The sequence below is a fragment of the Asticcacaulis sp. DW145 genome (genome assembly GCF_037101385.1).
Taxonomy (GTDB): Bacteria; Pseudomonadota; Alphaproteobacteria; order Caulobacterales; family Caulobacteraceae; genus Asticcacaulis; species Asticcacaulis currens.
This window is the reverse complement of sequence record NZ_AP029024.1, coordinates 932880-988294: the sequence shown is the minus strand read 5'-3', so window position 1 is coordinate 988294 and position 55415 is coordinate 932880. Positions and strand designations below refer to the sequence as shown.

General features: G+C 61.6%; 57 protein-coding genes and 1 pseudogene (2 of these 58 cut by a window edge). 23 read left to right on the top strand and 35 right to left on the bottom strand.

Features of this window, described 5'->3' with window-relative positions; translation table 11 throughout:
* The 3 genes from AACH73_RS04595 to AACH73_RS04585 all read left to right on the top strand — a co-directional run.
* Positions 1-239, top strand: the end of a protein-coding gene (locus tag AACH73_RS04595) for a trimeric intracellular cation channel family protein (protein WP_272740380.1). It extends 454 nt beyond the left edge of the window; the window shows 239 of its 693 coding nt (coding positions 455-693); its start codon lies beyond the left edge, outside the window; the stop codon is at positions 237-239.
* Positions 240-887: 648 nt separating this feature from the next.
* Positions 888-1397, top strand: a complete 510-nt coding sequence (locus AACH73_RS04590; protein ID WP_013478601.1) for a CarD family transcriptional regulator — start codon at positions 888-890, stop codon at positions 1395-1397.
* 70 nt (positions 1398-1467) lie between these two features.
* A complete protein-coding gene (locus tag AACH73_RS04585; RefSeq protein ID WP_272740381.1) occupies positions 1468-1836 on the top strand; it encodes a hypothetical protein in 369 nt (122 codons plus the stop codon).
* A 6-nt stretch (positions 1837-1842) separates the two neighbouring features.
* Here the strand turns inward: AACH73_RS04585 and AACH73_RS04580 are convergent, their stop codons facing one another.
* Entirely contained in the window at positions 1843-3936 is a 2094-nt protein-coding gene (locus AACH73_RS04580) for a catalase (RefSeq protein WP_338735556.1), read from the bottom strand.
* Positions 3937-4255: 319 nt separating this feature from the next.
* Between AACH73_RS04580 and AACH73_RS04575 the strand changes: the two genes are divergently transcribed.
* Positions 4256-4660 carry a hypothetical protein gene (locus AACH73_RS04575; protein WP_272740382.1) on the top strand — a complete coding sequence of 135 codons (405 nt, stop codon included), beginning with the start codon at positions 4256-4258 and terminating at the stop codon, positions 4658-4660.
* Between the two features lie 112 nt (positions 4661-4772).
* Positions 4773-5069 carry a 50S ribosomal protein L28 gene (gene rpmB, locus AACH73_RS04570; protein ID WP_013478599.1) on the top strand — a complete coding sequence of 99 codons (297 nt, stop codon included), beginning with the start codon at positions 4773-4775 and terminating at the stop codon, positions 5067-5069.
* Between the two features lie 74 nt (positions 5070-5143).
* Here the strand turns inward: rpmB and AACH73_RS04565 are convergent, their stop codons facing one another.
* From AACH73_RS04565 to cobS, 3 genes are all read right to left on the bottom strand, one after another.
* The gene (locus AACH73_RS04565; RefSeq protein ID WP_272740383.1) at positions 5144-6091 is read right to left on the bottom strand and encodes an esterase-like activity of phytase family protein; all 948 of its coding nucleotides are present in this window, start codon (positions 6089-6091) and stop codon (positions 5144-5146) included.
* 46 nt (positions 6092-6137) lie between these two features.
* Positions 6138-8000 (bottom strand): cobaltochelatase subunit CobT, encoded by a 1863-nt coding sequence (gene cobT, locus AACH73_RS04560; protein ID WP_272740384.1) that lies wholly within the window; start codon positions 7998-8000, stop codon positions 6138-6140.
* A 132-nt stretch (positions 8001-8132) separates the two neighbouring features.
* On the bottom strand, positions 8133-9140 hold the full coding sequence (gene cobS, locus AACH73_RS04555) for a cobaltochelatase subunit CobS (RefSeq protein WP_338735555.1): 1008 nt from the start codon (positions 9138-9140) through the stop codon (positions 8133-8135).
* Positions 9141-9302: 162 nt separating this feature from the next.
* Between cobS and AACH73_RS04550 the strand changes: the two genes are divergently transcribed.
* Entirely contained in the window at positions 9303-9602 is a 300-nt protein-coding gene (locus tag AACH73_RS04550; protein ID WP_272740386.1) for a hypothetical protein, read from the top strand.
* On the opposite strand, the gene AACH73_RS04545 is transcribed toward AACH73_RS04550, so the two are convergent.
* Both AACH73_RS04545 and AACH73_RS04540 read right to left on the bottom strand, forming a co-directional pair.
* Positions 9599-10048, bottom strand: a complete 450-nt coding sequence (locus AACH73_RS04545) for a GFA family protein (protein ID WP_338735554.1) — start codon at positions 10046-10048, stop codon at positions 9599-9601. The two genes, AACH73_RS04550 and AACH73_RS04545, sit on opposite strands and share 4 nt — an antisense overlap.
* A gap of 157 nt (positions 10049-10205) precedes the next feature.
* Complete coding sequence (locus AACH73_RS04540; RefSeq protein WP_126420606.1) at positions 10206-10874, bottom strand: J domain-containing protein; 669 nt, start codon at positions 10872-10874, stop codon at positions 10206-10208.
* An 87-nt stretch (positions 10875-10961) separates the two neighbouring features.
* Here AACH73_RS04540 and AACH73_RS04535 point away from each other — a divergent pair, with 87 nt between their 5' ends.
* Entirely contained in the window at positions 10962-11234 is a 273-nt protein-coding gene (locus AACH73_RS04535; protein WP_126420608.1) for a BolA family protein, read from the top strand.
* Here AACH73_RS04535 and AACH73_RS04530 read toward each other — a convergent pair.
* From AACH73_RS04530 to AACH73_RS04515, 4 genes are all read right to left on the bottom strand, one after another.
* Positions 11231-12868 (bottom strand): hypothetical protein, encoded by a 1638-nt coding sequence (locus AACH73_RS04530; protein WP_338735553.1) that lies wholly within the window; start codon positions 12866-12868, stop codon positions 11231-11233. The two genes, AACH73_RS04535 and AACH73_RS04530, sit on opposite strands and share 4 nt — an antisense overlap.
* Before the next feature lie 72 nt (positions 12869-12940).
* Positions 12941-13549: a dienelactone hydrolase family protein gene (locus tag AACH73_RS04525; protein WP_272740389.1), complete on the bottom strand. Its 609-nt coding sequence runs from the start codon at positions 13547-13549 to the stop codon at positions 12941-12943.
* 175 nt (positions 13550-13724) lie between these two features.
* Entirely contained in the window at positions 13725-15947 is a 2223-nt protein-coding gene (locus AACH73_RS04520; protein ID WP_272740390.1) for an FAD-dependent oxidoreductase, read from the bottom strand.
* Between the two features lie 23 nt (positions 15948-15970).
* Entirely contained in the window at positions 15971-17188 is a 1218-nt protein-coding gene (locus tag AACH73_RS04515; RefSeq protein ID WP_272740391.1) for an acetyl-CoA C-acetyltransferase, read from the bottom strand.
* 298 nt (positions 17189-17486) lie between these two features.
* Between AACH73_RS04515 and AACH73_RS04510 the strand changes: the two genes are divergently transcribed.
* From AACH73_RS04510 to AACH73_RS04500, 3 genes are read left to right on the top strand one after another with little or no spacing between them, the layout of a single operon-like run.
* Complete coding sequence (locus tag AACH73_RS04510; protein ID WP_338735552.1) at positions 17487-18353, top strand: SMP-30/gluconolactonase/LRE family protein; 867 nt, start codon at positions 17487-17489, stop codon at positions 18351-18353.
* 57 nt (positions 18354-18410) lie between these two features.
* Positions 18411-19319 carry a 2-dehydro-3-deoxygalactonokinase gene (locus tag AACH73_RS04505; RefSeq protein WP_338735551.1) on the top strand — a complete coding sequence of 303 codons (909 nt, stop codon included), beginning with the start codon at positions 18411-18413 and terminating at the stop codon, positions 19317-19319.
* Positions 19316-19954 (top strand): 2-dehydro-3-deoxy-6-phosphogalactonate aldolase, encoded by a 639-nt coding sequence (locus AACH73_RS04500; RefSeq protein WP_338735550.1) that lies wholly within the window; start codon positions 19316-19318, stop codon positions 19952-19954. The genes AACH73_RS04505 and AACH73_RS04500 overlap by 4 nt, the downstream gene beginning before the upstream one ends.
* A 38-nt stretch (positions 19955-19992) precedes the next feature.
* Here AACH73_RS04500 and AACH73_RS04495 read toward each other — a convergent pair whose 3' ends face one another.
* Positions 19993-20382, bottom strand: a complete 390-nt coding sequence (locus tag AACH73_RS04495) for a helix-turn-helix domain-containing protein (RefSeq protein WP_338735549.1) — start codon at positions 20380-20382, stop codon at positions 19993-19995.
* A 185-nt stretch (positions 20383-20567) separates the two neighbouring features.
* Here AACH73_RS04495 and AACH73_RS04490 point away from each other — a divergent pair, with 185 nt between their 5' ends.
* Entirely contained in the window at positions 20568-21416 is an 849-nt protein-coding gene (locus AACH73_RS04490) for an SDR family oxidoreductase (protein WP_338735548.1), read from the top strand.
* Positions 21417-21472: 56 nt separating this feature from the next.
* The gene (locus tag AACH73_RS04485; protein WP_338735547.1) at positions 21473-21985 is read left to right on the top strand and encodes an N-acetyltransferase; all 513 of its coding nucleotides are present in this window, start codon (positions 21473-21475) and stop codon (positions 21983-21985) included.
* On the opposite strand, the gene AACH73_RS04480 is transcribed toward AACH73_RS04485, so the two are convergent.
* The 17 genes from AACH73_RS04480 to AACH73_RS04400 form a co-directional block, all read right to left on the bottom strand.
* On the bottom strand, positions 21969-22427 hold the full coding sequence (locus AACH73_RS04480; protein ID WP_338735546.1) for an NUDIX domain-containing protein: 459 nt from the start codon (positions 22425-22427) through the stop codon (positions 21969-21971). The genes AACH73_RS04485 and AACH73_RS04480 overlap by 17 nt on opposite strands.
* Positions 22427-23443 carry a hypothetical protein gene (locus AACH73_RS04475; protein WP_272740399.1) on the bottom strand — a complete coding sequence of 339 codons (1017 nt, stop codon included), beginning with the start codon at positions 23441-23443 and terminating at the stop codon, positions 22427-22429. Before AACH73_RS04475 ends, AACH73_RS04480 begins: the two co-directional genes overlap by 1 nt.
* Before the next feature lie 86 nt (positions 23444-23529).
* Positions 23530-23853 (bottom strand): 2Fe-2S iron-sulfur cluster-binding protein, encoded by a 324-nt coding sequence (locus AACH73_RS04470; protein WP_272740400.1) that lies wholly within the window; start codon positions 23851-23853, stop codon positions 23530-23532.
* 117 nt (positions 23854-23970) lie between these two features.
* Positions 23971-24324 (bottom strand): Hpt domain-containing protein, encoded by a 354-nt coding sequence (locus tag AACH73_RS04465; protein WP_272740401.1) that lies wholly within the window; start codon positions 24322-24324, stop codon positions 23971-23973.
* A gap of 62 nt (positions 24325-24386) precedes the next feature.
* Positions 24387-24638 (bottom strand): hypothetical protein, encoded by a 252-nt coding sequence (locus AACH73_RS04460; protein ID WP_272740402.1) that lies wholly within the window; start codon positions 24636-24638, stop codon positions 24387-24389.
* A gap of 459 nt (positions 24639-25097) precedes the next feature.
* Positions 25098-25919, bottom strand: a complete 822-nt coding sequence (locus tag AACH73_RS04455) for a MipA/OmpV family protein (RefSeq protein WP_272740403.1) — start codon at positions 25917-25919, stop codon at positions 25098-25100.
* Entirely contained in the window at positions 25916-26302 is a 387-nt protein-coding gene (locus AACH73_RS04450; protein WP_272740404.1) for a hypothetical protein, read from the bottom strand. The genes AACH73_RS04455 and AACH73_RS04450 overlap by 4 nt, the downstream gene beginning before the upstream one ends.
* Entirely contained in the window at positions 26299-27399 is a 1101-nt protein-coding gene (locus tag AACH73_RS04445; RefSeq protein WP_272740405.1) for a GNAT family N-acetyltransferase, read from the bottom strand. The genes AACH73_RS04450 and AACH73_RS04445 overlap by 4 nt, the downstream gene beginning before the upstream one ends.
* The gene (locus AACH73_RS04440) at positions 27392-28222 is read right to left on the bottom strand and encodes an alpha/beta fold hydrolase (protein WP_272740406.1); all 831 of its coding nucleotides are present in this window, start codon (positions 28220-28222) and stop codon (positions 27392-27394) included. The genes AACH73_RS04445 and AACH73_RS04440 overlap by 8 nt, the downstream gene beginning before the upstream one ends.
* The gene (locus AACH73_RS04435) at positions 28219-28557 is read right to left on the bottom strand and encodes a permease (RefSeq protein WP_338735545.1); all 339 of its coding nucleotides are present in this window, start codon (positions 28555-28557) and stop codon (positions 28219-28221) included. Before AACH73_RS04435 ends, AACH73_RS04440 begins: the two co-directional genes overlap by 4 nt.
* Complete coding sequence (locus AACH73_RS04430; RefSeq protein WP_272740408.1) at positions 28554-29465, bottom strand: arginase family protein; 912 nt, start codon at positions 29463-29465, stop codon at positions 28554-28556. Before AACH73_RS04430 ends, AACH73_RS04435 begins: the two co-directional genes overlap by 4 nt.
* Position 29466: 1 nt before the next feature.
* A complete protein-coding gene (locus tag AACH73_RS04425) occupies positions 29467-30855 on the bottom strand; it encodes an aminotransferase class III-fold pyridoxal phosphate-dependent enzyme (protein WP_272740409.1) in 1389 nt (462 codons plus the stop codon).
* Positions 30856-30916: 61 nt separating this feature from the next.
* Positions 30917-31567, bottom strand: coding sequence for an MtnX-like HAD-IB family phosphatase (locus tag AACH73_RS04420; protein WP_272740410.1), 651 nt, complete (start codon positions 31565-31567; stop codon positions 30917-30919).
* 179 nt (positions 31568-31746) lie between these two features.
* The gene (locus tag AACH73_RS04415) at positions 31747-33174 is read right to left on the bottom strand and encodes an ATP-binding protein (protein ID WP_338735544.1); all 1428 of its coding nucleotides are present in this window, start codon (positions 33172-33174) and stop codon (positions 31747-31749) included.
* Positions 33174-33830, bottom strand: a complete 657-nt coding sequence (locus AACH73_RS04410) for a response regulator transcription factor (protein ID WP_338735543.1) — start codon at positions 33828-33830, stop codon at positions 33174-33176. Before AACH73_RS04410 ends, AACH73_RS04415 begins: the two co-directional genes overlap by 1 nt.
* Before the next feature lie 11 nt (positions 33831-33841).
* On the bottom strand, positions 33842-35038 hold the full coding sequence (locus AACH73_RS04405; protein ID WP_338735542.1) for a beta-ketoacyl-[acyl-carrier-protein] synthase family protein: 1197 nt from the start codon (positions 35036-35038) through the stop codon (positions 33842-33844).
* A gap of 1 nt (position 35039) precedes the next feature.
* Positions 35040-35294, bottom strand: a complete 255-nt coding sequence (locus tag AACH73_RS04400; RefSeq protein WP_272740414.1) for an acyl carrier protein — start codon at positions 35292-35294, stop codon at positions 35040-35042.
* A 304-nt stretch (positions 35295-35598) separates the two neighbouring features.
* Between AACH73_RS04400 and AACH73_RS04395 the strand changes: the two genes are divergently transcribed.
* Both AACH73_RS04395 and AACH73_RS04390 read left to right on the top strand, forming a co-directional pair.
* Positions 35599-36012 carry a DUF2147 domain-containing protein gene (locus tag AACH73_RS04395; RefSeq protein WP_338735541.1) on the top strand — a complete coding sequence of 138 codons (414 nt, stop codon included), beginning with the start codon at positions 35599-35601 and terminating at the stop codon, positions 36010-36012.
* A gap of 283 nt (positions 36013-36295) precedes the next feature.
* Positions 36296-36385 (top strand): annotated as a pseudogene (locus tag AACH73_RS04390) (IS5/IS1182 family transposase); the annotation flags it as partial.
* 10 nt (positions 36386-36395) lie between these two features.
* Here the strand turns inward: AACH73_RS04390 and AACH73_RS04385 are convergent.
* Together AACH73_RS04385 and AACH73_RS04380 are read right to left on the bottom strand one after the other, a co-directional pair.
* The gene (locus tag AACH73_RS04385) at positions 36396-37085 is read right to left on the bottom strand and encodes a TonB family protein (protein WP_338735540.1); all 690 of its coding nucleotides are present in this window, start codon (positions 37083-37085) and stop codon (positions 36396-36398) included.
* Positions 37086-37123: 38 nt separating this feature from the next.
* Positions 37124-39214, bottom strand: coding sequence for a TonB-dependent receptor (locus tag AACH73_RS04380; protein ID WP_338735539.1), 2091 nt, complete (start codon positions 39212-39214; stop codon positions 37124-37126).
* Positions 39215-39407: 193 nt separating this feature from the next.
* Between AACH73_RS04380 and AACH73_RS04375 the strand changes: the two genes are divergently transcribed.
* Together AACH73_RS04375 and AACH73_RS04370 are read left to right on the top strand one after the other, a co-directional pair.
* Positions 39408-40202, top strand: coding sequence for a DUF4198 domain-containing protein (locus AACH73_RS04375; protein ID WP_272740418.1), 795 nt, complete (start codon positions 39408-39410; stop codon positions 40200-40202).
* Positions 40203-40225: 23 nt separating this feature from the next.
* Positions 40226-40714 carry a hypothetical protein gene (locus tag AACH73_RS04370; RefSeq protein ID WP_338735538.1) on the top strand — a complete coding sequence of 163 codons (489 nt, stop codon included), beginning with the start codon at positions 40226-40228 and terminating at the stop codon, positions 40712-40714.
* Positions 40715-40959: 245 nt separating this feature from the next.
* On the opposite strand, the gene AACH73_RS04365 is transcribed toward AACH73_RS04370, so the two are convergent.
* Entirely contained in the window at positions 40960-41340 is a 381-nt protein-coding gene (locus AACH73_RS04365; RefSeq protein ID WP_338735537.1) for a MerC domain-containing protein, read from the bottom strand.
* Between the two features lie 75 nt (positions 41341-41415).
* Here AACH73_RS04365 and zigA point away from each other — a divergent pair, with 75 nt between their 5' ends.
* Genes zigA through AACH73_RS04345 form a run of 4 tightly spaced genes read left to right on the top strand, consistent with a single transcriptional unit; the run spans position 41416 to position 44960 of the window.
* A complete protein-coding gene (zigA, locus tag AACH73_RS04360) occupies positions 41416-42621 on the top strand; it encodes a zinc metallochaperone GTPase ZigA (protein ID WP_338735536.1) in 1206 nt (401 codons plus the stop codon).
* A 1-nt stretch (position 42622) separates the two neighbouring features.
* Positions 42623-43267, top strand: coding sequence for an ATP-binding cassette domain-containing protein (locus tag AACH73_RS04355; RefSeq protein WP_338735535.1), 645 nt, complete (start codon positions 42623-42625; stop codon positions 43265-43267).
* Positions 43264-44469 (top strand): FtsX-like permease family protein, encoded by a 1206-nt coding sequence (locus AACH73_RS04350; RefSeq protein ID WP_338735534.1) that lies wholly within the window; start codon positions 43264-43266, stop codon positions 44467-44469. Before AACH73_RS04355 ends, AACH73_RS04350 begins: the two co-directional genes overlap by 4 nt.
* Positions 44466-44960: a DUF3299 domain-containing protein gene (locus AACH73_RS04345; RefSeq protein ID WP_338735533.1), complete on the top strand. Its 495-nt coding sequence runs from the start codon at positions 44466-44468 to the stop codon at positions 44958-44960. Before AACH73_RS04350 ends, AACH73_RS04345 begins: the two co-directional genes overlap by 4 nt.
* A gap of 14 nt (positions 44961-44974) precedes the next feature.
* Here the strand turns inward: AACH73_RS04345 and AACH73_RS04340 are convergent, their stop codons facing one another.
* Positions 44975-46174, bottom strand: a complete 1200-nt coding sequence (locus tag AACH73_RS04340; protein WP_272740425.1) for a hypothetical protein — start codon at positions 46172-46174, stop codon at positions 44975-44977.
* A 266-nt stretch (positions 46175-46440) separates the two neighbouring features.
* On the opposite strand from AACH73_RS04340, the gene AACH73_RS04335 reads away from it, so the two are divergent.
* Both AACH73_RS04335 and AACH73_RS04330 read left to right on the top strand, forming a co-directional pair.
* Positions 46441-48729, top strand: coding sequence for a TonB-dependent receptor (locus AACH73_RS04335; protein WP_338735532.1), 2289 nt, complete (start codon positions 46441-46443; stop codon positions 48727-48729).
* Positions 48730-48804: 75 nt separating this feature from the next.
* Positions 48805-49677, top strand: coding sequence for a tyrosine-protein phosphatase (locus tag AACH73_RS04330; RefSeq protein ID WP_272740427.1), 873 nt, complete (start codon positions 48805-48807; stop codon positions 49675-49677).
* A gap of 69 nt (positions 49678-49746) precedes the next feature.
* Here the strand turns inward: AACH73_RS04330 and AACH73_RS04325 are convergent, their stop codons facing one another.
* The 3 genes from AACH73_RS04325 to AACH73_RS04315 are packed head-to-tail and all read right to left on the bottom strand — an operon-like array spanning position 49747 to position 54153.
* On the bottom strand, positions 49747-50628 hold the full coding sequence (locus AACH73_RS04325) for a hypothetical protein (protein WP_272740428.1): 882 nt from the start codon (positions 50626-50628) through the stop codon (positions 49747-49749).
* 8 nt (positions 50629-50636) lie between these two features.
* Positions 50637-51536, bottom strand: coding sequence for a phosphodiester glycosidase family protein (locus AACH73_RS04320; RefSeq protein ID WP_272740429.1), 900 nt, complete (start codon positions 51534-51536; stop codon positions 50637-50639).
* A gap of 52 nt (positions 51537-51588) precedes the next feature.
* Positions 51589-54153 carry a TonB-dependent receptor gene (locus AACH73_RS04315; protein WP_272740430.1) on the bottom strand — a complete coding sequence of 855 codons (2565 nt, stop codon included), beginning with the start codon at positions 54151-54153 and terminating at the stop codon, positions 51589-51591.
* A 281-nt stretch (positions 54154-54434) separates the two neighbouring features.
* Here AACH73_RS04315 and AACH73_RS04310 point away from each other — a divergent pair, with 281 nt between their 5' ends.
* Positions 54435-55415, top strand: partial view of an ROK family transcriptional regulator gene (locus AACH73_RS04310; RefSeq protein ID WP_272740431.1) — the 5' portion only. It continues 156 nt past the right edge of the window; 981 of the gene's 1137 nt are visible here — the first part of the coding sequence; its start codon is at positions 54435-54437; its stop codon lies off the right edge, out of view.

Below are 55415 nucleotides of genomic sequence, written 5' to 3'. Positions count from 1 at the left end.
TCCGCGATGTGCTGGCCGGAGAGCCCAACCTGTTGCTGCGCCGGGAAATCTATATCACCGCCGCGCTTTTGGGGGCGTCGGTCTTCGTTACCCTCAGCCTCTTCGGCCTGTCCTTCTGGCCCGCAGGCCTCTGCGGATTCGCCGCCGCTCTGGCGCTGCGCGGGGCGGCGATTCACTGGTCGCTGGCCCTGCCCGCTTTCGGCCCGCGCAATCACGACCACAGCAACAAATCTTCATAATTGTTGCCATCTGCGACCCGGCGTCTCAGATCGCTCGCTTAAGCCCCTATACTTTCATCCACAAGCTTTATGTACCTGCCCCTCAGCGCGCCCTCATTCACAGGTCCGAAAACATATGAGAAAATGGGCGCACCGGCTGACTATCACTAATTTAATCCCCATCTCGATTGAAAGCGACAAAGCTGTTTGTAATTCAGAGACGCACCAACGGCCCATTACCTCTGATTTACTTTAATAGTACAGATATGAAACTTAAATGCATTTGCGTCGGCGTGACGAATATAAACGCCGACACAATCCGACGCCTTAGCGACAGCCGGACTTTATTTTTATGTAATTTTGTGATAGAAACGGTTCCACTGATGCAAAGGGACGCGAAGCGTTTCGTCGGCATCTCCTAATCTTCACCTAAAATGCCGCCTGCGCGCCCCGCACATCCGGCATCTTCGACAAAGGTCGGATGACAGGCTTGTCTTAGTCCATTCATACACAGCAGCGATGCCCCGAATTAGATTGAGGGACGTCGTTGTTTTTTTGCGTCCGCGCCTCCCGGCCTCCTCCCTGATCGCCGGTCAGCCGTATGCGTCGCCTGAAGGGACTATCTCAGCGCCTTGCCTTCGCCCTCACTTACAAAGAAAGAGGACCGCAATGACGACTGTTGCAGCAGAACTCGAATTCAAGACGGGCGACAAGGTGGTGTATCCGGCGCATGGCGTCGGCACCGTGGCCGCCGTTGAGAGCCAGGAAGTGGCCGGCTATCAGCTCGAAGTCTATGTCGTCACCTTCGACCACGAGAAGATGACCCTGCGCGTCCCGACTAAGAAGGCTAAGACGGCCGGTCTGCGCCACCTCGCCCCCGCCGCCGTCATGTCGCAGGCGCTGGTCACGCTGAAAGGCCGTGCCCGCGTGAAGCGCACCATGTGGTCGCGTCGCGCGCAGGAATACGAAGCCAAGATCAATTCGGGCGATCTCGTTTCTATCGCCGAGGTGGTCCGCGACCTGCACCGCGCCGAAAACCAGCCGGAGCAGTCCTACTCCGAGCGTCAGCTTTACGAATCGGCTCTGGACCGCATGGCCCGCGAAGTCGCCGCCATCGAAAAGATCGACCGCGACGCCGCCGTGGCCCTGCTGAACAAATCTCTGATCAAGGCGGCCTAAGCTCAGCCTGACTTCGGTACTGCAAAAGGCGCTTTGGGAAACCAAAGCGCCTTTTATCTTGGAAACTATAGTGACACCCTTCCCGACAAGCGACAAACTAACCTTTTTGCTTCAAGGTGATGCTTGGATTACCCAGATAATCCTGAATGCGCATACCCTTACGTTTAGAATGGCAAATGGTTGCCGCATTGAGTCGGCTCAAACACTTATCTACGTGGCCGCAGATGGCAGCCACACAGTCCACAACAAACCATGGCGCGACGAACAACCCGTTCGTTTTCACAACCTATTGGAAAAGCCTCTGCTAGGCGTGACGACTTCGGGACTGTTGATGTCACTGAGTTTCGAAGGCGGTCATCAGCTGATTATTACATCAGATCCAGCCCCATACGAAGCCGGTGCCGTCCTCGATCCAGACGGCACCGGCTTCTACTTTTGAGTCGATCTATGCCAGCGTGCGCAGGCCCGGCTCGCGGTCAAAGTAGCGCTGTGCCGCTGCGGCGATAAAGCCGTCGGCCTCCACCACGCCCGCGTCCGGCACCACGCCCGCCTTATCGAGCAGGGGCTGAGATTCCGGCGTGTGGCCGATGGCCTTCAAGTGACCAAAGGCGTTCATCACCCATTCGACTGAGGCCGCTTCTTTGAGGTTGCGCTGCGTCCCCGCCTCCGACAGCAGGACAAACACCGCATCGAACAGTTGCGATGGCGCGCCCAGCAATTGCCCGTCAGCATCGGCCAGACTGCCGTCCGATAGCGGTATGCCGTGGATCTGCACCCCGACCACGAAGGGCGTAGCGCCCGCCGCCGTGATATCGGCCTTGAGCTGGCTTAAAACCGCCGCGTCACTATCCTTGCAAATCAGGATACCCACCTTACGCCCTTGCAGGGTCGGCTTCAGGTTCTTCTGGATCGACAGAGCGTCGGACGGTGCCAGGTCGATGGGTTCGCGCGCCACCTGCGCTGCCTCGGGCAGGTCGATCCCCAGCCCCGTCGCCACGCGCGCCGCCAACTCGTCATCGACATTGCGCAGATTGGCCACCATGCGCGGCGCCACCCCCCGCAAATTGACCTTCGACAGTTCAAACACAAAGGCCGAGGCGATATGCGCCCGCTCGGACTCTGTCTGCGATTTCCAGAACAGGCGCGCCTGCGAATAGTGATCGGCAAACAGCTCCGGCCGCACGCGCAGCTTGTCACCCTGCTCGTCCGCGCCGTCCTGAGCCGCAACGGTGGTGAACCCCGTCACCGAGCATTCGCGCGGCCCGCCGTCTTCGCCGTGCGCCCCCAGACTGTTGGGCTCATAGTTGGCGCGCCCCTTGGGCACCTGCATCTGCATGTGGCCATCGCGCTGGAAGTTCTGGAAGGGACACTTCGGCGCGTTGATCGGCAACTGATGAAAGTTGGTGCTGCCCAGCCGCTTGAGCTGCGTATCGAGATAGGAGAACAGCCGCCCCTGCAACAGCGGGTCATTGCTGAAGTCGATGCCGGGGACGATGTTGGCCGGGCAATAGGCCACCTGCTCCACCTCGGCAAAGAAGTTGTCCGGGTTGCGGTCGAGCACCATGCGCCCGACTATAGTCACCGGCACCACCTCTTCCGGGATGATCTTGGTAGCGTCGAGCACATCATAGGGCAGGCTGTCGGCCAGCGCCTGATCGAACAGTTGCACCCCCAGCTCCCATTCAGGGAACGCCCCGCTGTCGATGGCCTCAAACAGGTCGCGGCGGTGGAAGTCGTTATCGGCGGCCTGAATCTTCAGCGATTCGTCCCACACCAGCGATTGCAGCCCCAGCTTCGGCTTCCAGTGAAACTTGACGAAGGTGGACTTTCCCTCGGCATTGACGAAACGGAAGGTGTGGATGCCGAACCCCTCCATCGTGCGAAAGGCGCGCGGCAAGGTGCGATCGGACATGGCCCACATCAACATGTGGGTCGATTCCGGCATCAGGGACACGAAGTCCCAGAAAGTGTCGTGCGCCGAAGCCGCCTGCGGATAGCCCCGGTCGGCCTCCATCTTCACCGCGTGCACAAGGTCGGGAAACTTTATGGCGTCCTGTATGAAGAAGACCGGGATGTTATTGCCCACAAGATCCCAGTTGCCTTCCTGCGTATAGAATTTCACCGCGAAGCCGCGCACATCGCGCGGGGTATCGACGCTGCCCGCTCCGCCGGCTACGGTCGAAAAGCGCACAAAGACCGGCACGCGCTCGCCCACCCGCTGGAACAGATCGGCCGTGGTGATGTCGGACAGGGAGTGCGTCAGTTCGAAATAGCCGTGCGCCGCCGAACCGCGGGCATGGACGATGCGTTCGGGGATGCGCTCATGGTCGAAGTGGAAGATTTTTTCGCGCAGAACAAAGTCTTCGAGCAGGGTCGGGCCACGCGCTCCCGACTTCAGGCTGTTCTGGTTGTCGGAGACGCGAATCCCCTGATTGGTGGTCAGATGCCCTTGCGGCGTGTGCGGACCAGAATGATGGACCTGCTGATGGGTTTCTCCGCCCTGACCGGCGACGGTATCGAACTTCGCGGTGTCGTCCATTTTATCCTCGTGATAGGTATGACCCGCCGCCGGAAGGACATTTCGGCCTGATGCCATAAAGAGTCACTGCGGATTCACCTGTGGCCGGTTTTCCACAGCAGATGATTTCATTTTTAACCATCTTGCCTGATCACCGCGAGGCCGGTATCAGGGCGCCTCTTTGACCTCACACCGGAGATTTCCGAATGCGCCAGATAAACCGGCCATCCGAACGCAATCTCCCTTCGGGCCTGAAATAGGCCCGAAGGGCCGTTTTCGCTTTCCCGTTCTCAGCCTACAGAAGGACCCCGCGCATGAACCTGCGCGGGCGTGTAAGGTCATGTCCTCGTCTCAATATGTGCGCTTTGTGACGCCGCTGATCCATCCGTGGAGCGGCGTCGAAAGCGGTTTCTTTCAGGCGTCGTGGTATCTGTATCGCAACGGCGCGCCGCGCTGGATTACCGACGAACTGTCTGAGCAGTTCGACTGGTACAACCGCTATCTGGCAGTGCCCGACCGAATCGGCCGTCACTTCAAGCGGCGGCGGTCAATCTGGGGCATCTGCTGGTTCGATCCGAAGGCGCTTGAAGCCATTGAGCGGGCGCGCTACTGCGCCTGGCTTATTGGCGAAGGTGGCCTGCCGGTGCGTGACATCAAGGCGCGCATCGCCAAGGAAATCATCTGGCGCGATTCCCAGCAGATCGTCGTCAAGCCGATGTCAGACCTGCCGAAGGCTTTCGCCTGAACACGGGGTTTTTCCGCTTGACGCTGTCGCTGGCTTTGCCTATAGAACGCGCCTCTTGCGCTGCCGTTCAAAGGCCGCGCCCTGTCTATTGTTTCTAACGAAGGTGGATATCATGTCGCGTCGTTGCGAACTCACCGGTGTCGGCCCGATGGTCGGCCACTCCGTGAGCCACTCAAACATCAAGACGAAGCGTCGCTTCCTGCCCTCGCTTCGTGAAACCGCGCTTCAATCCGAAGCTCTGGGTCAATCCTTCCGTCTGAAGATCTCCAACGCCGCCCTGCGCACGCTGGACTTCAAGGGCGGCCTGGACGCCTTCCTCGTCAAGGCTGACGATACCGAACTGTCTCTGCGCGCCCGTCGCCTGAAGAAGCAGATCAAGGCGAAGCTGGCTGAGAAGGCTGCGGCCTAATCTTTTAGGCATAAACCGAACACGCGAAAGACCCCTAGGCTCCGGCTTCGGGGTTTTTTGTTTATATCGACCGTTCAGGGCTGGTAATCGAACATCAGCAGGTGAGTCGGGTCATTGTCCCCGATAGGATCGCTGATCAGATAAAGCCGGTAGCCGTCGCGCGTTTTCACTGCCGACACGCCCTCATAATTGTCGATAGGCAGCGGCGGCTCGATTCGCAGGATCGTATCGACCAGCCTCAGGCGCTTGCCCTCAAGCCGCACGACCCGCAGCACACTGCGCGCCCCCACCATGGGCAGATAGAAGCGATAAAGCGCCAGCATCTCATCGGGTTTGGCCGGATCGAGCGGGGCCAGAGACACCAGCTTGTAACCGAAACCCGGCGTGGTCGGCCCGGCCAGCGTCTCGCATCGGTAGGTATCGAGTGCGCACTTCCAGAAGCCCCCCACCTCAGCCCCCAAAATCAGCGACGCCTCGCCCTTTGATGACAGGTGAAACGTAACCGCCTCAAGCCCTTCATTCGACGGTAGGGCGGGCAGGCCGGTCAGCGGCAGACGCTCCCCCGGCCCGCCCAGATCGGGGCCATAGCGCATCACGCGCGCATCGCCTTCAAACGAGACATAGACCGTGCCGTCGCGCGGATCGACCGCCATGTCCTCAGAGTCCGACAGCGACTTGTTGCCAAAGGGCTTGCCGTCGGCCCCGCGCAGCCAGTCGAGGCTCAGCGGGCCCTCGGTGCCGCGCACCGGCAGGGTGAAGCGCGCGCGGGTCCCATAATCCCCGATGGTGTCGATCATCACCCCGTCCTTACCCGGCGTGACGACCAGATCGGACAGGCCGGTCAGCCAGGCAGTGCCTTCCCCTTTCACGACATAGCCGCCGATGTAGCGGGCCTTTTGCGCAGGCGGGCCGCTGACCGCAGGCAAGGGAGTAAAAGTGACTCGCGTGCCGCCCTGATAGGGGACGGGACCCGCCACAGCCGTGGTGGTCAGCAGGGCGGAGAATAACAAGGCTAATCGCATGAGAACTCCGTTTGACCACCTCTCCACCAAAGCAGGGGTGGACGCATCACCGCCGTGCGGCGGTTTTTTCATCGAACAGTTCGGCCAGCTTTTCGATCAACGCCCCGCCCAGTTGCTCGACGTCAATCAGCGTCATGGCCCGACGGTAATAGCGCGTCACGTCGTGGCCAATGCCGATGGCCGCGAGCTCGACGCGCCCGGCTCCTTCGATGTCGGCAATGACCTTGCGCAGGTGGTTTTCGAGATAGTGGCCCGAGTTGACGCTGAGGGTCGAATCATCGACCGGCGCGCCGTCGGATATAACCATCAGAATACGGCGCGACTCCGGCCGCCCCAGGAGGCGCGTATAGGCCCATTGCAGGGCCTCCCCGTCGATATTCTCTTTCAACAGGCCCTCGCGCATCATCAGGCCGAGATTCTTGTTGGCCCGCCGCCAGGGATTATCCGCCGCCTTATAGATGATGTGTCTGAGGTCGTTGAGGCGACCCGGCGCTGCCGGCTTACCTTCGCGCACCCACTGTTCGCGCGACTGCCCGCCCTTCCACGCCTTGGTGGTGAAGCCCAGAATCTCGACCTTCACGCCGCAGCGTTCCAGCGTGCGCGCCAGCACGTCGGCGCAGATGGCCGCGACCATGATCGGCCGCCCGCGCATCGAGCCGGAATTGTCTAGCAGCAGCGTCACCACCGTGTCGCGGAACTCGGTGTCCTTTTCCTGCTTGAACGACAAGGGCGCGCTGGGGTCGATGATCACCCGCGTCAGCTTGGCGGCATCCAGCACGCCCTCTTCGAGGTCGAAATTCCACGAGCGGCTCTGCTGCGCCATCAGGCGGCGTTGCAGCCGGTTAGCCAGACGGGCCACAACGTTCGACAGATTGGCCAGTTGCTGATTGAGGAAGCCGCGCAGCCTCTCCAGTTCTTCGGGATCGCACAGGTCTTCGGCGTTGATGACCTCATCATAGGCCTTGGTGAAGACGTCATAGTCCTTGCGCTCACCGCCCGCATTGGGGGTCTGCATCTGGCTGGCCTCGGCGGCCTCGCCATCGACCACCTCATCGGCCGAACCCTCAGCCAGAGACTGAGGATCGCCCGACATCTGGGTGAAGTCCTCATCACCGGTCTGGGACTGATCGTCGCCGCCGTTGGGTTCCTCTTCCTGTTGCGGCTGCGAATCGTCCTGATCCTCGGCATCCTCTTCGGCCTCAGCCGACGGGTCATTGCCTTCGGATTGTTCGTCCTCGCCCTCGTCGTTTTTTTCTTCTTCCTTGGCGTCTTGCGAATCGTCGGTGAGGTCCAGCGCCCGCAACACTTCACGCGCCTTTTGCGTAAAGGCCTTCTGATCAGCGATCAGGTCCGCCAGTTCGTTCAGACCCTGCCCCGTCTTTTGTTCGATCTCGTCCCGCAGAAGATTGACCACCCGCTGCGCCTCGTTCGGCACAGGATCGCCGGTGAGGATTTCACGCGCGATCAGACCCAGAATGTCGGCCAGATTGAGTTCGGACTTTTCCTCCTTACGCCCCAAACCGCTGCGATCCAGATCGGACTGAAGCGCCGCGCGCAGGTTTTTGCGCACCCCGCCCATAGCATTGGCCCCGATGGCTTCAAGCCGTGCCTCTTCCAGCACGTCAAAGGCTTCGGCCCCCGCCGTATCGACAGGCCGGGCGCGGACATGGATAGCGGCATCGTGGTGCGCGACCTTTAGCGCCAGACGGTCGGCTTGCCCGCGCACCGTAGCCGACAGGCGGGCATTCAAATCGCGCGGCGGATTGGGCAGGACCAGCTTGCGGCCATCCAGACGCGGCCCGTCCGGCCCGAAGACGACTTCGAGTTCGGGATCTTCCGCCAGGGCGCGCGTCGAATGGATCAGCGCCTTGCGAAACGGATCGGACAGAACGGTAACGGGCTTGGCCATTGGTTTCCTCTTATCCTCCCCTTTGAAACGGGGAGGTGGCGAGCTTGTCTCGCCGGAGGGGGCAGTCTTTGCGTGGCTTGCCCCACCCACCACTTCGTGGTCCCCTCTCCCCGCAAGCAGGGAGGGATGCACCTAGATCACCTTCACCTTAAGCGCCGATTCCTTCACATCCGCGCCAAAGCTGCGCTGATAGAATTCCGCCAGAGTCGGGCGCTCCAGCTCATCGCACTTGTTGAGGAAGGTCAGGCGGAAAGCCACCTCCGGGTCATTGCCGAAGATCAGCGTATTCTGTGCCCAGGTGATGACGGTCCGCGGCGACATGACGGTCGAGATATCGCCATTGGCAAAGGCCGAGCGCGTCAGGTCGGCGACGCGCACCATAGCGTCGATCAGGCTCTTGCGCTCCGGCGTATCGAACTCCGGCAGCTTGGCCAGCACGATCTCCACCTCGGCCTCGTGGCTGAGATAGTTGAGCGTGGTGACGATCGACCAGCGGTCCATCTGACCCTGATTGATCTGCTGCGTGCCGTGATAAAGCCCGGTGGTGTCACCCAGACCGATGGTGTTGGTGGTGGCAAACAGGCGGAAGAAGCTGTTGGGGCGGATGACCTTGTTCTGATCCAGCAGCGTCAGGCGGCCCTGCGCCTCCAGCACGCGCTGGATGACGAACATCACATCCGGACGCCCGGCGTCGTATTCGTCGAAGACCAGCGCCACGGGCCGTTGCAGCGACCACGGCAGGATGCCTTCCTTGAACTCGGTGACTTGCTGGCCATCCTTGAGCACGATGGCGTCCTTACCGATCAGGTCGATCCGCGACACATGGCTGTCGAGATTGACGCGCACCAGCGGCCAGTTCAGCCGCGCGGCGATCTGCTCGATATGGGTGGACTTACCCGTGCCGTGGAAGCCCTGCACCATGACGCGGCGGTCATAGGCAAAGCCGGCGCAGATGGCGATGGTTGTCTGCGGGTCGAAGCGATAGGACGGGTCGATTTCCGGCACATGCTCATCACGCGTCGAAAAGGCAGGGACCAGCATGTCGGAATCGACGCCGAACACCTCACGCAGCGATACCTTCTTGTCCGGCACAAGGCCCAGAAGCGGATCGGACAGGGTATCGGAGGTGAGTACGGGCATGGCAAAAACGCTTTCGGACGGACGAACGGATGCGTTTTTCAGCTAAGACCTATGCCCTCAAGACTCAACCCTAAAACACGCCGGAGACGGATTTTTTTGAGGCCTGCTCTCCTATGGTCATATTCGCTGAAAAGTCATACTCTGTCACAGAGGGAGAGGGCCATGACGAGAGATCAGTTCGCAGATTTTGCAGCCTGGGGCTTGCTGGCCTGTGGTTATATCTGTTCCGCGGTCTTCCTTTACATTTACGGTAGCCGCTTGGGCTGGCTTACCCTCCCTCCTGAAACCAAACACGCAATCTGGATGTTCGATATTGTTCTGTTCAGTCTTATACTGGGCATTGCGGCGACACGGCCCAAACGCCTTTGGTTATGTATCCCATTGATAATGCTTCTGGCTGTTCTGACCATAGACCTTACAAAAGCGGACTGCATTGGCGATGTCTGTGTGATCGCTATCTAATCCCGGTCCGGGTGCTGATAGCTGATCAGCTTATCGAGAAACGGCGCGGCCTCGATGTCTTCCAGCGTGGTGCGCTCCGGCAGGGCGTGCAGGCCATTTACCCACGGCAGACGGCCTTCGGTGCCGAACTGAATGACCGGAGCGATGTCAGCGGGATCATCAAAGGCGGCGATAGACAGCGCCACACCGTCCAGCGCTTCGTAGGTCAGGGGCGTCCCGCAGTCGGGGCAAAAACCGCGCTGAACGAGGTTTGAACTTTGGAAGCGTTTGGGCTCGGCCTTGCTCCATGTGAGCGTCGCCTCCCGCACGCTGACCAGCGGCGCGAAAACATTGCCATAGGCCTTTTGGCACATGCGGCAATGACAGATGGAGGCATGGCCCAGCTCGCCTTCAACGCGGAAACGCACGGCCCCGCACTGACACCCACCGGTTCTGACCTCGACCATAATCCCCTCCCTAACCCTCTTCCCTCAGGGGCGAGGGATTTAGCCTTGCATAACCCAAAAAGCCTTCAATTTGGATGAGATGGCAGGAGGCTAACGCAGCCCGTATATGAATACGGGCAAGTGACGCCGACGAACCAGATCGCCAAATTCAAGGCTTTTAAGCCAGGCCCATTTTTTTGAGAACTTTATAGGCCTTGATCACGCGCTGGAGCTTGTCCTCGGCCGAGCGGTCGCCGCCATTATTGTCCGGGTGGCAGCGCTTGAGCAGTTCGGTATAGGCGGCGCGCACCTTTTCCGGCTCGGCCCCGACCTCAAGGTCGAGGTCGGCATAGGCCCCGCGTTCGATCTTGCCAAATTGGCGCTGGATCGGTGCGTCTTCGCCGGGCTTGCGCGGGGCGGCACCGGCGCCAAAGACCGAATGCGGGTCATACATGCCCGCGCCCTTGGTGCGTCCGGCGCTGAAGGCCGCCGCTTCGCGCGACGCGGCCGAAGCACGGAAGGCCCAGGTGGGGCGGCCACCGGTCATGGTCGCTTCGCGGTGCGCCTTGGCCTCGCCTTCGGACATGCCGGCAAAGAAGTTCCAGTTCTTGTTGTACTCGCCCGCGTGCGCCTGACAGAAGTTATAGTATTCGTTCATCATTTCGCGCGACTTCGGGGCCTTGGCCGTGGCCGCACGATGGCATTCCGGCCATTCGCAGCGCACCTGCCCCGGCTTCAGCGACAGCACATCGTCTTCCGGACGCTTGCCATTCACCTCGCCCTCCTTGGGCGGGCGAATACGCATGTCCAGACCAAACTTCGGCTTGTACTTGAACCCTTCGCTCATGATTTCGAACGCGACCCTTTGAACTTTACGCAAACCGACCATATAGGTCGGAGTCGGGCCTCTATAAAGCCCTTATGAGGTTAAATTATGGGTAAAACACGCGAGACCATCGAGACCAAACTGACGGCGGCCTTCGCCCCGCTTCGTCTGGAGGTGACGGACGATAGCGACAAGCATAAAGGGCATTCGGGCGCGCGTGAAGGGGGCGAAAGTCACTTTTCCGTCCTGATCGTCTCCGAGGCGTTTCGCGGGCAGAGCCGCGTCGCCCGTCAACGCGCCGTCAATGCGGCCCTGCGTGAGGAACTGAGCGGCCCCGTCCACGCCCTGTCGATGCAGACCCTGACGCCGGAAGAGGCTTAGCGCTGTACCCAGTCCTCCCGGCGCAGGATGACCTTCTTGTCGTTGCGCACCTGATCGGCCAGCAGGTGATGCAGGTTGACGCTGTGGAAGCGGTCCCAGTTGGCGACGTCCAGATTTTGCTGGATCAGTTCCAGAGAGGTGTTCCATTCGTCGGTAGACAGGCGGCTGACCTTCAGATTGAAGCGCACCGCCAGCACCAGCGCAAACAGGCAGCACAGCAGGTAAAGGCCCAGCATGGTATTGTCATAGATGCCTTGCTCGCTCAGATAGGCCAAGACGCTATGGATATCCGGCAGGACCGATGTCTTAGCCGAGGTAGACGCAACATGCAGGGATAGTTCCGGCATTCGCCAGTGCCCCAGCCCCAACCTCTGCGCGATATCCGCCACTATAGCGGCCACCCACGCCCAGGCCGGGGCGACAATCGTATCTATCACGCCCTGCACGTCTACGCGCGAAAAGACGAGGCGTCCCGCCACGGCCGCCCCGCACAGGGCGATGACGCCCATGACCAGACCGGTGACCAGATGATTGCTGGTCGTCGCCACGATGCGGTAAAAGTAATGGGTGCGGCGCACCAGCCAGATTTGAAGCTGGGTGTAGCGTTCAACATTCTCCATCCGCCGCCCCAGCCAGTAGATCAGCAACGTCCAGCGGTATGCCAATTCCGGCCAGCGGGAATTGGTTTCTTCCGACCGCGCCGCGCCGCCCTTGAGCACCGAGGTCGAGTCCTTGCCCAGACGTGCGGCCATGGTGGTGATCAGATTTTTCAAATTCTTGGTGCGGAGCGCCGCCTGTTTGTCGAGCGTCTTACACGACTCCGTTTGGGAGTTATTATAGAAGTCGAACAGGTTGCGCGACTCCCGGATATAAAACCAGCGCCCGAAACGGTAAAATCCGATTATCAGGGCTGCTACAAGCAGCGGCGTTACCGGCGACATGTCGATCACATGGCCCTGGGGTAGCTGGTTTTGAAACGGAACCGTCACGAGTTGAGTAAGTAGCGCGTTGATGTTGCTGAAGAAAAACAGCAAAGAGGCTGAAGCAAGCGCAAAACAAACCGTGACGGCGAACTGATATTGCCGCTTTTTGAGAATATAGAAGGCGAGATTCTCACGAAAGCTCTGGCGAAAGGCCGCCAGCATGTCGCGGATATCACCATCGCCGGGGTCGCCGCTGGCACGCCCACCGGGGAAGCGATCCTCGATATTCAGGCGCGTAATGGCATAGTAGCGTTGCGGCAAGGAAATTGCGGTCAGCCGGAAGGCACGCAGGCACCACATCAGCAGATTGCTAATATGAGCCGTATAGCGCTCAATCCAGTTCTGGATATTCTGGCTCTTGTCGTCGAGACGTTCAGAAAACGGAAACATTTCCAGCGAATGGGTAAAATCCGCGTCCATACGTTCGCGCAGGCTTTGCCAGCGCGTATCGTCCTCGATGATCTGCTCGTACTGCCCCTCTTCCATGGTGCGCAACGTGGTGTTTTTCAGCTTGAAGAAGCCATAGCGATCGGCATCATCAATATAGGCCGACCACGACTTGCGCCGGTCGGTCTTACGCGCAGGCTTCGGCGTCTTAACCTTGGGTGGCACCTTGGTACTGTCGGTCTTTGTCTGCTTGCGCCTCATCATACCCCCCTGGCCAACGATCCGTAAGAAGAAGGTTAACGCAGGTTTATTGCAAAGCAAATACAGATCGGGCGATTAACTTAAGAGTGACAATCTCAGAAAATCGCGCCCCAGACGCGAACCCGGCGCATTGATACTGTGGCCTAGTCCTTTGAGAATGTGAGCGTCAGCGCTTACGCCCGCAGCGGTCAGGCGCTCAGCCGCCTCAAGGGTTTCGGCAAAAGGGATCACCTCGTCCTGATCGCCGTGCACCAGCCGGATCGGCGTGGGCGCAGGCGTCCACGGCACAGGTGACGACAGGCGACCGGAATAGGCGACCACCGCCGCCACGGGCCAACGTCCGCTGACCACGGCATCAAGCGCCATGATCGACCCTTGCGAAAAGCCAACCAGCACCACCTGCGCCGGATCGTCTATGCCGCGTTCGGCCATGACGGCGTGCAGGGTCGCATCAAAGGCCTCACGCGCCTCGACAAGGCGTTGCGCGCGGTTGTCCTCCGTCACGCCCTTGACCGAAAACCACTGCCGCCCGCTGGCCTGCGCATACATATCGAACGGATCAGGGCCGTCAGGCGCCGCAAACCCTGTGTCCGGCAGGGCCTCAGCCCAGTGCCGCCCCAGGCCGATCATGTCCGCACCGCACGAACCGACGCCGTGCAAAAAGATCACCAGATGTTTCAACACGCCTCTCCCAAAGCAAAAGAGGGAGCCTGAATGGCCCCCTCTTTCAACCAACTTTTTTGAGACCGCTTACGCCGCCTTCGCCGCATCTGTCTTTCAAAACCGGCCATAGAAGGTTTCGCCCCGCGCTCAAATAGCGAAGCGATAGCGCAACCAGAATGCGAAGGGCGACAGACGCTTACGCCGCCTTCGCCGCATCTGTCTTCCCAAACCGGCCATAGAAGGTTTCGCCCTTCGCCGCCATGTCGCGCAGCAATTGCGGCGGGGCAAAGCGGTCACCGTATTTGGCCGTCAGTTCGTCCAGTTCCTCGACAAACTTCGCCGTCCCGATGGCGTCGATCAGAGAGACGATCCCGCCCGACCACGGCGCAAAGCCCCAGCCGAGGATCGAGCCGACATCGGCTTCGCGCGGATCGCTGATGACGCCCTCTTCGAAGCAGCGCGCCGCCGTCACCGCCTGAATATACAGCAGGCGCTTGCGGATATCTTCAGCCAGTTCCGGCGTCGAGTCGGTGATGGTGGGCGCGAACTTGTCCGACAGGCCCGGCCACAGGCTCTTGTTACCGCCCGCTTCCGGATAGTCGTAGAAGCCCTTGCCATTCTTGCGCCCCAGACGCCCGTCGGCGACCATCTGCGCCACCTCTTTTTCGCCGGGGATGGGCACATAGGCATCGCCCATAGCCTTGGCGGTTTCGGAGGTGATCTTGACCAGCAGGTCGAGCGCCACATCGTCCATCATCTCCAGAGGCCCGCGCGGCATCCCCGTGGCGCGGCCGACATTGTCGATCAGGGCCGGGGCATAGCCTTCGGCCCACAGGTGCAGGCCTTCGGCGGTGAACGGGATGAAGCAGCGGTTGGCGTAGAAGAAGCGCGCGTCATTGACGACGATCGGCGTCTTGCGGATCTTCAGCACGTAGTCGATGGCCTTGGCCAGAGTCTCGTCCGAGGTTTCCTTGCCGCGGATAATTTCGACCAGCATCATCTTGTCCACCGGCGAGAAGAAGTGAATGCCGATGAATTTAGAGGCATCGACCGAAGCCTTGGCCAGCAGCGAAATGGGGATGGTCGAGGTATTGGTGCCAAAGATCGCCGTTTCGGCCTTATCGCCCGTATAGAGCTGGGCCTCGGCGTCCTTGGTGACCTTTTCTTTCAGTTCGGTGTTTTCAAACACCGCTTCGACCACCAGATCGGAACCGGCAATCTGCGTATAGTCTGAGGTCGGCACGATCAGGTCGAGCAGGGCCTGCGCCTTTTCCTGAGTCATCTTGCCGCGCGATACGGCCTTTTTGACAAGGGACTCGCAGTGAGATTTTCCCTTCGACGCGGCTGCGTCGTCACGGTCGATCAGGATGACGCGGATACCGGCCTGCGCCGACACATAGGCAATCCCCGCCCCCATCATGCCGGCGCCGAGAACGGCGACCTGTTTCGGGTCGGTCTTTTCCACGCCCGCCGGGCGGCCGGAGCCCTTGCCCAGTTGCTGCATGGAGAAGAAGAAGGTGCGGATCATCGCCTTGGCCTGCGGGGTTTGCAGGGTGTTGACGAAGTAGCGGCTTTCGACCTTGATGGCGCTGTCGAACGGCAGTTGCAGGCCTTCGTAAACGGCGCGCATCAGGTTCACCACGGCGGGATAGTTGCCATAGGACTGCTTGCGCAGCAGGGCATTGGCCATGATGAAGATTTGCGCACCCGCCGGATGGTAGGGGCCGCCGCCGGGAATCTTGTAATCCTTCTTGTCCCACAGGGCGACCGGATCGCCTTTGGTCCTGATCCAGGTTTTGGCCGCCTCGACCTCCTGACCGACCGGCACCACCTCGTGCACGATACCGGCAGACAGGGCGTCCTTCGGCTTGAAGCTCTTGCCTTCCGACATGGCCATCAGCGCCGCCTGCGCCCCGATCAGGCGCGTCAGGCGTTGCGAGCCGCCGCCGCCGGGGAAAAGACCGATCTTGATTTCCGGCAGGCCCACCTGCGTCTTGGGGCCGTCATTCAGCACGCGATAATGACAGGCGAGCGCCAGTTCCAGACCGCCGCCCAGCGCCAACCCGTTAAGCGCCACCGCCACCGGCTTGCCGCAGGTTTCAAGCTGGCGATAGACGCGGTTCATCTCAAAGGCGGCGGCGAAACCGGCCTTCAGCGCGCCTTCGGGATCGCTAGGATCGGATTTGGCTTCCCACGCACCGCCCAGCATTTCTTCGAGGTCAGCCCCGGCGCAGAAGCCGGTCGTCTTGCCCGACGTGATCACCATGCCCTTGACCTCGGCGTCGGTTTTGGCGCGCTCAGCAATAGCCAGCAGGTCGGCCAAGGCCTGCTTGGTAAAGGTGTTCATGGTCTTGCCCGGCACGTCGAAGGTGCAGAGCAGGATGCCATCGGCGTCGAGTTCGGTTTTGAAGCATTCCATTGTGTTTTCTCCCTCGACTGTTCTTAAATCCGCTCGATGACCGTGGCCGTAGCCATGCCACCGCCGACGCACAGCGTGACCAGTGCCGTTTCCTTGCCCGTGCGCTCCAGCTCATCGAGCACGGTGCCGAAGATCATGGCACCCGTGGCCCCCAGCGGGTGCCCCATGGCGATAGCGCCGCCGCAGACATTGATCTTGTCATGCGGAATATCGAGCGCCTGCATGTAGCGCAGCACCACCGAGGCAAAGGCTTCGTTCAGTTCGTAAAGGTCGATATCCGACACGCTCATGCCGAGCTTTTTCAGCACCTTTTCCGTGGCAAAGGATGGCCCGGTCAGCATGATCGACGGCTCAGAGCCGATGGAGGCCATGCCCTTGATGCGGGCGCGCGGCTTGAGCCCCGAAAGGGCAGCGGCTTCGGCCGAGCCGATCAGGACAGCCGCGGCGCCATCGACGATGGCCGACGAATTGCCCGGTGTATGCACGTGATTGACGCGCTCGATTTCGGGATAGCGCTGATTGATCACCGCATCGAAGGCCATTTCGCCCATCATGGCGAAGGACGGGTTGAGGCCGCCCAGCGTTTGCATATCCGTATTGGGGCGGATGGTTTCGTCGTGATCGAGACGGGTGACGCCCATCTGATCCTTCACCGGCAGGATCGACTTTTTAAAGCGCCCTTCGGCCCAGGACTGCGCCGAACGCTTATGCGATTCGACGGCGTAGGCATCGACGTCGTTGCGCGAAAAGCCCCACTTGGTGGCGATCATGTCGGCGGACACGCCCTGCGGCACGAAATAGGTCGGGAAGGCGGCATTGACGTCGATGGCCCACGCCCCGCCGTCTGAGCCCATCGGGACGCGACTCATGGCTTCGACGCCGCCGCCAATAGCCATGGTGGCCTCGCCCGAAATGACCTTACCGGCCGCGATATTGATGGCCTCAAGGCCCGAGGCGCAGAAGCGGTTGACCTGAATGCCGCCGGTCGTTTCCGCATAGCCCGCCGCCAGCACCGCCGCACGGGCGATATCACCGCCCTGCTCGCCCACCGGGGTCACGCAGCCAAAGGCCACATCATCGACTAGTGCCGTATCGAGACCGTTGCGGTCCTTCAGCCCCTTGAGCACCTGCCGCGACAGGTCCAGCGCCGTGATTTCGTGCAGGCTGCCGTCCTTCTTGCCTTTGCCGCGCGGCGTGCGCACCGCGTCGTAAATATAGGCGCCTGGGCTTAAGCTGGCCATTGCCATCCTCCTGAGTTTTGTTTTTGATCGCGCATCCTGAATACCGCTTCACACGTTCGGGGGGATGCGCGCATGGTGCTGCTTACTTGCGCCCGCTTTACGCAAACGTCAAGATAGACGTAAGGTAACATTCGCGAGACTTTTTCGTAGCGCGCTGATTTGACACAGCATTATTCCTTGATGACGAAGGCCTTGTGACTCTTCACCAGAGAGGCTTATTTGTCATACAAAGTTGACGCCCGGCCCGGATTTCTATAGTCCCTGAAAGGTGAGGCCACATAAAAACCGGAGGAACCCCATGACCGATGCTATTCTTCGCCGCTCCAAACCGGGGGCCGCTCTGGGTGAAGGCCTGTTGTGGTCGCGCCGCGACGCGTGCGTCTATTGGGTGGACATTCTGGGCAATCGTCTGCACGCCTTTTATCTGGCCGACGGGTCGGAAAAGACCTGGTACTTTCCCGATCATATCGGCTGGGTGATTGAGCGCGAAAAGGGCGGTTTTATCGCGGGCCTGATGAGCGGCTTTCACGAACTGAGCCTTGAGCCCTTCATCCTCAAGCACCTTCTCAATCCCTTCCCGCACGAGCCGGGTAATCGTCTGAACGACGCCAAGGCCGACGATCAGGGCCGCATCTGGGCCGGCTCGATGCACAAGCCGCAGGAAAAAAAGTCCGGGGCCCTGTACCGCCTGAATACCGATCTCAGCCACATCGAGGTGGATGGCCCGTATCAGGTGGCCAATGGCCCGACCTTCTCGCCCGATCATACCAAAATCTATCACACCGACTCAGGCGAAAACGACGTCTTCGTCTTCGACATCATAGACGGTGAAGCGGTCAACAAGCGGCTGTTTGTGCACTTCCCCGACGACTGGGGGTCGCCCGACGGCATGACCACCGACGCGCAGGGCGGCATCTGGATCGCGCACTGGGGCGGTGGGAAGGTCAGCCGCTTTACGCCGGACGGCGCGCTCGATTTTTCGATCGCCCTGCCTGCCAAACAGATCACCAATATCTGCTTCGCCGGTGACGCACTGGACCGCGCCTTCGTCACCTCCGCTGCCGTCGATCAACCCGATGATCGTGAAGCGGGGACTTTGTTTGAAATCCCAAGTGAACTGTTGCGGGGCCATACCGGCCTTGAACCGCAAAAGTTCAGGGGGTAGGAACACCCAGCCGCCACCTCTCTTCGCCACGCAGGGGAGGAGATTTCAGGAAAAGCCATGACCACACCTTCGCTGATCGCCGCCGACTGGGGCACCACCAATTTCCGCCTGTTCCTCTATGATGAGGCCGGTCAGGTCATCGCCCGTCACGCCGCCAATATCGGCCTGAAAAACCTCGGCGTCCTGAGCTTTGAACAGGCGCTCCTCAGCGTGCTGAAAAACGATTTCGCCGGTCTGGAGCACCTGCCCTTTCTGCTGTCCGGCATGGTGGGTTCGCGTCAGGGCTGGGTCGAAGCCCCCTACGCCGCCTGCCCGGCCAGCCTGCAAACCCTCGCCGACGGCCTCGTCAAGGCCCCGTCCGAGCTGGACGTCGCCATCGTCCCCGGCCTGTTCGCCGAAAGCCCCGGCACGGGCCTGCTCAACGTCATGCGCGGCGAGGAAACCCAGATTTTCGGCATTCTTCAGTCCGATCCGTCCGACGGCTTCTTCGTCCTGCCCGGCACCCATTCCAAGTGGGCGCTGGTGCGCGGCGGCAAGGTCGAGTCCTTCTCGACCCACATGACGGGTGAAATGTTCCAGGTGCTCAAGGCTCATTCTATCCTTGGCCTTTTGATGGAAAACAGCACCGACAACGAAGAGGTGTTCCTGAAAGGCGTTGAGCGCGGTATGTATAACCGCGCCTTCCTGTCGGTCATCTTCTCGGTGCGCACCGAGGCCCTGTTTAACCACATCGCGCCGGAGCATCTGGCGACCTATCTGTCGGGCATACTGATCGGCGCGGAAATCGTCGCCGAGCTGGAGCGCCACGGCAAGAGCCCGGTGCGACTGGTCGGCGACGGCGCGCTGGTCGATCTCTACGAAAAGGCGCTGGCCTTCGCCGGCTTCACCGACGTGACCCGCTTCGACGGCAATGCCGCCTCTGAATCAGGCCTTTGGGCGATTCACAAGCTCCGGAGTTCCAAATGACCCTTACCCAACGCTGGCAGGACACGCTGGCTACCCTGCCGCTGGTCGCCATCCTGCGCGGCCTCGGTCCCGATGAAGCGCTGGACGTCGGCGACGCCCTGATCAGCGCCGGCTTCAAGGTGGTTGAGGTGCCGCTCAACTCGCCGCAGCCCTTTGTCTCCATCGAAAAGCTGGCCGCGCATCTGGGCGACAAGGCCATTGTCGGCGCGGGCACGGTGTTGAAGCTGGACGACGTGCAAAAGCTGCACGATGTGGGCGGGCAGATCTGCATTTCGCCGAACACCAATCCCGAAATCATCCGCTTTGCTAAGGCGCTGGGCCTGATCTCCTTCCCGGCTTTCTTCACCCCGACCGAAGCCTTTGCGGCTATCGACGCGGGTGCTGACGCGCTTAAGCTGTTCCCCGCCGAACTGGCCGGCCCCAAGGGCCTGAAGGCCGTCAAGGCCGTGCTGCCGCGCAGCCTGCCGGTCTTCCCGGTCGGTGGCGTCGAGCCCGGCAATATGAAGGAGTTTGTGGCCGCCGGTGCCGCCGGCTTCGGCATCGGCTCCAGCGTCTATAAGCCCGGCGACACGCCGGAAATCGTCCACGCCACGGCCACGGCCTTTGTGGACGCCTGGAACGCCTTAAAGGCCTAAGCCACAAACCCCTCTCCTTTTTAAAGGAGAGGGGTTTTTCATGCGGCGTCGAAGGTCTGACGCGCTTCGGCAATGCGCGGGTGATTATCCACTGCCCAAGCCACCAGTGCTGTCAGGGCGGGCATCAGCGACTCCCCCAGCGGCGTCAGGCGATATTCGACGCTGGGCGGCACGGTGGCGAAGACGTGTCGGCTGATGTAGCCGTCGCGTTGCAGATCGCGCAGGGTCTGGGTCAGCATCCTTTGTGAAATATCCGGCACGGCGCGCTTCAGTTCCCCGAAACGGTGCGGTTTGGTCGAGAGCACCAGCAGCAGCAGGCTCGACCACTTGCCGCCAATATGGTCCATCACATCACGTACCGGGCATGTCGATATATCGAACCCGGCATTGAGAACGGCCTCGGTAATCGTCGGTTCTTCCGCGCTCACGATTCTGAGGGGGCGCGCAACCGAGTCCAACAACCGGTTCCCACGTTTTGGGCTGCGCGCCAATGGTTCCCTTTTCATCCCTATCTCCCGAAATAGTGCCGTCTTTACAGGGGCACAAAACTTCCTATTTTGCACATGATCTCGTTTTGAGACTAATGTGATATATATAGAGAAAGGACCATCTCATGTCCACCATCCTCGTCACCGGCGCTTCGGGCCAACTGGGTCAGCTTGTCCTGAAGGCGCTCGAAAACAGCCCGCACACCGTCATCGCCGCCTCGCGCGACCCGTCGAAGCTGAACACGCCTTTTGCCACCCGCACCGCCGATTTTGACCAGCCCGACACCCTCGTTGCGGCCTTCACAGGCGTGGACCGCGTGCTGATCATCTCGACCGACGCCCTCGCTGTGCCGGGTCAGCGTCTGAAACAACACACCGCCGCCATCGACGCCGCCAAGGTGGCGGGCGTTCAGCACATCGTCTATACCTCCCTGCCCAATGCCGAGCCGGGCAACAAGATCAGCTTCGCCCCGGATCACTACGGCACCGAACAGGCGATCAAGGCGTCCGGGATCGCCCATACGATCCTGCGCAACAACTGGTACATCGACAACCTGATGATGAGCCTGCCGCACGCGCTGGAAACCGGTCAGTTCTATACCTCTGCGCCCGAAGGCCGCGTGGCCTATGTAGCGCGCGAAGACGCCGCCCGCGCGGCGGCAGCGGCCCTTAGTGACGCCCCCGGCGGCACCGTCACCGTCACCGGCCCCGAAGCCCTCACCTATGGCGACGTCGTGGCGATCGCCAACGAGCTTACCGGCAAGTCGGTCAGCCTGATCCCCCTCACCGATGAACAGTTCGGCGGCGGCCTGAAGGCAGCGGGCCTGCCCGACTTCGTGGCCGACATGCTGACCTCGGCCGAAGCCGCCATCCGCGCCGGGCAGCTCGACGGCGTCACGGACACGGTGCAGACCCTGACCGGTCAGGCCTCGAAGACGGTGCGTGAGGTGCTGACGGCGCTTCTGAAAGCGTAATCTCAAGGCGGGCGGCGGAGTAGCCTCCGCCGTCCGTCCGGTCTATACAGACGTGCATGTTGATTCATCCTGTGCACAGCGAAGACCTGAACGACCTGTCCCGACTGGGCCGCGACACCTTCACCGATACCTTCGGCCATCTTTATCCGCCGGAGGATCTGACGACCTATCTGGACGCGACCTATGCGCCGCAGGTGCTGGCCGAAGAGATTGAGGGCGTCGATCAGTTCTGGCGCCTCGTGCGCGACGATATGGGCCGCGCCATCGCCTATATCCAGGCCGGCCCCGTCGGCCTGCCGCACCCCGAAGCCGACCCGCAAACCCAGGGCGAAATCAAGCGCCTCTACGTGCGCAATGACGCGCAGGGATTGGGTCTTGGCAAGCAGTTGCTGGAAATGGGGCTCGCTTTTCTCAAGGCGCGTTATAGCAATGCGCCGCAGTGGATCGGCGTATGGAGCGAAAACTACCGCGCCCAGAAACTCTATGACAGCTATGGCTTCACGCGCGTCGGGGACTATGGTTTCAAGGTCGGCGGCACCACCGATCTGGAGTTCATTCTGCGTCGATAAGATCGTGGCGCAGCGCCTGAAGCAGGACCGCCGCATAGCCGTCCTTTTCCAGCGCCAGAAGGGCGTCGGCCGGGCTCAGCCACTCGGTTTCGTGGTCCATTTCGATCTTGGTTTCAGGCCGCTCTGCCACAATGTCCGCCAGATAGATGCGGGCGTGGTTGGCGTAGGGCTTGCCGTCTGTATTGATAAAGTACTGCAACACCTCGCCCGCAAAGGCCCCCACGGACACCTCGAACCCGCCCTCTTCGCGGCATTCGCGGATCACGGCGTCTTCGGGGGTTTCGTCACCCTCGATGCCGCCGCCGGGCAGGTCCAGCTTACCGTCCTGCCGCATCAGGGCCAGACGCCCATCCCGCATAATGAGCGCATAGGCCGCGCTGCGGGCCAGATAGGTCAGGCCCGGCACCTTTATGCCATAAGCATTGAGCGCGGGCAGCGGCATTACTTGTCGTCTTCGCCGCGCAGGGCCTTCCACGCATCGCCGCGCCCGGCCACCACGTCCTCATAGGTCACGGCCGGATAGCCGAAGCCCATCGCCTTCGATTCGCGCCAGGCGTCGAGCAGAGCGTCGCGCAGGTCCGAAGCCCCCTGCCCCAGCCGCCCGACCATAAAGCCCTTGCCGCGCGTGTCGCCGTCATTGAAGCCGCCCGCCTTGTACAGTTCATAGAGCGGCGTGACATATTTCCAGTTGCGATCCAGACGCGCGCTGAAGCAGCGTTCCGCCGTATCGGTGCAGGCTTCGCTGGCCGACATGGCGGCGCGCACGTCCTCATTATTGATGTTGGCGCTGACGAAGGCGCTTTCCAGCGGCCCGTGGATCGGCTCCAGAGTGAAGTTCTGCGGGTTCGGATACTCCTTGCCCCAGCCATTATAGTGGATCGACAGGTGCAGGGGCTGAGACGCGTCGCCCACATAGTGCGACAGGATACCAATATCGCGCAGCGTCAGGGCTTCACGACGGCGGATCGCCTCTTTCAGCCACGCCTTGCGCTTGGGGTCGGTTTCATGCGCTTCCATGTAGGTCATGCCGCGCCAGTAGGCGAAATCCTTGACCACCTGCTGCCACGCATCGACCAGCGCATAGTTGAGATAGCCCGACTTCCACGGCATGACGTTCTTTGAGCGCAGAAGGGCGTCAAAGTCCGAGCGCGAGGCCGGTACGTCCTGAAGACGCACACCGGCGAGGGTCTTGCCCTCGTCGTCGAGGTCGATAAAGTGTGCCGAATCCCGTTCGAAATCGTGCACCTTGCCCGCCCCTTTCCAGGCGTCGGGCTCATTGGAATAGAAGCCGATATCGCCAATGCCTTGGGTGCTGCGCAGAAACTCCGGCATATAGGTCGGCAGGGCGCGTGCCGCCTCTTCGCCGACGATGCGGTGGCCGGTCGGGCCCCAGGCGAAGGCCGAGCCCGCCGAAAGCAGGGCCGCAGCGGTGAGCAGCAGAGAACGAAGGGTCTTCATGCGGGGAAACCTTTGAGAAAGGGTCATTTCCCCTCTCGAATAGCCGATTTACCCCGGCAACGCCAGTGCGGCTTGGGCAACCCGCGTTATCCCTCAGGTGCCAGAGTGACCTCAAGGCCATTGAGATCGTCGCGCATCAAAATCTGACACGACAGGCGCGAATTGCGCTTCACAAGGAAGGCTTCGTCCAGCTTTTCCTCTTCCTCGTCAGACTTTTCGATCAGTTTGGGCAGCCAGTCCGCGCCGACATAGACGTGGCAGGTGGCACATTCCAGCGCACCCCCGCATTCCGCCTTGATCGGCAGGCCGTTGTCGCGGATGATCTCCATGATGCGCCAGCCTTCGATGGCCGGCAGGGTGTGCTGCACGCCCTCGCGGTCGGTGCACAGGATATGGAGTTCGTCGCTCATGAGGGTGCCTTATCAGGGTTTGGTGGCGCATGGGGTTTGACGCGCTTTTCGTCCGAAACGTGCATCACACGTTTCGAAAAGCGCTCTAGCGGCCACGACCGGTGCCGACAAGCGATTTCAGCTCTTTAAACGGTTTAGCTCAAGTCCATGCAGATAGGCCGCGACATCCATCAGGGCCGCATCAAGGGCCGTCCTGACCTTATCCAGACGCCCTGCCGCCCCGGCCTCATCGCCACGTTCGGCCGCCTCGGCCGCCGACGAAAGCGCATTGGCCCCGATCCCGGCTGCAGCCCCTTTTAGCGTGTGGGCCGCGTCGCGCCAGCCGGGATGGCCCGTATCGAGCAGCGGCGCCCACAGTTCGGCCTGCTGCCGAAAGAGGTTCAGCACCTCTTCGATAACCGTCGTATCGTTCAGCGTATAGGCCTCAAGGTGTGCGAAATCGACCGCGCCGGACAGATCGCGAAACGCCATGATAACCCCTCTGTTGCTATGACCCTGTCACAGTGCGGCGCTTCGCGGCGCATGACAAGCGCTCAGTTCAGCCCCGGTTGAACCCGCTGCAAGGAGGCTTCCATGCCGTCCAGAAACACCGACCGCACATTGGCCATGCGACATTCGGAAATGAGATGGCGGGCCATCTGGGCATGGTCCAGCAAGGCCCGCTGCCATGCCTGCGTACAGGCTTCGGGCGTGATGTCCTGATTAAGGGGACAGACCTCGGCCCGCAGGCGGTCGTTAAAACGGATCAGTTCCTCAAGGGCCGCATGGTGGCGATATCCGCTCATCGTCTTACGCTTACTTTCTGTGACAAGCTTTTTGTGACGTGTCGGCCGGAAGCCCCGCGTCAAACTGTTACAGATGTCATTACTCTTTTTCGCATACCCGTGCAATCGCGATGCGTGCAAACCTCACGTGTGAACATAAAAAGGCCCCGGTCTCTCTACCCGGGGCCTTTATACCAACGGCCGAAGCGACTGAGCGCATTCGTCCGTTGAAAACTCGCGACGGTCCATGGCCAGGTGGAGAAAGCCCTCAGCCCGATGCGATAAATCCAGAATAGTCCGAACCTGATAAAGGGACGATAGGGGGAAGCCCCGAAAAGCACGAAGGCCCCGTAGAGAGACCAGGGCCTTCGGGCCGCAGCTTGACCGTTGCAGGTGGATCTGGATCAACGACCTTTTGCGGCGCGTGAAGCATAGAGGTTTGCGCATAAACATTCGATATGCCGAAAGGAAACCGTCCGTTCACAGCAGACTATCGGCCTCGCGCGCCCCGAAATGACGGGTGAAACCGAGGCTCAGGGTAAACACATGGCGCGATCTCAGCGCGGGTCTGCGCCAGTCGTCCCCATAGAGACGGTCGGCGCTGCCCTGAACAAAGGCCGTGGTCCGCTCATCGAGCCTGTGCCCCAGCGTGACTTCACTGCCCAGTGTAAAGTAACTGGCGCGGCGCGTGGGCGGAAGGCCAAGGAAAGGGCCTGAAAAGCGGGAGTCGGCCCATGCCCCGCGCAACTCCACGCCGATGGCGGTCCGCGACGACAGCCGCGCTCCGGCGTCATAGGACAGGTCGCCGGACCAGCCCTGATAACTGTTCAGGGCGCGGCGCAGGCGCAGTTCGACATCGCCGAAACCCGTCTGCCACTGGGAAAAGCCGCCAAATTCAACCGCGTCAGGCAAGGGGCGCGCGCCGCGCGGCAGCTTATCACGATAGGCTTGCCTATATTCCAGAACCGGCCCCACGCGCCAGCGGCCCCTTTCGGCGGCGGTCCACCTGACACCCTCATCCAGACTGACCTGCCAGCGATCCCCGACCCTGAGTTCGACAATGGGATAAAGGTCGCTGACCGCCTCAACCGCTCCGATATGGGCGGGACGGCGACGCCAGATAACCCCCACATCGCCACTGGCGCGCATTCCGAAAAGCGTGCTAAGTCCTTTGGGCACGACCGCCTCAGGGCGCTCAAACGACATGGATGACCGCTGAGAGGCCCCGGCCGTGTCGGGGGTGGCGACCACGCAGGCCACCGGCACGGAAGACGCGGTCACCATCGCCGGTGCCGCGATCACGCCTCGCCCCTTTCACCCCGCGCCAGAAGACCGATACCGGCGAGAATGAGAACGGAGCCGCCGACCGTCGCCAGATCGACCCGTTCATGGAAACCGAAAATGCCGATAGCGATGACCAGACAGTAGCTAATGGCCGTCAACGGGAAGGCGCGCGCCAGGTCCAGACGGTTCAGTATGGCCAGCCAGGCCAGAAGCCCGATAATCTCCACGCCGATCAGCGTCCAGAACAGCGGCGAAGTCGCCAGATGCAGGGCCAGAGTCAGGGCATCGCCCTGACCCAGCCCGTTACCGAGTGCCTTGGCCAGATACTGATAGGCGGCCACGCACAGGGGCTGGGTGATCATTAGCGGCACAAGCGCCCATTTTGACCGGGAGGGCGTCATGCCGCATCCCCGACCGGGTCGGCGGCAAACAGGGGCGACAGGCGCTTCAGCACGCGCGACACAAGGGCATTGCGATGGGTAAAGGCCATATCGGTGCGCACAAGCTGGCAGCCCAGCCGCAGCTTGTTGGCATAGGCCGCCTGCCCGGCCTGAAAAACGCGGATGCCGTTGTCCAGACACCACTCGATATTGTCGAACCACGACACGAAGTAGAGATTATGCGCGCGGCCGGCCTCGCCCATTACGAAAAACTTGTCGATCAGGGTGGTGTCGTCGTGCAGCAGCAGGTTGGCGGCCAGAAGCTCATCGCCCTTTAGATAAAGCGTGCAAAAGGCCCGGCCCGGCTTCGCGCTCAGCACCCGACGGAAATAGTCGGGGGTCAGTTCCTCCAGCACCATCTCGGCCCGTTCGCGGGTGGCGCGATAAAGAGCCATCAACGCCTCTTCAAAACCGTCAAGGCGGGTGACACGACGGACCTCCACGCCCTCACGGCCGCGCAGCTTGCGCCGCATGTCCTTGCGCGTGGCGTGCGACAGGCGCGCCAGATAGGCGTCCATGTCAGGAAAGTCGATCGGCAGGCAGGCGATCGGCAGGCCGGAGACCACGCCAAAGCCACGTTCGGCCAGCACCGGTGACCACAGGGCACGATCCGTTTCCACCAGATCCTTCACCGCCATCAGCGCGCCCCCGCGCTCACGCGCGGCCTGCAAAAACCCGTCGCGCAGGCCGCACGCAATCTCTGGCGCCCGTGAGGCATCGGCAATCCCCAGCATGGCCCTTTCGCTACAGGGCGAGCCCAGCGCCGCCAGAGAGGCCCGCAGAACCCACGGGGCCACTGTCTTGATCTGCGTGAGGGCGCGGCGCAGTTCGGGGGGATCCAGCGTCGTTTCGAGGTCATAGGACGTCAGGAAGGCCGGGGCGGCACCCACCACCCGCTTCCCGTCCAGTACACTGACGTAGAAGAAGCGAAACCCCGCAAGGCCGGACCGTTCAACCGCCAGATGGTAGGCATGATCCTCAAGCGCTCCGTCGAAACAGCCATCCCAGTCATCGGCGGCGATCCCGGCCAGCGAGTCGTGAACGCGGACCTCAAGCATCCGACGCCGGCTCCGCAAACCCCGGCATAACCGCATGAATGGCTTCAAGCGTGGCCGCGACGACCTTACCGCGCTCCTGATCGACGTGGACCATGTGGTAGCTGTTCTCCAGCACGACGAGGCGCGCCGAAACACCGGAGGCCTCCCGAAGGCGATGGGCGTTGGACAGGCTGCCGATATCATCTTCGCGGGCATGAACGAGGGTCAGCGGGGTGCGGTTATCCGGCGCGGCGCGCAGCACGGCCTGACCCAGTCGCCACGAGCCGGCCAGACTCTTGTAGGGCATACCCTCAAGCGCGCCGGGGATCAGCGCCTCCTGAGACGTCGCCGCCAGTTCGCGCAGGCGTTCGTCCTTGAGACCGAAAGGATGGCTTTCCTCTACGACATGCGCGCGCAGCCCCGGCAGGTACATGAGCGGCCAGGCCAGCGGGATGATCGCATAATGGGCCTTCATCGCCCAGCCGTCGAAGGCGAACAAGGGCGAATAGACGGTGCAACTGGCGATCGCACGCTTCTGGGCCAGCATAAAGCCCAGAAGACCACCGACGCAGATACCGGCCACATGCACCCGCTCATAGGCCGTGGCTTTTTCGTCATAGAGGCGGATCAGGCTGTCGAGCCAGTCGCGCCAGTCGGTTGCGATCAGGGCCGCATAATCGTGACCATGCCCGGCCAGGAGTGGGGTTTCCACGGCAAGCCCGTGCTGCGCCATCTTTCTGGCCACATAGCGCATTTCCGCCGGCATCCCGGTCAGGCCGTGCACCAGAATAACCAGATCGCGTCCGGTCTTCTCATGCGACAGGTCGCCCGTCATCATATTCATGCGCCCCTCCCCGCCACCAGCGCCACGCCGGACGCGATCAGGACGCAGGCCCCGACCTGCCGGGCGGTCAGTTTTTCTTTCAGAACCACAAGGCTGGCCAGAGGCACGGTGACATAGGTCAGGCAGTTGACCGGATAGGCCACGGCCAGAGGCAGGCCCCTCAGCACCAGAATCCACGCAATGGCCTGCACAGCCCACAGGCCAAGGCCCAGCCACGCCAGGGGATGGAGCAGCGCAGCCACCACGCCGTCCGTGGCATCGGCGGCGCGCTTGTAGCACAGTTCCAGCGCCGTCTCCGCGACGATGCACAGCCCCAGAAGCAGAAGCGAAATCATGACGCCCTCCGGATGTGCGGCAACAGGCAGTCGCGCAACTGACGATTGGCCGCGGCATTGATGCGCACGCTCTCCGTATCGAGTTGCACTTGCCACGGCTGGTCCATGGCCGCCTCTACCCGCTTCAGAACCGAGGCAAACAATCCCGGCCCATAGACGGGCAGGCTGGCGTCCCCGACGATATCCGCCCCACGCAGGCGGCGTCCGTCCAGCAGATGCGTCATCCAGCCGATCAGGCGGCTGAGGCGCAGATCGCCCTGATCCCAGTTGGTTACGGCGTCCAGCGGCGACAGGACATCCTTGTCTATGGTGATATAGACATCGTCCGAACCGATCATGCGATCTACGTGCTCAAGGAAGAGGGCGTCGCCTAACGTCTCAATTGTGAGAATGCGACGGCCAGCCACGACGCACTCTTCCCTGGCACCTGCGCGGAGGGGAAACGGGGTGAGAAGCCCCTCGCGCACAACACTGAGGTCGGCCCCCTTACGGGCGCTGCCCTCCATATCCGGACTGCACATGGCTACCGAAATGACCTGACGCACACCGCTGAAGCGCGCGACCTTCGCCGCCCAGCTTCCGCAGTGCATACCGGGCGAAAACCTGACCCAATCCGGGTGGTTATCGAAATGCAGCACCGTCATCCGCCGTTCGGGGGCCGTGTCGGCCGCCCGACGGATCAGCAGGGCGGACACATGGTGAAAATCCCCCGAACCGGCAAAGACCAGCGCCGGGCCCGACCCGTTCAGGGCCTCACGTACCCTCAGATCCAGCGCTTGCAGTGCCGCCGGACGCGACCACAGCCTGAGTGCCGGGCCCAGATCGCGCGCGTCGATGCGACCCGATTCCGCTACAAGGTCCGGCTGAAGGTCGAAAGCACCGTCCAGATCAAGAAGTCGCGCCGTCACTTTATTGTCCAACACACCGCCGCAACAGGCTGTCGAGCAGGCGGATAGCCAGGTCGATCTCGCCCTCAGTGATTTCGAGCGAGGGGGCTAAGGTGATGACATTCTTGTGGTAACCGCCGACATCGAGAATGAGGCCGTATTTTTCGCCGTCGATCTCGATCCCGCCGCGCAGCCCTTCCGCCTCCATGGCGTCCAGCAGGGCCTTATCGGGCGTGAAGCCGTCTTCCTTGCAGATTTCGCAGCGCAGAGCGAGGCCCAGCCCATCGACATCGCCGATCTGCGGCCAGCGCTTTTGCAGATCTTTCAGCGCCTCAAGGAAATAGGCGCCTTTGCGCATGACCTTGGCGCCATAGTCCTCTTCGGAGACCATGCGCAGGGTTTCCAAGGCCACCGACGTGCCCATCGGATTGGCGTTGAAGGTGGAATGGGTCGATCCGGGCGGGAAGATGCCGGGATTGATCAGGGCCTCCTTGGCCCACAGGCCCGACAGGGGATTGAGCCCGTTGGTGATCGCCTTGCCGAAGACCAGAACGTCCGGCGTCACGCCGAAATGTTCTATGGCCCACAGCTTGCCGGTACGATAAACGCCCATCTGGATTTCATCGACGACCAGCAGGATACCGTACTGATCAAGGACCGCCTTCAGTTCGCTGAAGAAGTTCATCGGCGGCACGACGTAGCCGCCCGTCCCCTGAATGGGCTCGACATAGAAGGCGGCGTACTCGCACTGACCGGTCTTGACGTCCAGCACGCCATTATATTCGGTCTCAAAGAGGCGCTTGAACTTCTGCACACAGTGGTGACCGTACTCTTCCTTGGTCATGCCCTTCGGGCCGCGGAAATGGTACGGAAATTCGATAAACTGCGCGCGATCGCCGAAATGGCCGAACCGACGGCGATAGCGGTAGGACGAGGTGATGGCCGAGGCACCCAGCGTGCGGCCATGATAGCCGCCCTCAAACGCAAACATCAGGCTTTTGCCGCCGCAGGCATTGCGCACCAGTTTCAGCGAATCTTCGACCGCCTGAGCCCCGCCGACATTGAAATGGACGCGGCCCTTTTCGCCGAACTTGGTCTCCATATCGCGGGCGATAAGCGTCGCCAGCTCGATCTTCTCGCGGTGCAGATATTGCGAGGCCACCTGCGGCAGTGTGTCGAGCTGCCGGTGGGCGGCGGCGTTGAGGCGCGCATTGCGGTAGCCGAAATTGACGGCGGAATACCACATCTGAAGGTCGAGATAGCGCTGCCCCTTGGCATCCATCATGTAGGAACCGTCGCAGCCCGTAAAGACGCGCGGCGTGTCCATATAGTGGACGGTATCGCCATGGGAGCAGTATCTGGCCTCAAGCGCCAGCAGGTCGGATTCCGACAGGTCCTGTGAATCGTACATAGGTTTGATCCTTAGAGCGCTCTTCAAACAAAAAGCGATTTAAACCAAAATATTAGGGGGCTCAGGCCATCAGGTTACGGGTACCATCCCCGACGAGAGCGATACGGATATCGTCGAAGGTCTCGAACGGAATGAAGGTCCGGTTGCGTTCAGCGGCGTAGGTGGCCAGTCGGTCGCGGGCGAACAGGATGTCGGCGCGCTGGCTGACGCAGAAGTCGGAGCGGCCATCGCCGATAAAGACCACCGGGCGTTTATCCGTCAGTTCGCGAACCACGGCGCATTTGCAGACCCCTGAGCCGGCGGCACAGCCCGGAACGGCGTGCGGCTGATCCAGACGGTAGGCTTCGCCTTCGAGGATCAGCCGGTTGGACACAACCGGCAGGCCCTCCAGCCCGTGCCGCGACAGGATACGCCGGATAAAACGATCCACGCCGTCACTGACGATGGTGAGCGAGATGCCCGCCCGGCGGCACCAGCCGGCAAAAGCGACAAAGCCTTCGCGCAATTGACAGCGATCCAGCACGGCATCGAGCGCGTCCTCATCCGTGTCGATCAGCGCAATCTGTCCCCGCATACACTCCGCCGCACTGATCCGCCCGGCGATCCAGGCCTCTTCCAGCGCCTGCCAATGGGGGTCTGCGCGATGCGTCAGCACCTGATCGGTCGTGTCGAGAACGGTAATCGTCCCGTCAAAATCGCAAAATACGCGCATGTCGTCGTCCTGTTGACCTTGCTGAGGGCGAAGCTAAACGGGCTGACTGACGCGAAACTGACGAGACGACGACGAAATCGCCTCCCCGCGAATTATATATTATTGAATTTAGTCATAGACTTGCCACATTTTTCTCTGGCACCGCCTCTACCAGGGGTCATTTCCAATGCCGCTTGGTATTAGGCATCTATTTTGGGTAGCATCAGGCGCGCAACCAGACCGGACAGACCGTCGCTACGGTCCACAAGCCGGATACGCCCCCCCAGCAGATCGGCCGCATCGCGCGCAATCGCCAGCCCCAGCCCCGTACCGTTGCGCGTATTGGTCGGCGCCCGCCAGAAGCGGTCAAACGCCTTTTCCTTGTCTTCGTCGCTCATGCCGGGGCCACGGTCGCGGATTTCGATATAGCCCGACGGCAGATTGACCGCCCGCTCGATGTCGATCACCAGCTCTGAGCCCGGCGGCGTATGGCCCATGGCATTTTCGATCAGATTGGCCAGCGCCAGCCGCAAAGCCGTATCCGAGCCGCGGAAGGCAAAGTCGCCCCCCTCCAGAGCGACATCGATGCGGCGCTCGGCAATGACCGGCGCAGCGTCGGCCAGCAACTGCCCCACAACCTCGCGCACGCTGGGGATCAGGGCGTCACTCTCTCCGGCCGCCCCAAGGCGGGCCAGAACCAGCAACTGATCGGCCAGCCGGGCGATGCGGTCGGTGGCGGCATTCAGGGCCATCAGACGCGGCTTCAATTCGGCAGGATCGTCGATACGGGCACATAGCTGCGCTTCGAGACTAAGCGCGGCCAGGGGCGTGCGTAACTGATGGGCGGCCATTTCGATAAAGGTCCGCTCGTGCAGCAGGCCGTCCTCTATGCGGCGAAACAGGCCGTTGATCACAGCGGTCAGTTCGCCCAGTTCGGCGGGCCAGTCTTCGGAACGCACGGGTATAAAGGGCGGGCTGCCCTGCTGCTGCGCCAGTCGCGCACTATAACCATCCAGATCGCGCAACCCGCTTCTCAGGCTGATCCAGATGATGACAAGCAGCAACAGGGCAATGCCGACAAACGGAGCCGCCAGTTGCAGCGCAATATTGTGCACCAGTTGCTTGCGCACCCCCAGACGCTCCCCCACCTGAACGATCGGATAGCCGCCAGGTGCTGCAAGCGTGTAGATACGCCAGACCTTGCCGCCGGAGCGCACATTATGAAAGGTCGAGTTTTCGCTGTCCTGCGGGGCTTTGACGTCCGGACCGGTATCCGACCTGAACTGCAAGCGGTCCTGATACCAGATACGGAACATCCGCCAGTCGGCATAGGCGTCAAAGGCCTCACGGTCTTCGGCTGACAAGAGCGGCATGTCATCAACCGCCACCACCGAGCCTGTGCTCTTGCGCAGATCGCTCAGTTCGTCGCGCATAAGATTGACCAGCAGATTGGCCCCCAATACCAGTTGCTGATCGAATATCTCATCCACCTCGGACCTGACGGCGGTCGCGGCCACCCCGACAATGGTCAGGGCCCCCACGAGCGTGACCAGAGTCATACGGGCAAACAACCCCCGCGACAGGGATCGCGGCGTCAGAAGCAACTGAAGAAGATCGGGTATGCGCATCAGCGTATCACCATATAGCCCAGCCCCCGCGCACTGACGATGGTCTCCATACCCAGCTTCTTGCGCAGACCGTACACTGCCGACTCGACCGTATTGCTTTCGACGTCCGTGGCGGCGTCATATATGCCGTTTTCGATATCGGTTTTCGACACCCAGCGCCCGGCGCGCGTCACCAGCAGCGACAGGACGCGAAATTCGCGCGCTGTCAGCTTGATGGGGCGGCCTTCCTGACGCACGATCCGGCCTTCTATATCGAGTTCATAGGCCCCAAAGCGCACAGCCCCGTTGATTTCGCCGCGCGTGCGACGGATCACGGCCCTCAGGCGGGCCAGCAGTTCATCAAGATCATAGGGCTTGGTCACATAGTCATCGGCCCCGTCATTGAGCGCCTGAAGACGGGTATCGCGCTGGCTGCGGGCGGTGATCACCAGTATGGGCAGGCCATGGCCGCGCTTGCGCAGGCGGCGCAGCAGGCTAAGACCGTCGCCATCGGGCAGGCCAAGATCGAGAAGGGCCGCGGCGAAGTCGCCATAGTCGAGGGCCTGAAGCGCCTCATCAAGCGTCAGCACCCAGTCCACACCATAGCCCAGTTGTTCGAGCGCCGCCTTCAGCCCGGCCCCCAGACCCCGATCATCCTCTATCAGCAGAACCTGCATAAGGCCGCCATCTACTCCACGCGCGACACAATGAGTGAGGCATTGCTGCCGCCGAAGCCAAAGGCGTTACACAGGCTGTGGCGGATGTCCACACCTTCGCGCGCCGCATTGGGTACGTAATCGAGGTCAAGCTCCGGGTCCGGCGTACCGAAATTGACGGTCGGGACGACGAAGCCTTCGCGCACGGCCAGAAGACTGGCCAGCAGGCTGACTCCGCCCGCCGCCCCCAGCAAATGCCCGTGGAAGCTCTTGGTCGCCGATACCGGCAGACGGGCAGCGTGTGCACCAAACACCGCCTTGACGGCCTTGGTCTCCGATATATCCCCCGCCAGCGTCGCCGTCCCATGGGCGCTGACGTGGCCCAGCGCCTCCGAAGAAAGACCGGCATCTGTCAGGGCCAGAGCCATTGTCCGCGCCTGACCGTCACTATTGGGGGCGGTCATATGCGTCGCATCGGACCAGGCCCCGTAGCCCGAAAGCTGCGCCAGCGGCTCAGCCCCTCGCGCGCGTGCCGCCTCAAGGGTTTCCAGTATGAAAAAGACGGCCCCTTCGCCCAGCAGAAGCCCGCCCCGCTCATAGCAAAAGGGGCGCACAACCGCTTCCGGCCCTTGCCCCAGCAGGCGCATGGCCGTCCATATCCGCAGCATGGTCTGGGTCAGCGGGGCTTCGGTGCCACCGGCAATAACCCGCTGGCAACGGCCAGACTGAAGGCGCGTCACCGCTTCGCCGATCGCATGGGAGGCCGATGAACAGGCCATGGCATAGCTCAGGCTCGGCCCCTTGCAGCCCCATGTGATGGATATCTGGGCCGCAGGCGCGTTGGCCATACAGCGCATCAGAGTCTGGCTCTTGACGTCCTGCCGCTGGTGCCAGTCGAGCACGCTCTGTTCGATCGACTCCAGCCCGCCCCCGCCGCAGCCAACATAGACACCGGCCTCGTCAAGGTCAGGGCCCTTTTCCAGACCTGCCATGGCAAGGGCATCTGTCACTGCGGCCAGAGCCAGGACGGCACAGGTGTCCATCTGTTTGGTGCGGAGCGCATCCAGCCCCGGATCCCCGACCCGCCCGCCGGCAAAGCCCGTCAACTCTCCGCCAAGCGGCCGCGTCGCGGCCTTACCGGAACGGTACAGTCGGAGGAGCTCCGCCATCGAATTGGCACCGGGCAGGCGCAGGCCGAACCCGGTGATGACAACCGCCGGCCGCGCCATGTCAGGCCGCCGCCTTTTTCGGCGATCGCTCGATCAGGGCCAGCAATTCGGGCATGGAGCCGACCGCATGGAGTTCACGGTCATTGATGGATATGCCCAGACGGTCTTCCACCGCCATGACGATTTCGATCATTTCGAGGGAATCTATACCCAGTTCTTCGAGGCTCGTAGCCTGACGAACGGCCGCTTCGGTCGTATTCATTTCCTTGGCGACGACCTGATAGAGAACGGTCGAGGGGGTCTGATCAATAGACACGGTCAATGCTCCCGGACACGCCGCGTCACAGCCGCGCACGCAGTCCAACAAAGGCCGTCACATTCTCACGAGGCCCTGTGTGACCTAAAGGGATGGCGATATCAAGGCAGGCCCGATTTTTCTACCAACGGCCGAAGATGCTGACCGCATCCGGCCGTCGAAGAAACGAGAATGTCTCATATGTGTCAGTGACATGAGACATTCTCGAATGGAATACCAAGGGTCATTTTCAATGACCCTTGGTATTCGGCCCTGTTTTTTGCCGGATTTGTGGTGTTGTGTATGTCTGACCAAGGAGGGCGAAATGTGGATAGGGATTGTGGCGCTACTGGGGATAGGGGCAACCACGCCCGCGGGTGTGTGGGTGACGCAGGACCGCGACGCCTGGGTCCGCATCGCCCCCTGCCCCGGTCAGACCGCCGTGCTGTGCGGGCGAGTCGAACGCCTCCTAGATTCCGCCGCGGCCAGTGCGAAGGACGAACACAATCCCGATCCGTCGCGCCGCCATCAGCCGGTGACCGGCCTGCAAATTCTCAGCGACTTCAAACCGACGGCACAGGGCTGGACTGACGGTAAAATCTACGACCCGGAAGACGGCCGCACCCATACGGGACTCACCTTACGTCTGGAGGGCAAGGACCGTCTGATCATTTCAAAGCCGCTGGGGGTTCTTAAGGCCGAGGTCGGACGACAGGTCTGGACGCGCGTGGCCCCCTAAAGCTCATGAAAACAGACGATCCGCCATCGGACATGACCGGAGGATCACACCGATAACCCATCATAATTTGAGGATTTTTTCAACTTCGCCGGACGCTGGCGGCAGCATCCCGACTCCCTCGACTTCCTGAACCGGAAAAAGGCGTCCCCTCACGGCGTCGGGACCGCTTCAAGCGCGAGCGTCTTTTGACGGCGAAATACACCCGTGGGCATTCTGTGCCTTTTTGAATTTCATCGCTTTGTACACACGCACTCATCCATGGCGTGTACGGCGACGAACAGGCCTGCACAATCTCATTCTCGAATAAGGCGCTGAACCCGTTATCCCGCCTCGGCGGCATCGCAAGCACCCGCACCGTTACGATCGTATCGCCAACGCTTGGCTCAATCTTTCAAGCTGAAGCGAGTGGTGACGTTCAGGGACAGAACCTCGCCCGTCAGACTATCCGGTGGGCGAGGTAGGGGTTGCGCCTCATTCAGCATGGCAAGTGCCGCACGATCAATATCCGCCGAGCCCGATCCACGCTCGATGCGCGACGTCAGGACGCGCCCCTGGCGATCCATCTGAAAGCTGAGGACGACCTCGCCTTCGACGCGACGGCGTTTGGCCTGCGGCGGATATATTTTGAACTGTTCAATATGGTGGCGAAGACGCGCGGCATAGGCCGCTGGGGGCGGGGCTTGAACCTCGCTCGGACGCGACGCACCGGCTGCGGCGAGCGGGGAAGTGGAGGCCGCGGCCGCAGGCGCACCCGCCGACGGAGGGGCCGCGGCGGGCTCGGTCCGAGCGGAGGCCGGAACCGCTTGCGCGGAGGGCATGGCTGCGGCGAGTGCCGACGAAGACGACGGCTGTGACGTCGAAACCGCTGTCTTCACAGGGTTTTCAGAGGGTTTGATATCCGCAGAGGGGGGTGTCTGTATCTCTGCCGCTGGCGGGGCCGTCTTCGCCACGGCTGGGCGCACCTCCATTGCCACCTCGAACACCGGGCTTTCAACCGGCGGGGGTGTCGGCTGAGGCGCCAGCCCCGCGACGGCCAGCAGGAAGCCCCCGTTCACCAGAACGGAGGCCCCCACAGCCAGGCTTTTTTGACCCTTGCTCGTCACCGCTGGTTTCAGAACGTTTTGGCGAGGCTCAGGCGGACCGTCTGACCCGCGGCCGGCAGATAGCTGAGGTGCGGCTGATAATAGGTGTCGAAAATATTGTCCCAGTTCAGACGCGCCTCGATCCCGGCGAGCGGGCCGGACACCGGGCGATAGGTGGCAAACAGGTTATGCACCGTGTAGGACTTGCTGGTGGCCGAAACGACGCCGGTGGTGGCGTTGTAGCTATACTGTTTGTCGGCGATATCGCCTTTCCAGCCGAGCGTGACCCCCGTTTCAGGGAACACCCAGCCCGCCGTGAGGTTCAGTTGCTCTGCCGGGAGGGTGTTAAACGCGATATTCGTCAGCTTGTTATAGCCATTGACCGTGGACCATGCCGCGCGCCCGAAGACATGGCGTGAGGCGTATTCGGCCTCCAACTCGGCCCCTTCGTAGCGCGCCTCACCGACATTGGTGTAGGCCGAGGCCGTGGTCGAGGTGCGCGTCACCAGGTTTTTGATATCGTTCTGGAACACGGTCAGCTTGAGGTTCAGACCGTCGCCTTTAGAGAACAGACCGCGCTTCGAATAGCTGGCGCCCACCTCGCGGTTTTCCGACTCTTCCGGCTTGAGATTGAGGCTGATGGTCTGGGCCGCACCGCGCGTGTAGATCTCATCCAGCACGGGCAGACGCTCGGTATGCGACAGCGAACCGAATAGTTTGACCTGATCCGTCAGCGTATAGAGCACCGCCAGCTTGGGCGAGGTAGCGTCCAGTTCGACGGAGGAAGGCACGCCGGTCGTGCCCACCACATAGGTACCCGCCCCCGGTTTCAGCTTCGACTTATCGTAGCGGATACCGGGTATGAGCGTCAGCTTATCCCCGATCAGGATTTCATCCTGCACATACAGGCTGACGCGGTTCATATCGCCTTCGGGGTGGGTGGTCGCGCCATTGGTCAGGCTGCCCGTCGCGCTGTAACGCGGGTTGCGGCGCTCCTGATGATAGGTCTGCACGCCGACGGTCAGGAAGTGCTCGACGGGACCGGTGGTGAAGGTCGAGACGTTCTCCACCTTCGCCTGCACGGTCTTGTAGCTGTACTGCGAGGTATAGCCGAGCGCGGCAGGCGAAAACTGGTTGTCGCGCTGATCCGTTTTCGATTCGTCGAAGGCGATCTGCGCCTTGAGGTCCAGCCAGTCATTGCCCTCAAAGGCGTTGTCGTAACCGATGACATAGTTGGTGTCGTCGGTCTTGCGGCGTACCTGACTGGTCGTAAAGGCCGCCTGCTGATCATATATCTGCCAGGAATCGTCGCTCCATTTCTGCGCTGAGGCCCAGACGCTGTGCTTGCGGTCGCCGCCGATATAGTAGCGGCCCTTGAGCAGCACCGACTCGCCTGCCGCTTGCGACGGGTTGACGATCTTGCCATTGCCATCGGTGTAGTTGCCGAAGTCCCGCTTATTGGCGACCAGCAGCACGTCGAGGTTTGGCATCGGCTTGGCCGCCAGAGTCGCCGACAGCAGCGTCCCCTCGCTGTTGCTGTCGTAGCCGCCTTTCAGACGCACCGCGAAGCGATCATCGCCTCTCAGGAAGTCCGAAGCGTCCTTGGTGGTGAAGTTGACCGTCCCGGCCAGCGCGCCGGAGCCATAGACGGTCGATGAGGACGGCCCGCGCAGCACCTCAACGCGCTTGTACAGTTCGGTATCGGTGAACAGGCTGCCCATGCGGTAGCCCTCAAAAAACTTGGTGACGCCATCGACCGTGAAGACCACGCGGCTGTCCGATTCTGACAGGGCGGTGCCCATGCCGCGGATGTTCAGCCCCTGCCCCAGAGATGAGACGCCTCCGGCCGCATCGACCCCGGCTACGCCTTCCAAAAGTTCGCCCACCGTACCGGCCTGCGCGTTTTCGAGGTCCTCCTGATCGAGCACCGTCACCGACTGCGGCGTATCGGTGGCGACCTTTTCCTTGCCCGCCGAGACGACGATGCGCCCCAGCGACAACTGGGTGGTGGCGTCGGCTGTCTTGTCCGCTTCCTGCGCCAGCACCGGCGCGGCAGACAGGATCAGGGCGTTAAGCGCCAGAGTACTGACGGCCGGCAGACGGTATGATTTGAGTGACATCCCCATACTTCCTTTCAGAAAAAATCGGCTGAGATTCGCCATGGACCCCACGTCCATAATTGCGAATAATTCTCATTTACTCGCCGACTACACCCTGAGGCGATGCGACGTCAAGCCACTTGCAAATAATAATGATTCTCATTATTGGATTCATGTCTTTCGGGCCACAGGGCTCTTTCAGGGATCACACGACATGACCGCCTATCGCTTTATCGGCATTACCCCGTTGCTTTTCTTTGGTTTATTGACGGCGCCCGCCCTGGCGCATTCGCCCTATCTCAAGCCCGCGGCCTTTACGGTCCCGGCACCGCGCGACCACGTAACGATCGAAGCGGCCTTCTCGGACGGCGATCTGCGTCCTGACGTGGCCATGAAGTCGGACGCCTTCCATATGATCGCGCCGGACGGGACCGACACCCCCCTCCCCCCGGCAGCGACGCTGAAGGACGCGGTATTTCTCGAAGCGCCGCTAAAGGCCGAAGGCACCTATCTGATCTCGTCCGGCGTGCGTAAGGGCCGCGTGGCCAAGGGCGTCCTTCGCGACGGTGAGGTGCACTTTCTCGAAGGCCCCAATGCCGCCCGATCCGGCGAAACCGTGATCGACGTGCAGAGCCTTACGCGCGCCGATGTTTATGTGACACATGGTCGCCCCAGTCGTCCCGATTTTCGCAGCGACGGCGTCGAACTCTTCCCCGTTACCGCGCCCTATGACGCCTATGCGGGTGAACCCTTCACCGTACGCGTGCGTGAAAATGGCCAGGGTCTGTCGGGTCAAGGCGTCACCATCATCACCGATGGCCAGACCTATGCCACGCCCAGGGTTGGCGAACAGACGTTGCGCACCAATGACGCGGGCGAGGTTACCTTCACGCCGAAGACCGCCGGTCTCTACCTCCTTCAGGTGCGCGTGCGCCGCCCCGCTGAAGGTCAGGCGAACCTGTGGCTGAGCCACACCGCCACCCTCACCCTTGAAGTCCTGCCCCAATAACCTGTTCTGTAAGGATAACCCAGATGAAAACGTCTCTTCTTATAACCGCCCTCATCGCGGCCTCGGCCCCGGCACTGGCCGCCTCACACTCCACCTCGACCTTTATCGAGGAACAGGACCTCAATGGCGACGGCAAGGTGTCGCTTGAGGAATTCAAGGCCGGTCGCGCCATCGAATTTCGCAAGGCCGACTTCAACGAAGACGGAGTCTTGAGCGAGGCCGAATATATCGGTGAATACGAAGGCCGCCTGATGGCCAGACTCAGCCGCATCGGCGACCCGGAAAAGCGTCTGGAGGAACAGCAACGCCAGATGCGTCAGGCCAAGGTCCGATTCGGCGTCCTCGACAGCGACAAGAACGGCGCCATCAGTCAGGCGGAACACCTCGCTTCGGGTCTGCGTATGTTCGACCTGCACGACCGCAATAAGGACGGGGTGGTGGATCACAAGGATGTGGTTCTGACCGAAGAAGCGGCAAAGAACGGCAAAACGGGCGAGTTTGTCAATCCTTAGAAAGATACGCGGAAAGGCCGTCAGGCGAGATCCAAAATGAGGATGCTTTTCCGAAAACGCTGCAACCAAAGAATCTGGAGCGGAATGTCAATGCCTGTAAACCGCATTCCGCTCTAAAGATTTAATTCCCAAATCATCGGCTTGCCGGTTTCCACCACAAAGCCTGCCAGAGCGAAACTGTGGCATGGGGTCGCCATGGGTCATTTCGGTGGTGATCATGTGTCGAACCTCAGGACGGAAACGGTTTAGTGTTGATGCGGCAGGCGGGCATTGAAGAGGTGCATGGTCGCTAACAGCGCCGCCCCCGTGACGCTCAGGGGCGTTTCCCAGGCTTCGGCCGGCGCATAAAATGCCGCCACGCTGAGCAGCCCCAACCCCGCAAAGGCCATCGCGCTCAGCCCTGCCCGTCGCCAGCCGCCGGAGCGGATCAGGGCAAACAGGCTCACCGGGGCGGCCAGCCCCACCAGCACCTGATGGACGAGCGGGTTGTCACTGAACACCCCCAGAAACGGCAGGGCCGCAAACACCAGCGGCATCACGAGGCAATGCGCCACACATAAACTCGACAGTCCCATAGCCAGCGCATCAAGGGTCCGGCTTTTGGAAACTTTACGCGCGGCCGACATGAGGCCTCCTTTTCAGTTGCGGTCCGATTGCGTTATATTATAACATATCAAAATTCAAGCACGCATGAGGCGCCCGTGACCAAACTTCCCGTGACTGTTCTGTCTGGTTTTCTGGGGGCCGGTAAGACGACCCTCCTCAATCACGTCCTGCGCAATCGCGAAGGCCTGCGGGTGGCGGTGATCGTCAATGATATGAGCGAGGTCAATATAGACGCCGCTCTGGTCAGGGGCGGTGACGCCAACCTGTCACGCACGCAGGAAAAGCTGGTCGAAATGTCCAATGGCTGCATCTGCTGCACCCTGCGCGAAGACCTGCTGGAAGAGGTGCGCGTGCTGGCGCAATCCGGACGCTTTGATTATCTGCTGATCGAAGGCACGGGCATAGCCGAGCCCATGCCGGTGGCGGCGACCTTCGATTTCGTTGAAGAAAGCGGCGTGTCTCTGGCCGATCTGGCCCGCGTGGATACCATGGTCACGGTCGTCGATACATTCAACTTCCACCGCGATTACGGCTCCTCCGATTTTCTGGCCGATCGTGGCGAAAGTCTCGGCGAAGACGATACCCGCACCGTGGTCAATCTGCTGGTCGAACAGATAGAGTTTGCGGATGTTATTGTGCTCAACAAGCTCGACCTCGTCACCGACGACCAGCGGCGTGACGTCGAAGGCATCTGCCGTCAGTTCAATCCGCTGGCGCGCATCGTCTATGCCGAAAAGGGCGTGGTGCCGCTAAGCGACATACTCAACACGGGTCTGTTCAATATGGAGCGCGCCCAGTCGGCCGCCGGCTGGCGACAGGCGCTGGAGTTCAACACCGTCCCCGAAACCGAAGAATACGGCATATCGAGCTTTGTGTACCGCGCCCGCCGTCCGTTTCATCCGGCGCGGCTGAAGGCGGTTCTCGACCGAGAATGGCCGGGTGTGTGGCGCTCAAAGGGCTTTTTCTGGCTGGCTTCGCGCATGGACTATGTGGGGTCGTGGTCGCAGGCCGGGGCCGCGGCCACTCATGAGTGGGGCGGCTACTGGTGGGCGGCCATCCCGCCGAACCGCCGCCCGAACGACCCGGAGTCGCGCGCCTTTCTGGATCAGGTGTGGCGCGCCCCCCATGGCGACCGGCGGCAGGAAATTGTGCTGATCGGCAAGGGCATGGATCAGGCGGCGCTGAGCGCCATGTTCGATGCGGCGCTGCTGACCCCGGCCGAGTGGCAACGCGGCCCCAAAAGCTGGGCAAAACTGCCTGACCCCTTCCCCGTCTGGGGACGCCAGAGCGAGCCCGCGTGACATGCCCCTGTGCGCAGAAAATCTGGCCGTGCGACGTGGGGACGCCCTTATCGGGCTCCCTGATCTGCACTTGAGCGCCGGTCAGACCCTGGCCCTGACCGGCCCGTCCGGGGCAGGCAAGACCTCGCTGCTCCTCTGTCTGGCGGGACTGATCGCGCCCGTAAACGGTACGGTGCAGTTGGAAGACAAGCCCCTCTGGCCCAGCAAGGCCATAGATCGCGCGCGTTTGCGCGGGCGGCGCATCGGCTTTGTCTTCGCCGACTACCGCCTGATCGACTCCCTTAGCGTTATGGACAATCTTCAGATGGCCCGCGCCAGCGCCCACCTGCCGCTGGATGTCGCGCGTGCCCATCACCTGCTCGACCGGCTGGGCATATCGGCCCTGACACACCGGCGCGCGGATCGCCTCAGTCAGGGTCAGGCCCAGCGCGTGGCTCTGGCGCGTGCGGTGATGAATGCCCCGGCCCTGATACTGGCTGATGAACCGACGGCGGCTCTGGATGAGACCAATGCCGAAGCGATGTTGTCGCTGCTGCTCGATCTGGCGCAGGACGAAGGCACGGCGCTGATCGTCGCCACCCACGATGCGCGGGTGAAGGCGCGTCTGGGCGCTGTCGCCGAAGTCGTAACGGGGGCGCTGACATGATGTTCGCGCGTTTCGTACTGGCGGGCCTGTGGCGCCGCTGGGGGTCCACCGCCCTGACCCTGCTGATCGGGGCCTGCGGGCTGGCCGGGCTTATCCTGATCCTGTGGGCCCAGACCGCCCTGCCCGAAGCGGTGAAGGCGCGCATTTCCGAAACCGACATGGTGGTCGGGCCCAAGGCCTCCGGTCTCGACCTCAGCCTGTGCTGCGCCCTGCATCAGACGCCCGCCCCCGGTCTGGTGTCCCTGAATTCTATCGAAGCCCGCCTGTCCGAGCCTGATCTCAAACCCTATATCCGCGCCAGTGTACCTATCGCGCTGGGGGACAGCGTCGAAGGCATCCGCATCGTCTGGACGCGACCAGACATCGTCGGCTTCTATCACGCCCGACTGGCACAGGGGCGTCTCTGGGCGCAGCCGATGCAGATGGTCGCCGGCGCGCAGGCCGCAAAGACGCTGAATCTGCGCCTCGGTCAGACACTGGGCTCCAGTCACGGACTGGCCGGTGAAGGCGAAGCGCACGCCGCACGCTACACCGTCACCGGCATCCTGGCCCCGACGGGCGGCGTTATCGACCACCTTCTGCTGTCCGATCTGGGGTCTATCGCGTGGGTCCACGCGCACGGCCCGGACGCAGACGATCACGACCACGCCGAAGCCACAGACGGTCATCATGTCAATGCCGTTCTGGTCAGCTTCACCTCTCCCGTGGCACTGGCCGCGGCCCCTGCCCTGATCAATCAGAGCGACACCCTGTCGGCCGCCAGCCCGCAACTGGAACTGGCGCGGCTGCTCAGCCTCGTGCACCCGGTCATCTACTTCGCGACAGGGCTGTTTGTAGCCATCGGCGCTTTTGGCGCGCTGGTCCTGACTCTGTCGCTGGTACAGGCGCTGAACCGCCGGGCGCGTGACCTCACTCTGCTGCGGTTTATGGGGGCGACCTCTCTTGATCTTAGCCTGATCTGTCTGGCCGAAGCGCTGCTGATCGTCCACGCGGCGTTGGTGCTGGGCGTGGGGCTCAGCCTGTTGGGACAGTCCGCTCTCACCCACGTCCTGAGCGCCTATGGCCTGTCTCCTCACCCCGGCCTGCCCGTTGATCAATGGCCCTGGCTCTATGGGGCGGCCCTGCTGACCGCGTGCCTGAGCGCGCTTGTGCCCGCCCTGCGCCTTGCCCTGACCCGTGATGATGAAGGATTCCGCGCATGAGACGCCGCGACCTGATGTTTTTCCTGCCTGCCGCCCTAAGCCTTGCGGCCTGGCGCGAACAAAAGGCTTCGACCACCGATGGCGAACTGAGCGGCGAGCGTGCCTTTCAGCGCACCCTGCCGCGGTCATCCGACCCTTTGTGGGTGAAGCTGCGCCAGTGCAAGGTCAGCTATCACGCCAAAACCGCCCTCTACAGCCTGACCCCGACGGACGAGGTCAAGGCTCTGATCGGGCAAACCCTGAAGGTCCGAGGCTTCATCATTCCGCTCGATGGACTGGACCTGACGAAGCATTTTCTAATCGGCATCAACACGCCGGTGTGCCTGTTCCATCCTCCGGGCGAGCCCAATGAGGTGATCGAGGTGCGCAGCCTCAAGGCCGTAGCCTGGAACGACAAGCCCCTGACCATTGAGGGGCAGTTCAAACTGACCAGCAATCCGGAAATGGGCGTCTTTTTCGCTATGACGAATGCCAAGCCCGTTAAGGCGTAGGGGCTCTGTGGCACTTATGCGGGCACTTTCAGTATATGCAGTATCCGAGATAGGTGCTGGTGAACCGCCTGTGTGCGCTCAGCAGAGGTCATGCCACGCAAATCGCGCCCCAGACCCTGCAACCAGGTCGAAACCAGCGCGGCCGTCTGCCTGTCTGCCGCCGCACCCTCACGCGGAAGACGCCTGAGTGTCAGATAGGTGGTCTGACCGCGCGTATAGCGGATCATCGCCCCTACGCCGGACAGGCTCGGGTCGCGCGCCGCCTGCGATACCAGTTCCTCCATACCGCGCATGTGGTTCTGCTGCTGCGGATTATCGAAGAAATGCGTCATCCCCGCCATGAACTCGGCGCGACTTACCGTTTCTTCTGCGTAGGTTGGCGCCGTATCGTTGGCATCCGGACGGGTCAGGCGGGCATAGATGGCCGCCCATGCCGCCCCCAGAAGCGCATCGCTGGAAGAGAAATGATAGGTCGTCGCCCCCAAGGTCAGACCCGCCGCCGCCGCCGCTGCCCGGTGCGTGACCGCCGCCGCGCCGTCGCGCTCGACCAGATCGGCCGCCGCTTCGGCAATCTGGGCCTGCACAGACCCCGCCACCAGAACGCCCGGCGTATACCGATGAACTTCGGTCTGTACACAGGCGCGCAGAGGCGTGGTCCCGGCCTCCCCGCTCAGCAACAGGCGCAGCCAGCTCACGCAGCTTTCCGCGAGTACGGCCCGATCCAGCGCCGGTCGCCAGATCAGGCGGTGCATGAAGGCCTCGCCGTAAAAAAAGTGCCGCATCAGCGCGCTGTGAACCGAAAGGCCGGCGCGGGCGCACAACGCATCAAAGAAACGGGTCCACAGCGCCTGCCACTGCCGCGCAGCATCGGCATAACCAGGGTTCCGCCCGGCCAGCAGCAGGCATTCGGTCCACGCAAAGGCCAGATCCGCCGCCTCCGTGCACCACGCCTCGATCAGTCCGGCCAGGATGTGTCCGAAGGACTCTCCCTGCGCGGCGGACAGGTCCAGTGGCGTTAAATCCATCAGACGCGCCTCGCACCACTGGCTGGCGGCTTCGATGGCTTGCGCCTGGGCCGAACATAACATCTGTTCAAACCCGCCAAAATAGTAATTGATCTGAGAGGCTTGCACGCCCGCCTTCTGCCCGACGAGGCGCGCACTCATCTGTGCGCGACCGTGGCTGCGCCACATCCCGCCTACAGCCCGCAGCATACGCTCCGCAGCCGACCCCTTAGGGGAATCGCCCGCCCCGCCTTCTTGGCCCTGCAAAGCCTGACCCAAAACCCGTATAGCCATTCCAACGCCAACCCTACGCCTATATGCGCCGTCTATAGACCGGTTTGCAGCCAAAAAGCCACAACGTTTTGCGAAACGCACGCAGGGTACTGCCGTTGCAAATCCTTTATATAACCGTTCAAATTTTTACATACAAACGTTCTAACAACCGGTCAGATTAATCATTCTGGCTGGGGATAGTCATGACCGTCTTTACCTTTAACCGCGTGCGACTTGCCGCACAGACCGCGCTCATGGGCAGCCTAGCCCTTCTGAGCCTGAACGCTACTGCGTCCCATGCGGAGGCCGCAGCGTCCGCCGCCGAAGCGCCTGCCGATGCCCTGCCGGAAATCGTCGTGACGGCGCAAAAGCGCGAAACCCGGCTGCAAAAGACACCGATTTCGATTTCGGTGATGAACAAGGACGATTTCAGCAACCGCCATGTGCAGTCTCTGGCAGATCTCGGCGATGGGGCCATTCCATCGTTGCGCGTCGCACCTTTCTTCTCGCGTAGCTCGGCCCTGACCATCGGCATGCGTGGCGTCGGCAGCATGGGCGATGCCAACCAGCCCAGCCGCGATCAGGGCGTCGGCGTCTATGTCGATGGCGTCTATATGGGCCGTGCGCAGGGCCTCGGCATGGCGCTGCTCGACATCGAGCGCGTCGAAGTGCTGAAAGGGCCGCAGGGCACCCTGTTCGGGCGCAATACCGAAGGCGGCGCCATCAGCATCGTGACCAAAAAGCCCACCGGCGTCTATGGCATGAACACCACGTTCGGCCTGTCGAACTTCAATGGCTACAAGCTCGAATCGCACCTCAACCTGCCGGAAATGGACAATGTCAGCGTAAAGGCCGATCTGGTCCTGTCCAAGCGCGATGGCACGGTGAAGAACCCGCTGGACGGCGCGCCGGATTTCAACGCCTATGACAAGGGCGGCGTGCGCCTTGAAGCCCTGTGGCGGGCCAGCGACAGCGTCAGTGTGGATTATGCTTTCGACGCCTCTCGCGATGCCAGCACACCCTATTATGTGCAACTCCTGAGCAAGGGCAGCCTGCCGCTGGCACCGTTGACCCCGACCCAGCCCGACCGCGCCAAAAGCGCTCTGATCGGCGTGCCACTGCAGCACAGCGTCGGCAATACCAGCGGCCATACACTGGTCATTGACTGGAAGCTGTCGGACGGCCTGAAGCTGAAATCCATCAGTTCGTATCGCAAGCTGACGCAGTCGCAGTTCGACAACGGCTCAACCGCCCTGTCGGTCTTCGCGCCCAACGGCAATTTCAGCCGCTACAGCCTCGCCAATTTCGACCAGAGTCAGTACAGTCAGGAAATCCAGCTGATCGGCGACAACTCGCAATTCCACTATGTCGGTGGCGCCTTCTTTTACCATGAATCGGTCGCCGACGACGCCTGGGCCCCCAACACGCTGCAATGGAACGCCACCGGTACGGGCTATACCATCCTGCCGGCTCCGGTGAACGCCACCCCCTTCCCTGATCGCGCCTCGACGGCGAAAACCGACAGCGCTGGTCTGTTCGGGCAACTGACCTGGACCCCCGACGCCTTTGACGGCAAGGCCCATCTCACCATCGGGGCCCGCTATACCGAGGACAAAAAGCAGGGCGAACTGCTCAAGGTCAACGGGGCCATACCGGTGGTCAATGGCGTGGCCGCCATCCAGCATCTGGACGCCAAATGGGACCGTATCGATCCGATGGTGACCTTGGCCTACGACGTGACCGACGATATCAATCTCTACGCCAAATGGAGCACGGGCTATAAGGCTGGCGGGGCCAATTCGCGCTCGCTGACCTATCGCGCCTTCGGTCCGGAAAGCGTCGAGGCGCGCGAAATCGGCCTGAAGTCGGAATGGTTTGACCGCAGCCTGCGCTTCAACCTCGCTGCCTATGACAGCGACTATAAGGACACGCAGATCGACTTCAACGCCGTCATTCCGGGCAATACGCGCGGCACGCTGGAAACCACCAATGCGGCGGGTACAGCCAAGCTGAAGGGCGTCGAAGCCGATATCACCTATCGTCCGTTGCGCGGCCTGATCCTGGGGGCCACCTACGCCACCAACTCGACCCACCTGCCCAAGGCTCCGAACCCCTTCGTCACCGGCAACCCGCTGGTCGCGGTCTATCCGCTGTATGCGCCGAAAAACGCCTATAGCGTCACGGTGGACTATAGCCGCCCCGTTGGCAGTGCCCTGTTCAAGGCGCATCTCGACGCCAATGGCGCCAGCGGTCAGAACACCAGCTCCGCCGATCCGACCCGCAGCGACAATTCGCTGATCGTCAACGGCCGTCTGGCTCTAGCCAATATCGCCCTGCCGGGTCAGAACACCGCGCTGCAACTGTCACTGTGGTCGCGCAACCTGACGAACGAAAAGCACGTTTTCATGCGTAACTTCAACGCCGCCCTGGGCACCTACGGCATCTATAACGAGCCGCGCACCTACGGCATCGAAGCCAATATCAGCTTCTAAACCCTATCCAGCCGGGGCGCCACCTGCGTGCCCCGGTTCACCTTTCCCTGCAAAACCTATCTGCGAAAGCTAACCATGTCCAAACCCGTCCGCGCCTTAGGTCTGTGCGCCGCGCTCCTCTTCGCCGCTGTGGCCCCGCAGGCCGTGGCCCAAGCCTCCACACCGGTTGCGGTCGAAGCCCGCTCTCGTTTGATCGCCATTGAAGGAAGCAACAATTTCCGCGACATTGGCGGCTACAAAACCGCCGATGGCCGTGAAGTGAAGTGGGGCATCCTCTATCGTTCGGCCGCCATGAACCGCATCACCCCAGCCGGCTTTGGGCAGTTGAAGGCGCTGGGCATCAAGACCAATGTCGATTTCCGCGCCACGCAGGAACGCGCCAGCGCCCCGGCTGTGTGGCCCGCCGACATGAAGGTCGCGGTCTATTCGCAGGACTACGACATGGACATGACACCGTTCATGGCCTTTTTCCAGAAGGGCACAGTGACCGCCGATGACACCCGCGCGATGATGGCGGGCTTCTACGCCGATGCGCCTTTCAAGTTTGCCGATCAGTACAAGCGCCTGATGCGCCTGATTATCGACGGTGAAACCCCGCTGGTCTATAACTGCTCGGCGGGGAAGGACCGCACCGGTGTCGCCACGGCGCTCATCCTGACGATCCTGGGCGTGCCGCGCGCCACTGTGACCGAAGACTATCTGCTGTCCAACCGCTACTACACCCCGGACATGCCCAAGGCGGGTGAAAAGGAAGACCCGATGATGGCCGCCTTCCGTCGCCTGCCCCCGGACGTGGTTCAGGCCCTGATGGGGGTCGATGCGCGCTATCTCGACGCCGCGTTTGCCGCCATTGAAGCCCGTGAAGGCGGCTGGGACCGCTATGTGCGCGAAGATCTGGGCCTCAGCGCCGCCGATGTGACCACTCTGAAGACGCGCCTCCTTAAATAGCCGAACGCGTTAGAGCGCAATTCGATAAAGTGGAAACCGCTCTATCGGATTGCCCTCTCGTAGCAGACCCTAAAACCTTCGGGCGTCCGGATGATCCAGGCGAACCTCGGGAATATCAAAGGCCCGAATGACGCCCTTGGGGCGGCTGATCGCATATAACCGGCGGCCCTTGACCGTCTTGTCCCAGACGAAGGCCTGCCCCTCGGCGGCGATGTCGATGGTCGCCAGATGGATCAGAACCGGCCCCAGACGCGGCTTGGCCAGCACATAAAGCTCGGTGCGGTCGTGCCCCAGCAGATAAAGCAGGCCGTCCGGGCCGATGCCGCCACCGGAGGCCGCATTAGGGGCCATGCGCGCCTGAACCGCGTCAGGGATCAGCCAGCCGCCGGTGCGTCGCCACTGCGCGTCATAGGTGACGATGGCGCTGTAGCGGCTGCTCTTGAACCCCGTGCCGCCCTTGTCGTCATAATGGGCAAAGCCCGCCATATAGCCGCCCCGATAGGGCTCGAAAAAGGTCAGAGAGCCTTCGTCCAGCAACCCCAGACCGTGGCTGCGTTTATGGGTCATGGTGCGGGCATCGAACACCTCGACCGAAGACCCCATAGGCACTTCGGGGAAGTTGGAATTGGCGCACCACAGTTCGTTATGGGCCGCATAGCACGAATTGATGTGGCGGATCGGCCCGTTGCGCGGGCTGGTCCAGCGGGCGATCAGCGCCCCGCTCTGCTTGTCGTACTTGCCGATGATCGAATTGACCACCGCATAGACGTAGCGGCCATCGACCGCCACGCCCTGACGGGCTTCCGGGGCAGGATATTCGCGGATCAACTTGGCCGTCCCGGTCTGCACCACCGGCGGCGTCCACTCTTCCAGCTTCGGGAAGCCGCTCGATTGAGCGGCCACGGGCGATACCGTCAAGGTCAGCAGGGCGGCAAGGGCGAGAGCGCGCATATCAGGCCTCATTTCAACGGCAGGGCATAGACAGCAATGTGATTGGCGACCGGACGCTCGCGCCCCGGTATGCCCGTATGGATGGGGCGGTTCAGCACATCCGGCTTGTGGTTGGCCCCCTCCCTGACAAGGGTCGAGGAACCGCCGCCATCCAGATTGATAGCATCCGCCGCGCCGAGCGCCACAAACAGGTCCGTCAGTTCTGTGAGGGTCGCCCCTTCGCTATAGCCCTTCTGGCGACCATCGACGACCACCAGCCAGGCGGTGTGGCCATCTGCCGACACACCGATGGCGGTGCGCGGGGCGCGGGTCATGGCGTAATTGTTATCGAAGGCCAGAAAGCTCTGCACGTGCCGATCGCTGAGCAGGCGCGGCCCCGCAGCGACGGCGTCGGTTTGCCCCGCCGGGCAGACCTGACCCTCGCGGATCAGCACCTGCGCCGCCTTGAAACAGACGATAGAGTTGACGCGGATATCGAGGTCGGTCTCGACCGGCGAGACCCTCTGCCCATGCGACAGGGCGGCACCGGAGACGTTAACCGGGTCGCCGCTCTTGGGGTAATAGTCGTCCGCCCCCTTGCTACCACCCGCAAAGGGCAGGAAGTAGCTGGCATTGATCACGATTTGCGCCCCGGAGCGGCGCTGATATTCGCTGGCCGTCAGCGCGACGTGTTCCATGCCTTTCGAGCGGTCGCCCGGCGTCACCTCAAAGTGCAAACCCGCCCGCGTCAGGTTCAGCGTCACGATATGCGCCACCATGGGCTCATCGCCGCCCCTCACCCGCTTCTCATAACGGACGCCGTCGAACAGCGGCGTGGCGGGGGCTTCGAGGCTGAGCGGCGGCAGGGGTTCGGCCTGAAGCGCCGCAGGGATAGACAGCAGCAGAAGCGCCGCAAGAACAGATTTCATGTGTTGAACTCACAAAAAGAAACGGACAGGCCGAAGCCTGTCCACAGCCTGCCTATTGCTTGAAGGCGACGCCCAGCCAGAACTGGCGACCGAAATAGTTTAGGTCACGCACACCGTACTGATCGTAGTTTTCGCGATGCTGGTCCGTCAGGTTACGGATTTCGCCGATGATCTGATAGCGGCCCAGAGAATAGCGGGCGGTAAAATCGACCTGCTTCCACGCCTTGTCATAACGGTTGGTCGAAGGGTCCGTCGTTGAGAAGGAGGTGTAGCGCTCCCCTGTATAGGCATAGGAGACGCGCGCCTTCAGCGGGCCGTCTTCGTAGAAGACCGCGACATTGGCCTGATGCGCCGGCTGACGGTTGAGACGGTCGGTACGCACGCCATTGGGAAGATCGGCACGGCCATGCAGGCGGGTATAGTTGGCCGATGCCCCGAAGTTCCTCAACAGACCCGGCAGGACATCGAAATTGTTCTTGATCACGCTGAATTCCAGACCGGAAATGGTGGAATTGGCCACGTTCTGAGGCTGGGTCACCGTATATTCGGCCCCGTCAATGATCGTCTTGCCCAGCGTTATCGAATAAATTTCATCCTTCAGGTCTTTGGCAAAGGCCGCGACCGAAATCATGCCCGCCTTGTTGGGGAAGTAGATTTCCAGAGCTGCATCGTAGTTTTTGGCCTTGCGCGGCTTCAGGTCGGGATTGCCGCGTGTCAGCGTGAGACTGCTCGCATTGAGACTTTCATTGGTGCCAAGATCGGAAGGGTTGGCGCGACCGATGGCCTCGAAATAGGCCGTGCGGAACTTAAGGTTCGGGAGGATGGTATAGCTAAAGACCACCGAGGGCAGGAAGTTGTCGTACGTGCCCTTGCGAGTCAGCGGCGTGACCGTGTTGCCATTGACGCGATAACCATTCACTTCGGTCGCCGTATCCTCGTAGCGGCCGCCAAAGATCAGGCTGTGGCGTTCACCGGCGTGGCGCAGTTGCACGTAAAGCGCATCGACGCCTTCGGTCACCACATAGTCGTTGCTGATGCGGTTGAGCGCCGTGGTGGCGGTGTTGAGGACAAACTTCGTCGGATTGGCGCGGCGATCCGCCTGAAACTTGTCGAAATCAATAAACAACTGGCGCGTCGTGGCATTGACCGAGGTGTAGTCGGCCGGCATCAGAACATCCTCCAGCGTCGAGGTCTGGCCCGCCGCCAGGGCGTAAACGTCCTGATAGCGGTCAAAATCGCGCGTCAGATCGCGCGTCTTGGCCCCGGCCCCGAAGCCCCAGCCGTGATCCCCACGCTCCATATTGAAGCGCCAGTCGAGCGAAGCCTCGGTGATATATTCGTCGCTGTCGTCCTCGTAGGGGGTGTAGCTGTTGAACTTGTAATTGAACGGGGTGAGGAAGGTCGTCGGGTTATCCAGCACCGCCGTCGGGATGCCGTCATTGATCGCGTAATTATAGGCATTAGCCGCCGAGGTGGCGAGATTGTACTGCAACTGGTTGGAGGCTTCGACGAAGGAGGCTTCCGAATAGGCGGCGCGGAACTTGACAATGTTACGATCGTCCGGAGTCCAGTCGGCGCTGGCCTGCACAATGGTCAGCGGCTTGTCGATGGGGAAGTCGTTGAACCGGACGAAGCCGCCGGCGGTCGTCACGCGCGCCTTGTTGCCGGAGGTCAGGGCCGTGTCGGTCGAAACCGTCCCGCGCGTCAACTGATGCGAATGGCGCAGTTCGTTATCGGCCTGAATATAGTAGGTCGTGGTCAGGGCGGTCTTCAGCGTCTCAGAGGGACGCCATTCCAGTTTCAGCGTGCCGCCGTAGCGATCGACCGAGTTGGGGTAGCTCGACCACAGATGCGCCGACTGCACCGGGACGCCGTTGGTCAGACTGTAGCTGCCGGGGACGAAGCGCTCCTGATCGCGGCGCTTGCGCGAGAAGGCCCCGGTGAACAGGACGCCGAACTGATCTTGGCTGCCGAAGGTCGTCGAAACCGTGCCGTCGAAACGGAAATTGGCCCCGTCGTCGCTGCTGCGGCCATAGCCCTTGCCGGGCACCTTCTGGCTGTCGCTGGTGCCGACAAAGGCGCTGCCGACCCAATAGAGCCCCTTGCGGTCAAAGGCTGAACGGGTGATCAGATTGAGCGTACCGCCAATGGCATTGCCTTCCATGTCCGGCGTGCGCGACTTGAACACCTCCAGGCGCTTCACCGCCGAGGTCGGCACGGACTCCAGATTGAGCTGACGGTTGCCGCGTTCGGAAGTGGCGATGGTCGAACCATCGAACGAACCGACGGTGAAGTTGGGGTCAAGGCCGCGAATGCCGACAAAGCGGCCTTCGTCCTCATCGAACTCGGTCTGCACGCCCGGCATGCGGCGGAAAGAATCCGAGATATTGTAATCGGGCTGCTGCCCCAGTTCGTCGCCGGTCATGAACTCGGCGATGCGCTCATCGGCGTCCTTCAGGATCATGAGCTGACGGTTTTGCAGGCGAAAGCCCGTCACAACCACTTCCTGCACCGGCTCAGCCGCAGGCGCTTCCTGCGCGTGAGCGGACACAAGGCCCGTAGCCATCATAGCCAGGGTCAGGGTCGAAACGCCCAGACCTAGTTGGGATTTACACATAATCAGCCTCCAGCACCCGAATTGCGATGACGGGGCAATTAAACCCATTATGCGTATTATTTATGACATTTGAACTGGAATTTCCGGATATGATTCCCGATTTCGGGCATTTATAGCGGAATTTAAACCCATTATGCGTAATTTAAAGAAGGGTTTTGCTTTATATTGACGCATCGTGTGTTATAAATGCGACGCCGCATTTATCTTGCAGCCCCCGCAACGCCAAGCTATCTGGCTGTGAGATTGCCCTATGACCCGACCGCCGTTTGACTGGACTCTTAATGCTTGCCCTGACCGATCCGTTGCTGCCGACCTCCGCCACTGAACGCCGCATACTCAGTCTGGTCCAGAGCCGTCAGGCCACCACGCAGGCCGACATCGTGGCGCACACCGGCCTCAAACAGCAGACCGTGTCGCGTACGGTAGGCGACCTGATCGAACAGGGCTTCCTGCTCGCCGGGGACCGCGTGGCTTCGGGACGCCGGGGACCGCCGGGTACGGCCCTGTCGCTGAATCCCGATCACCTTTTTACGCTGGGCGTGTCCATCATGGCCGACGCCGTCTCTGTCCTGCTGATGGACCTTGCCGGGCAGGATCGCGGCTATCGGCGCTTCACCCCGCCGGTCATGTCGCGCGAAGGCGTACTGGACGGCGTGCAGCAGGCCTTTGCCGATCTCTGCGCTGACGCAGCCATCAGCCCCCGACGGGTCATCGGCATCGGCATCGGCATTACCGGGTTTGCGCTGGAGGACGGGCGACGCTTCAATGGTCCACGCAGCCTTGATGAGTGGGCCGGTGTCGATGTGGCCGAAATCTTCGAAGAGACCTTTGGTCTGCCCGCCTGGGCCGATAATGACGGCAATGTCGCTGCCGCTGGCGAAAGTCTGGTTGGCATTGGCCGCTGGGCGCGCACCTTTGCCTATATGTATATCGCCACCGGCTTTGGAGGCGGGCTGGTGATTAACGGGCAACTGATGCGCGGTGTGCATGGCAATGCCGGAGAATTTGCCGGCTCCCTGCCCAAATTTGTTTACACGCCCCCCACACTGGAACTGCTGCGCCACTGCTTCGCGCGCCGGGACGAGGAATACGACACCATAGGCGACATGCTTAACGCGCTGAATATCCACTCGCCTGCGGTCAATGACTGGCTAAATCGTATCAGCGACTCCCTGTCTCTGGCCTGTTCGGCCTGCGCCGCTATCGTTGATCCGCAGGCCATCGTCATCGGGGGCCGCGTGCCACGCGCCCTGGCCGAACGC

Excerpts from the sequence above, each read along its gene's own strand:
- AACH73_RS04590 (WP_013478601.1), top strand. The coding sequence starts at position 888 with ATGACGACTGTTGCAGCAGAACTCGAATTCAAGACGGGCGACAAGGTG.
- AACH73_RS04580 (WP_338735556.1), bottom strand. The coding sequence starts at position 3,936 with ATGGACGACACCGCGAAGTTCGATACCGTCGCCGGTCAGGGCGGAGAA.
- AACH73_RS04575 (WP_272740382.1), top strand. The coding sequence starts at position 4,256 with ATGTCCTCGTCTCAATATGTGCGCTTTGTGACGCCGCTGATCCATCCG.
- rpmB (WP_013478599.1), top strand. The coding sequence starts at position 4,773 with ATGTCGCGTCGTTGCGAACTCACCGGTGTCGGCCCGATGGTCGGCCAC.
- AACH73_RS04565 (WP_272740383.1), bottom strand. The coding sequence starts at position 6,091 with ATGCGATTAGCCTTGTTATTCTCCGCCCTGCTGACCACCACGGCTGTG.
- cobT (WP_272740384.1), bottom strand. The coding sequence starts at position 8,000 with ATGGCCAAGCCCGTTACCGTTCTGTCCGATCCGTTTCGCAAGGCGCTG.
- cobS (WP_338735555.1), bottom strand. The coding sequence starts at position 9,140 with ATGCCCGTACTCACCTCCGATACCCTGTCCGATCCGCTTCTGGGCCTT.
- AACH73_RS04550 (WP_272740386.1), top strand. The coding sequence starts at position 9,303 with ATGACGAGAGATCAGTTCGCAGATTTTGCAGCCTGGGGCTTGCTGGCC.
- AACH73_RS04545 (WP_338735554.1), bottom strand. The coding sequence starts at position 10,048 with ATGGTCGAGGTCAGAACCGGTGGGTGTCAGTGCGGGGCCGTGCGTTTC.
- AACH73_RS04540 (WP_126420606.1), bottom strand. The coding sequence starts at position 10,874 with ATGAGCGAAGGGTTCAAGTACAAGCCGAAGTTTGGTCTGGACATGCGT.
- AACH73_RS04535 (WP_126420608.1), top strand. The coding sequence starts at position 10,962 with ATGGGTAAAACACGCGAGACCATCGAGACCAAACTGACGGCGGCCTTC.
- AACH73_RS04530 (WP_338735553.1), bottom strand. The coding sequence starts at position 12,868 with ATGATGAGGCGCAAGCAGACAAAGACCGACAGTACCAAGGTGCCACCC.
- AACH73_RS04520 (WP_272740390.1), bottom strand. The coding sequence starts at position 15,947 with ATGGAATGCTTCAAAACCGAACTCGACGCCGATGGCATCCTGCTCTGC.
- AACH73_RS04515 (WP_272740391.1), bottom strand. The coding sequence starts at position 17,188 with ATGGCCAGCTTAAGCCCAGGCGCCTATATTTACGACGCGGTGCGCACG.
- AACH73_RS04510 (WP_338735552.1), top strand. The coding sequence starts at position 17,487 with ATGACCGATGCTATTCTTCGCCGCTCCAAACCGGGGGCCGCTCTGGGT.
- AACH73_RS04505 (WP_338735551.1), top strand. The coding sequence starts at position 18,411 with ATGACCACACCTTCGCTGATCGCCGCCGACTGGGGCACCACCAATTTC.
- AACH73_RS04500 (WP_338735550.1), top strand. The coding sequence starts at position 19,316 with ATGACCCTTACCCAACGCTGGCAGGACACGCTGGCTACCCTGCCGCTG.
- AACH73_RS04490 (WP_338735548.1), top strand. The coding sequence starts at position 20,568 with ATGTCCACCATCCTCGTCACCGGCGCTTCGGGCCAACTGGGTCAGCTT.
- AACH73_RS04485 (WP_338735547.1), top strand. The coding sequence starts at position 21,473 with ATGTTGATTCATCCTGTGCACAGCGAAGACCTGAACGACCTGTCCCGA.
- AACH73_RS04480 (WP_338735546.1), bottom strand. The coding sequence starts at position 22,427 with ATGCCGCTGCCCGCGCTCAATGCTTATGGCATAAAGGTGCCGGGCCTG.
- AACH73_RS04475 (WP_272740399.1), bottom strand. The coding sequence starts at position 23,443 with ATGAAGACCCTTCGTTCTCTGCTGCTCACCGCTGCGGCCCTGCTTTCG.
- AACH73_RS04470 (WP_272740400.1), bottom strand. The coding sequence starts at position 23,853 with ATGAGCGACGAACTCCATATCCTGTGCACCGACCGCGAGGGCGTGCAG.
- AACH73_RS04465 (WP_272740401.1), bottom strand. The coding sequence starts at position 24,324 with ATGGCGTTTCGCGATCTGTCCGGCGCGGTCGATTTCGCACACCTTGAG.
- AACH73_RS04460 (WP_272740402.1), bottom strand. The coding sequence starts at position 24,638 with ATGAGCGGATATCGCCACCATGCGGCCCTTGAGGAACTGATCCGTTTT.
- AACH73_RS04450 (WP_272740404.1), bottom strand. The coding sequence starts at position 26,302 with ATGACGCCCTCCCGGTCAAAATGGGCGCTTGTGCCGCTAATGATCACC.
- AACH73_RS04445 (WP_272740405.1), bottom strand. The coding sequence starts at position 27,399 with ATGCTTGAGGTCCGCGTTCACGACTCGCTGGCCGGGATCGCCGCCGAT.
- AACH73_RS04440 (WP_272740406.1), bottom strand. The coding sequence starts at position 28,222 with ATGAATATGATGACGGGCGACCTGTCGCATGAGAAGACCGGACGCGAT.
- AACH73_RS04435 (WP_338735545.1), bottom strand. The coding sequence starts at position 28,557 with ATGATTTCGCTTCTGCTTCTGGGGCTGTGCATCGTCGCGGAGACGGCG.
- AACH73_RS04425 (WP_272740409.1), bottom strand. The coding sequence starts at position 30,855 with ATGTACGATTCACAGGACCTGTCGGAATCCGACCTGCTGGCGCTTGAG.
- AACH73_RS04420 (WP_272740410.1), bottom strand. The coding sequence starts at position 31,567 with ATGCGCGTATTTTGCGATTTTGACGGGACGATTACCGTTCTCGACACG.
- AACH73_RS04415 (WP_338735544.1), bottom strand. The coding sequence starts at position 33,174 with ATGCGCATACCCGATCTTCTTCAGTTGCTTCTGACGCCGCGATCCCTG.
- AACH73_RS04410 (WP_338735543.1), bottom strand. The coding sequence starts at position 33,830 with ATGCAGGTTCTGCTGATAGAGGATGATCGGGGTCTGGGGGCCGGGCTG.
- AACH73_RS04405 (WP_338735542.1), bottom strand. The coding sequence starts at position 35,038 with ATGGCGCGGCCGGCGGTTGTCATCACCGGGTTCGGCCTGCGCCTGCCC.
- AACH73_RS04395 (WP_338735541.1), top strand. The coding sequence starts at position 35,599 with ATGTGGATAGGGATTGTGGCGCTACTGGGGATAGGGGCAACCACGCCC.
- AACH73_RS04380 (WP_338735539.1), bottom strand. The coding sequence starts at position 39,214 with ATGTCACTCAAATCATACCGTCTGCCGGCCGTCAGTACTCTGGCGCTT.
- AACH73_RS04375 (WP_272740418.1), top strand. The coding sequence starts at position 39,408 with ATGACCGCCTATCGCTTTATCGGCATTACCCCGTTGCTTTTCTTTGGT.
- AACH73_RS04370 (WP_338735538.1), top strand. The coding sequence starts at position 40,226 with ATGAAAACGTCTCTTCTTATAACCGCCCTCATCGCGGCCTCGGCCCCG.
- AACH73_RS04365 (WP_338735537.1), bottom strand. The coding sequence starts at position 41,340 with ATGTCGGCCGCGCGTAAAGTTTCCAAAAGCCGGACCCTTGATGCGCTG.
- AACH73_RS04355 (WP_338735535.1), top strand. The coding sequence starts at position 42,623 with ATGCCCCTGTGCGCAGAAAATCTGGCCGTGCGACGTGGGGACGCCCTT.
- AACH73_RS04350 (WP_338735534.1), top strand. The coding sequence starts at position 43,264 with ATGATGTTCGCGCGTTTCGTACTGGCGGGCCTGTGGCGCCGCTGGGGG.
- AACH73_RS04345 (WP_338735533.1), top strand. The coding sequence starts at position 44,466 with ATGAGACGCCGCGACCTGATGTTTTTCCTGCCTGCCGCCCTAAGCCTT.
- AACH73_RS04340 (WP_272740425.1), bottom strand. The coding sequence starts at position 46,174 with ATGCTGCGGGCTGTAGGCGGGATGTGGCGCAGCCACGGTCGCGCACAG.
- AACH73_RS04335 (WP_338735532.1), top strand. The coding sequence starts at position 46,441 with ATGACCGTCTTTACCTTTAACCGCGTGCGACTTGCCGCACAGACCGCG.
- AACH73_RS04330 (WP_272740427.1), top strand. The coding sequence starts at position 48,805 with ATGTCCAAACCCGTCCGCGCCTTAGGTCTGTGCGCCGCGCTCCTCTTC.
- AACH73_RS04325 (WP_272740428.1), bottom strand. The coding sequence starts at position 50,628 with ATGCGCGCTCTCGCCCTTGCCGCCCTGCTGACCTTGACGGTATCGCCC.
- AACH73_RS04320 (WP_272740429.1), bottom strand. The coding sequence starts at position 51,536 with ATGAAATCTGTTCTTGCGGCGCTTCTGCTGCTGTCTATCCCTGCGGCG.
- AACH73_RS04315 (WP_272740430.1), bottom strand. The coding sequence starts at position 54,153 with ATGTGTAAATCCCAACTAGGTCTGGGCGTTTCGACCCTGACCCTGGCT.